Here is a 56757-nt window from a genome sequence, read left to right as displayed (position 1 = left end):
TCCAGTGACGATGGCGTTCGAGAGGACGGTTCCGAGCGCGGCACCTTCGACACCCAGGCCAACGCCGAAGATGAATACCGCGTTCATTGCGATGTTCAAAAGCGCGCCGGTCGCTCTGAGCACCATCGCCGTGTACGCGTCGTCGGTGCCGACGAGGACGCGACTTCCGACGAGGTTCAACCCCGCGAACGGGACGCCAAATCCAACGATGCGGAGGTACGCCGCACCGAATTCGATCGCCTGCTGGTCGTTCGTGAGGACGGACAGCAACTCGACCGGAAACGACCAGAAAATCGCCGTGATCGGAACGGTTGCGAGGACGACGAGCAGTCCACTGGACCGGACTGCAGTCCCTAACTGTTCGTACGCTTCTGCGCCGTATCGCTGGGAGACGAGTGCGATAGTTCCCCCCGCGACACCGCCACCGATGGCGAATGCAAGCCCCCAGAACGGTCCCGCAAAGCCGACACCGGTAATCGCAACCGGTCCCAGCACGATTCCGACCATCGCCACGTCCACGGCGTTTTTCGACATCCGGGCGAGACCCGTGATGATACGCGGCCACGAGAGGTCGGCGATGCGGACCGCACGCTCACGGTCAACCAATCCGGCTCGTGAGAGGAGGAGACCGATGCCGACGATGAGGGCACGAATAGGGTTGGGGACCGAAGGCACTACCGGTCGTTCACGTGGTCACTATTTAGGGCGTACGCAATCGGCACGCCGTTCCCCAATGAGAGGCCCTCACACGGCCACGCGGACCAGACACAAGGTGTTCCGCGTCCGGTACGTTTTTCGACGCGGCGAGACTTGGTTGAACCATGTCAGGAACCCTCGACCACGTGATGATGCGCGTCGAAGACCTCGAAGAATCGCTCGATTGGTACACGACGCACCTCGACTACGAGGAGAAGGGTCGGTGGGAAGCAGACACGTTCACGAACGTGTACCTCGGTCCCGAAGACCTCCACGAAGAGGGCGCCGTGTTGGAACTGACGTACAATCACGGCGACCACTCCTACGAACTCGGCGACGCGTGGGGACACATCGCGGTTCGCGTCCCCGAAGACGAACTCGAAGCGTCGTATCAACAGCTCATGGACGAAGGCGTCGAGGACTACCGCGACCCAGAATCCTGCGGCGGCCGCTACGCCTTCGTCAAGGACCCGGACGGCCACCAGGTCGAAATCGTCAAGCGCGATTACGGTGAGAAGTGGAGTCTCGACCACACGATGATTCGCGTCGAGGACGCCGACGAGGCACTCGGCTTCTGGACGCGAAAGTTCGAGTACGAACACACCAGCCGTTGGGAATCGGACACCTTCGCCAACTACTTCATGAAGCCAGCGGACGCCGCCGAAGAGGCGATGGCGGTCGAACTCACCTACAACTACGACGGCCGAACCTACGACATGGGCGACGCGTGGGGCCACCTCGCGGTCCGAACCGACGACCTGCACGACTACTGGGAGACGCTGATGGTCCGCGAGGCAGAAGACTACCGTGACCCAGAGTCCTGCGACAACCGTTACGCGTTCACCAAAGACTTCCAGGGTCACGAAATCGAAATCCTCCCGGCTGATTTCGAATCGCCCGAGTAACGCAGTTTACACCTCCTTTTCGCCTTTTTCGAAGTCAGCGTTAGACGACTCTCTAGTTACCAAGAAATTGCACTAATCCACAAAGTATTTACCGCGAACAGACTGTGTCCGAACTGTACCCCTACCCAAGGTGTCTCGAGCGAGTAATCTGGTGTCCACTACCCAGGACGATTCAGACTGAAAGCTTGTTTCACCGCTTATAGATCAATCTATAACAATGAAAGGAAACAAACAAATTCGCGCAGTCCTGCTCGCTGCGTTGATGGTCATGTCGGTCTTCGCCGGCTCCATCGCGTTCTCGGGCTCGGCTGCCGCGGACGCTGAAGGCGTCACTTTGGCCTCCTCATCTGTTGAGGCAGGACCTAGTGCGTCTGTTGGCGTCACATCGGTAGCAGAAACCGACGGAACAGCTAACGACTACTATGTGTGGGTTGACGTGAATGGCGACGGTGTCTACAACACCTCCGAACCACTCGTGTCTTCCGCAGACCCCACCAACTTTGCCAACGAGCTTGACGTCTCGGACCTCAGCACGGGTACGTACAACGTCTCTGCTCTCAACAGTTCCTCTACCCTGAGTGGCGGCGAAGTTGCAGACTTTAACGCGTCTGATGCATTAACGATCACGTCTGCATCGAACCCTTCGTTCCTCTCCGCAATCCACTACCAGAACGGTACGGATGAGGCAGACGCTGAGTTCGAAATTGCATTCAGCGAGAACGTGACGGTTAACGACATCAACGTTAGTAACGGTGACGGCGACGACTTCACCAGCACTACCGATGTCACGAACGGCCGCGTCCTCATCGAAGTCAACGACGTCTACACGGACGACTTCGAAGTTGAGTACAACGTCTCTGACGACTCCGGTAACACGGTCACCGGTACGAAAGACGTCACGTTCGCACCTGTGTTCGTCAACGGCACGAACAACGCGACGGCCTACAAGGGCTCCGTCGTTGCAGTCGTCTCGAACTCCACGAACTCTGACGTCGAAGTCAACGCGGTTGACGACGACAACAGCTACCAGTTCGACGGTTCGACCGGCACGGCTAGCAAGGTCTTCCTGTTCAAGACGTCCAACCGTGACCTCGGCGAGTACGAGTTCACGTTCGACGGTCAGACTTCCTCGGTTGACGTTCGTGACCTCGGTCTCGACGTCACCGTGGACGAACTGAACGTCACCGACGAGGACGACGTCACCGGTACGGTCACCGCCAACGCGGGCGGCCGCACCGTTGACGTTGTTGTCCTCGACGAAGACGACGAAGAAGTCGCATCCGACTCCGTTACGCTCAACGGTCAGGGTGAAGGCGACTTCAACGTCGAAACGCTCGACGCAGGCGAGTACACGATCGAAGTGACGGACGTCCTCTCGGGCGTCACCGTCTCCTCTGACACGGTTACGGTCACGAAGGCTGCTGACTCCTCGGCAGACTTCGAGACCTCCGTTGTCACCGAACAGGTCGGCGACATCGCTGAAGTCACCGTCTCCCTCACGGGCACCTCGACGGCTAACGTCACCATCGGTTCGGACGACGTTGGTTACACCGCAGAAGTCGAAGTCTCCGACGAGGACGACGACGGCGAAGTTGTCCTGCTGTTCAACACCTACCAGCCGAACGTTGCAGGTTCGTTCACGGCTGACGGTGACGACGAAGTCACTGACACCAACATCACGACGGAAGTCCCTTCGGGCGACCTCCTCGATGCTGGTGACTACGACCTCGAAGTCGCTACGGGTGGCGACGCGGACAACGTCGGTACGCTCGTTCTCGAAGAACGCAGCACCGACTCCCAGGCTATCTGGACCGCACCAACCGGTACGGACGTCGCTGACGCTGCTGACGTCTACGACGCAATCGAAAACGGTAACGTGACCGAATCCTCCGAGATCGCAAACGGCGACATCGTCGTCCACCAGATCTCGGCAACTGGTCTCGAAGGTGCATTCGAAGCAGAGAGCTTCGATGACCTCGCAGGCACGCAGTTCAACATCACTGTCGAGCAGACGAACCCTGGTCCGAACCGCAAGGCCAAGGTCCTCGGCATCAACAGCACGAGCGCTACGGTCATCGCTGACGGCGAGAACGACACGTACTTCGTGGTCTACGACCTCGACGACGTCTCGGCCTCCCGTACGGACTTCTACAGCAACGCTTCTGGTGTCACCCAGCTCTCTGTCGCTGACGGTGACTCCTTCAACGCGACGTTCACCGTCCTCGAAGACGGTGACCTGACTGAAGAAGAAGACGGCGAGTCCGTCTCCGCAGACTTCGACGTTGTCGAGCCTGAGATCAGCCTCGACAACGACGAGATTACGGTCAACGCTGCTGCAGGCCAGACGATCTCCGGCACGGCTACTGTCGCACCCGGTACGGCGCTGACGTTCCGCGTCCGCTCGTCGGGCGACACCCAGCCACGCTTCCTGAAGACTGGCACGGCATACGTCCAGGCTGACGGAACGTTCTCGGCAACGTTCGACTTCAGTGAACAGGCAGTTGACGACACGTTCGACGTGACCGTCTCTGTCGACTCCGGCGACGCTGCTGACGCAACCGCCGAAGGTACGGTTGGCCAGGTCGAGGAAACGACGACCGAGGCAACCGAAACCACGACTGAAGAGCCAACTGAGACCACGACTGAAGCAACCACTGAGGCTACGGAAGAGCCGACTGAAGAGACGACCGAGGCTACGGAAGAGCCGACCGAGGAACCCACCGAAGAGGAAACCTCGACCGGCACGCCCGGCTTCGGCATCGCAGTCGCTCTGGTCGCACTCGTCGCAGCTGCACTCCTCGCAGTCCGCCGCGACTAACTTCAGACGCTAACTAACCGGGAACTTCCCGGTCCCCTCAATTTCTTTATACACTACCCCTACAGCGACGGCACTCGTGAACGAGTCCCGTCGGAGAATGAACGAGTACGTTGGCGAATGGCGAAATATCGCTCGCGCAGCGTGAGCGCACGCAACGACAAGGGATTTATTCAGTGCATCTAATCAAAACGTATGCCTGGACTGCTCTCCGATGCCCTCGCGTGGGTGGCGATTGCCACCTTCGTCGCTGGGGTCCTCCTCGCTGGCCGAAACCGTGACCTCGGCCGGAACGTGACGACCCTGGGATGGGTACTCTTTGCGGTGTTTTGGCTCCAACTTATTCCGCATTTCACGCTCGTACACAAGAGCTACATCGAGGGATTGCTCACCATCGCAGCAGTTCCTGCGTGTCTCTACACGGGGTTGCTCCTCTATCGCGGCCGCGACTCGCTGTTTATCCTCTCGCGTGCTGTTGCCGTAATGGGTGTCGTCTATCTCCCGTTCGAGACGATTCCTGCAATTTCGCTCCTCGGTACGACGATTCCGGCACCGCGTGGTGTGTTGATGGAGACGGTCGCAGCACAGACGAACTTCCTCATCGAGTCACTCGGGTACAACACGGAGATGATTCTCGGTGACGAAGGCTACCTGAACACGTTCTTGTGGATGCAAGGGGACCACCGAATCGTCGTCGAAGTCGTACTCGCGTGCACTGGTCTCGGTAGCATCGCTATCTTCGCAGGACTCATCGCCGCAGTCGATGCTCCGATGCGACGCAAACTGCGTGGTCTCGCCATCGCAGTACCGATCATCTACGCGTTGAATCTGCTTCGAACGACGTTTATCATCACGTCGGTCGGAAAGCAGTACTTCCACATCTTCGTCGACGAGGTTCTCTTCCTCTTCGGGTCGTCTGACCCATACCTGGTCTCCTTTTTCATCTCGGACCGTATCATCAGTCAATTCCTCGCCGTGGTCGCGCTCATCGGGATTACGTATCTCGTCGTCCGGGAAGTGCCGGAACTCCTCACAGTTATCGAAGACGTCCTGTTCATGCTCACGGGCGACGAGTACGATTTACGCGAGGAGCTAGGCATCGAACTCCCCGAGGATAGAACCGCCTAAGAGGGACTCAAAGAACTGGAGGGGTGCTTTTTCCTCGAACCGAAAGACTCAGTCGAAGTCGAACATCTCAGCAGGTGCGCCACCGAGTGCCGTCAACGCGTCTGCTTCCACGTGGTGAACTTCACCGGGAATGATGAGCATGTGGAGTGGGTCGCCGAAGTCTCGCTCTGCGAGGTCCTTCAGTCGGTCGGCCGCGACGACGGGGTCGGGGCTACCCGCTCGGCAGACGACGACGCCGAGTGCCTCGGGGTCCCAGTGTTCTGCGAACAGTTCGGCGGCGTAGTCCGCCGTCATGTATTCGTCCTCGTCGAGTTCGACACCGCGACGACCCTCCCATCCGACTTTGATATCGAGATAGACGAGCGTGTGAAGCCCACGTTCGCGGTTCGCTTCGAGCGAGTCTACGACGCTCTTCGGGACTGGGTCACCGCCGTGAACGTACGGGAACGGAAGTGTGACTGCCTTTCCGAAGCGATAGTTCTGCAGTCCCGTCAGGCCGCTTGCGGCGGACTGGGCGGTCACGCCGTGGACGAGATGGGTTTCGATGCCGCGCGCTTCGGCACGGAGGCGGAGGTCCACGTGTGTCGTCGAAATCATCGTATCGCCGGCCGTGAGAAAGACGACGTCTTCCTCCTCGGCGGCATCGAGAATCGCTTCTGGCTCTTGCTCGACGCCTGCGCGGTCCCGTACCTCGATGTCGATGTCGTGGTATGCTTCGAGGTCTTCGACAGTAGCGCCGACGAGGTGACTGGTGTAGAACTCTGCAAAGGCGCGGTCCGCCGATTCGAGTGCTTCACGTCCTTCGACGGTGATAGAGCGCTCGTCGTACAGACCGAGTCCAACGAAAGTGAGCATAGGCGAACTCTGTCGTGGGTGGTCATAAGCGACGTGAACTTCAGGACTGTGCTGTGTGGTGTTGTCAGTCAAGTTGTCGAAAATTGACGGCAGCTGTTGCCTCTCCCAGCAACGAGCAGTCATGCCCTGGGTACAGAATTATTCGGTCAACCAGTAGAGTTTGAGTATTCGAAACAGTGGGTCGGGTATTCGCTACTCCTACTCAGAATCGTAATGGGATGAAACAGACGACGCTTCGAAGTCGATACTCCGTGGCGAGCACACTGTCACGCGGGAACGATTTGGCGACGCAGAGTAGTCTCCGTTTTAATAGTTAGTTAAACGACACATTTTCGTGGTCGTTCTCGGAGTCTCTTCTGTTGAACGTGTAGCCGATTCCAAACCAATAAATCATGTTGTATGTGAACATATCCATTTCCTGATTTTCTAATGAAAGGTTCAGTTACATCGCTCTGTCTGCGAGTATATAGTGGATATCAAAGTCCAATAAGTGATACTATAGCAACATGAAAATCACGTACTTAGGTTCGGCGGCCCTCCTGGTCGAGACGAAAGATACGGACATCCTCTGTGACCCGTGGCTCGTCGATGGCGCGTACTTCGGGTCGTGGTGTCACTATCCACCGCGTGAGTTCGAGCCGGAAGACTTCAACGACGTAGACTACATCTACATCTCGCACGTCCACCCGGACCACTACGACCCGGCGACGCTCGACCGCATGGACACGGACATCCCGGTTCTCATCCACGACTACCGGTGGGATTACCTCCGGGACCGCATCGAAAACCAAGGTTTCGACGTGATCGAACTCCCACACGGCGAGCGCACACACCTGCAGGGTGAAACGCACATCAACATCCTCGCCGCCGACGGGTGCGACCCGGAACTCTGCGGGAATTTCTTCGGGTGTACGTGGTACGACGACCAAGCCGACACCTTCGGCTCGACCCAAGTCGATTCGCTGGCCGTTATCGACGATGGCTCGTTCACGATGGTCAATACGAACGACTGCCCGTACCCCATCGCCGAACAACCGTGTCGCCAAGTCAAAGAGCAGTACGGCCACGTGGACTTGCTCGCCCACCAGTACAGCGCCGCACAGTTCTATCCGCAGGCAATGGGGCAGTACAGCCACGAGCAGAAACTCGAAGAGCGCGACCGCGTCATTCGAGAGAAACACGAACTCGCACTCAACTTCATCGACCTGTTCGAACCCGACTACTACCTCCCCTTCGCGGGCGAGTACGTCCTCGCAGGTAAACTCGCTCACCTCACACAGTACACGGCGAACCCCCCGCGTGAAGAGGCGCGTGAGTTCTTCCTCGAACACGTAGACCGCTCGAAGCACGAACCGGTCTTTTTGAACGCGAACGAACACATCGACCTGACGACCGGCGAGCGCTCGAAAGAGTTCGAACCTGACGACAAAGAGGCGAAACGCGAGTACGTCGAAACCGTCCTCGCCAAGCGAACCTTCACCTACGAACGCGATCCCCACCCGACGCTGGACGAACTCAAAGCCCTGATTCCGAGTGCGTACGACAGCCTCGAAAACAAGCGGACGACGATCGGTTTCGAGACGGACACGCACGTTCTGGTTCCCTTGGTCGAAGACGAATGGGTCGATATCAGAATGAACGGCGGCGGCTACGAGTACACCACCAGCCCGGACCTCGATTACCTCGCCGACACCGATGGCTACGTCGTCCTCGACACCGACGACCGACTGGTTCGCCGCCTCCTCGACCACGACGACCACGCCCACTGGGCCGACGCGAAGATTGGCTCGCACATCCAAGTGTACAAGCAACCCGATATCTACGAACGCGGGTTGTACAACTGCATGGGTTCGTTCCACGCGTGAATCGCGGGAAAAGGCAGTGGAGAGGAGGGCGAACGTCGTGAGGCAGGTGCCTCACATATTCACGCTCACTTCGTTCGCGTGAACTACGGTCGCTCACTGTCGTTCGCTCCCTAGTTCAAATCCCTCCAGTCACTCATTTTCCGCTCACGAGAGGGCCGAGCACACGAGGTGCTCGGCGTGTAGTTCGCGTCAAAAAGAGCCGGTGGAGGAGATTGTGAACCTCACTCGCAACGCGGAGCGTTGCTCGCTGGCTCAAATCCCTCCACGCGAGGCTCTTCAACCTCACTGTGTTCGGTAGAAAGAGCCGGTGGAGGGATTTGAACCCTCGGCCTATTCCTTACGAAGGAATCGCTCTGCCAGCTGAGCTACACCGGCGTGGTGCGCTTCTGAGTGCATTATTTCGTACCCCGGTTACGTAATTAAGACTTGCGAATCGGGGGCGCGAGTGCCCGTCGTCACCACGGCTCCCTGTTTCGATTACGCCCGCTTCGTCAGGCGAACGTCGGCACAGACGTTGACCTCTTTCGGCGAGTACGACCGGACGACTCGCTCCGTGAGAACTTCGACGTCGTAGTCGGGTTCGGCCGCGGCGCGAATCCCTTCGAGACCCGGTCCGAACGGGTCGTCCTCGTGCTGAATGTCGTAGAAGTGAATGACGCACTCGTCGCCGGCGAGGCGAACTGCAGTGTCGATAAACTCGTTCGCGCTGTGCGGGAGGTTCATGATAAGGCGGTCGGCCCAGCCTTCGTAGTCGTCGGCAACCTCGCGCACGTCGCCCTGAATCGCCGTGATGCGGTCTGAAACGTCGTTGCGCTCGGCGTTTTCTTCGAGGAACTCGATTGCGGCTTCGTTCAGGTCACAGGCGACGACGGTGGCTCCTGCGGCGGCGGCCGGAATCGAATAGGGACCGACGCCGGCGAACATGTCGAAGACGCGCTCGCCCGGCGAAATCTGTTCGGTGATTCGGTGGCGCTCGGTGGCGAGGCGAGGAGAGAAGTAGACCGTCGCAATATCGAGGTGGAACTCGTGGCCGTACTCTTTGTGGACTGTCTCAGTGGAGTCGCCGTCGAGGACATCCCAGTCGCGGACGCGGAGTTCGCCTTTGATTTTGGAGGCGCGATTGACGACGCTGTCGGCTTTGATGTCGGATTCGACGATGGCGTCGGCAATTTCACGAGCCGTCTCTGGGTCGTCCTCGTCGATGATGACGATATCGCCGAGTCGTTCGTACGACGGTTCGTAGCCGAGGACGTCTGCGGGAGTGGTCTGTGTCTCGCGGAGCGGTGCGTCGTGGGTGACGACGTCGAACTCCTCGGGGACGCGCTCGGGTTCGGTGACGGGAATGTAAAGGACGCCTTCGACGACGGTAATCCGGTGTGAGTGGTCCAACACACCGGCATCGACGAGGCGTTGTCGCGTCGCTTCGCCGTCTTCGCGGGCGACGCGGACACACGAGACGTTCATACCCACTCCACTTTCTACGTCCGAGTAAGGGTGACGTTTTAACGCAGCCTTATATCCTCCTGACTGAGAAAGGAATAGGTATACCCCATCACGTCTGGTATGTAATCTGCCCGCAATACTGAACGGTAACTGGCCGAGTCTGTGGGCAGCCTCTGACTGGTCTGTCGGGTCTGTGCCGACTCGACAGGTCCCTCGAAATCGTCTCCTGTCGTCTTCGTGGTGAGTGCCGACTGTCGAGCGCGTTATCGACCCGGCGGTCCTCACGCGGTTCGACGACGTATCGACCTCCCACGGGTTTTCGGTGCTCTCTCATCTTCCTGATTCCGGGGATTCCAGACGATGCAATCTGCTTCGCCGGGTCTGCGGCGGCCAACCGCGAGAGTTTCCAAGCAGTCGTCGCCGTCACGGTGTTGTTGGCCGTCTCCGTCCTCGGCTATCTCTACCGCGACCCCTTGCTCGCCCAATTGACCGAGACGATTCCGAATCGCTGACGGGTCAGCGCGGGCGGTAGCATGAATATCGAGGACATCACAGAGTGTGACATGTGTGGGGGCCAACACCGGCAGTTCGAACACCATCGCGTCTGGCGCGCCCGCGTACCGACACCCCTCTCTGGACCGTCTCTCCGACCGGCGAACCAGTACCGTGAGTGGGACCGATGACCGCGGAGGCGCCGACGACTGCGCCGAACTCGGCGCTCGCGGACGCGGTTGGCATCGGCCGGAGCGAACTCGTCGGCGTCGTCGGCGCGGGTGGAATCAAACCCTTCCTCTACCGACTCACCGAAGAACTCGATGCCGTCCTGACGAGCACGGTGGGCATTCCGATATTCGACGACCACGTCGCGGCGCTCGCCGTCACCGAAGACCCCGTCTCCGCACTCGAAAACCACTCTCGCCGACCACTCGGACTCGTTCCCGCACGACAGTCGAACGAGCGATACCGCGGCTACAGCACAGAACGAGTCGATGAATTCGCGCACCTGACCAGTGACCAGGTCATCGTCAAAGCAGATGGCGCACGCTCGCGGTTACTGAAGGCCCCCGACGACCACGAACCACAACTCCCCGAGACGACCGATATTGTCTGCCCGTTGGCGAGTGTCAAAGCCGTCGGCGAATCGCTCACCGAAGCGACCGTTCACCGACCAGAGCGTGTCGCCTCTGTCACCGAGTGTTCGCCGGGTGAGGCGCTCTCGCCGTGGGATATCGCGTCGGTCATCGCCAGCCACGACGGCGGATTGAAATGCGTTCCACGGACGGCCCGGGTCGTGCCGGTACTGACGATGGTCGAAACGGCGAGTGACGAGATGGTCGCCGACCGAATCGCCGGGTGGGTGCGCGAACACCCGCGAGTCGAACGCGTCGTCGCCGTGGACCTCACCGAGTCCGACCCAGTTCGAGAAGTGTACTGAGTCGTCGAAACCGGGTACTAAGCCGTCGAAGACCGGTATTGAGTCGCCAAACGCAGGCTACCGAGCGGTCTTTCGCCCCGTCAACTCACCGAGGACGAGTTCGAGCGGAACGAGTTCGATGTCCGCGATGTCTTCGTCGAAGACGCGAAGCGGGCGATAGACCGTGTTCAGTGTCGTGTCGTCCGGCAGTTCGTCGTCCGGCAATCGGTGAATCTCACCGCGGGCGACGATGCTCCACGAGTCTTCGCCCTCGTCGCCGTAGCTGGTGAAGGTGGCTTCGTCGGTCGATTCGACGAACTCGAACTTCTCGCTGTGCCCGTCGTCCGAGAGTCGAAAGAGCAAGCGGCCGCCTGCGCGGTCGTAGTGGACGTGAACGGGAATCGCGTAGGCGCGGCCGTCGGCCGCGAGCGAGAGGACGCCAGCGTCGGCGCGTTGCAGACGGGTCGCAATCTCGTCGTCGTCCATTCCCACGGTGTAGACGTATCTGACGTTCTCCATACGTACAGTTCGCGCCCGCGACACATGAACAGGTGGTCAGAAAGAGGTGGTCAGAGTCTCCGAAACTGACTCACTCGATGGGGATGTGACTCCCGCCGGTTCGGTCGTCGCTCCCGACGAAGGGGCGTTCGTCGAGGACGAGACAGAGCGTGAGCGGTTCGCCGTCGCGCAGGACATCGACCGCGACGGGTTCGCTCGGATTCGTCTCGGTGATGAGATAGCGCATCAACTCCTCGTGGGTGCGAATCGGCCGCCCTTCGATGGCGACGATGACGTCGCCGCCCACGGGGATGCGCATACCGTGGACTTCGACCGCGTCCGTACAGCCACGCAGGCCGTCGTCAGACGCGTCTCCACGGCCGAAATCGACGACGAGCACGCCGGTCGGTGCGGCCACGTCGTTGACCGCTGCAATCGTCGGCGTCACGTCGAGCGTCCGCGCGCGGAGGTACGAGTGGCGGTAGCGCCCGTCCGTGACGAGGCTCGGGAGGATGTGTTGGGCGATGATTGGCGAGACGGCAAAGCCGATGTTGTCGCCCGACTTCGCTCGGTTGACGCCGACGACTTCGTAGGTCGGGTCGTCGCTCTCCGCCGCGGCGACGACGCCGACGAGGGGGCCGCCCGAATTTCCGGGGTTGATTGGCGCGTCGGTCTGCACCACGTCGGGGATGGCAAAGCCGTTGGAGGTCGGCAGCGAGCGATTCGCGCCGGAGACGATACCCGCCGAAATCGACCCGTCGAGACCGAGGGGATTGCCGAGGGCCGCGACGTGGCGGCCGGGTGCGGGGTTGTCGGTGGCGAGCGTCAGCGGCGACGCGTCGGCGGGGAGGTCGGGAACGGCGATGACTGCCAAGTCGGTGTAGGCGTCCGAGCCGACGACTTCGCCGACTCGCCACGACCCGTCGGCGAATCGGAGTTCGACGCGGTCGTCGGCGGTCGCCAGACGGGCGACGTGCTCGTTGGTGACGAGGTGTTGGTCGTCGTAGACGAAGGCGCTTCCCGCGCCTCCGGTACTGCGCCGCCGCCCGTTGACGTAGACGGAGACGACAGAGGGAATCACCTCACGGTACAGTCGTTCGAGGTCGATGTGTGTCATGATACGGCGGCGGCAACGCGGGTGCGTCCGCATCCACCGTCGCTTACCTGACGTTAGTGCCGAGCGAATTTGAGCATGTCGCGTGGTGACACGAGACAATCACGTCGGATACGATGAATGTGACTGCCGGAACGCCACGGCGAATGGTGCACGGAAGACTGGCCTTTATTAATTATTGTAGTAAATATCGGGGTGACCATGGGAGCACTCGACGTACACGAGGACATGCAGCGACTCATCGATAGCGGCGTCGTCGCGGTGATGCGCGGTGCCGACGCCGACACCATCATCGAAGTCGCCGACGCCCTCAACGAGGGTGGCGTGACCGCCTACGAAATCACCGCCGACAACCCGAACGCGATGGACCTCATCGGCGAGGTGTCGGCGTCCTTCTCCGACGACGAGGCCATCGTCGGCGCAGGAACCGTCCTCGACGAACCCACCGCGACCGCCGCGATTCAGTCGGGCGCGGAGTTCGTCGTCGGCCCGAACTTCGACGAAGGCGTCGTCGAGGCCTGCAATCGGTACGGAACGCTCGTCGCACCCGGCATCGCAACGCCCACCGAGGCGGTCAACGCCTACAGCGCCGGCGCTGACTTCGTGAAAGTATTCCCCGCCTCGTCGTTCGGCCCGGGCCACCTCAAGAGCATTCACGGCCCACTGCCGCAGATTCCGTTGATGCCGACCGGCGGCATCGGTCTCGACAACGTCGCCGACTACATCGAAGCGGGCGCAATCGTCGTCGGCGCTGGCGGTGCCATCATGGACGACGAAGCCATCGCAAACGGCGACTTCGAGACGATTACCGAGACGGCCCGGGAGTTCTCCGAAACCATCGACGCCGCCCGAGAGTAACCTGCGATACGGTCTTTACGTTTCGTCAGCGTCGAACGCCGAATACGGCCGCTTGTGGGTGTTCCGAATCAAATCCTCGTCCGAGACTTGGAGACCGAGTTCGTCTAACTCCTCGCCGATGCGACTCAGGTCGTCACCATCGACGCCGATCCCGTGAACGAGGACGTTTCCCCGTCCGGTCACCACTTCTTGGACTTCGACGACGCCGGGAACGTTGGCGGCCGCCGCTGCGAGTTCTTCGCGCTCCGGAATCGGGGCCGTACAGACGATGAGTGTGAAGAGTTGGTAGCCCGTCGTCTCGTAGTCCACGTCGGCGTGATAGCCGCGAATCACGCCGTCGGCTTCCAACTGCTGGATGCGGTTTCGGACGGTGCTCGCCGACACATCGTGTTCGGACGCGATATCGCTCGACGACGTGTGTCTGGCCTCGGATTGGAGGGTGTACAAAATCTGTTTGTCTAAGGCGTCTAACTCTCGCGTCGTCATCGTTCGATTCCTTTTGGAGCGATATCATTAACTCTGGCCCAATCCGATATCGAAAACACAGAATATCCTCGACTAATTACGAATCTGGTAACTAATCATTTAAAATGGAGGACAATCACTGGCTTTTACCGTGTCGAGACACAAGCGGCCGGCACCAACGCCCAATGACCCCGATTGAAATCGGTCTTCGACTCGTCGCTGGTGTGTTGCTCATCCTCGCCAACGGCTTCTTCGTCGCCATCGAGTTTGGGCTGACTCGCGCGCGGCAGTTCACCAAAGACGAGTTCGTCGATGGTGATTCGAGGCTCGAACGCGCGTGGGAGATGACACAGGACCTCGAACTGTACCTGACGACCTGTCAGGTCGGAATTACGGCGTCGAGCATCGCGGTCGGTATCGTCGCCGAACCCGCGCTCGCCGTGCTGTTCGAGCCACTGTTCGCGGGAACGACGCTCGCCACAATCGGCGTCGGCGCCTTTATCGCCTATCTCATCATCAACCTCATCCACCTGACCCACGGTGAACAGACGCCGACGTACCTCGGCGTCGAGCGCTCGCAGATGGTGTGCCGGTACGGTGCCACGCCGCTCTACTGGTTCTACGTCATCATCTCGCCGCTCATCAAACTCGGCGACTGGGTGGCGAAGTGGACCCTTCGCCTGTTCGGCATCGAGATGAGCGGGGCGTGGCTCGAAGCCGAAGAAGACGCCATCGAGTCGCGGGCGCAACTCCGGAACCGACTGAGTTCGCTCCTCGAACAGGGCGAGGTCTCCGGCGAGCGCCACGACGAAGTGTTGAACGCACTGGAAGTGGGAACGACCGACGTGCGCGAGGTGATGGTCGGCGCGGACGACATCGTCTCGCTCTCGACGGCGTGCTCTGTCGAAGAGAATCTCACGCGTGTCTCCGAGACGCCGCACACTCGCTACCCGCTCGTCGGCGCGGATGCCGACGAGTTCGTGGGAACCGTCTACGTTCCGAGCGTCGTGGACCAAATGGACGAGTTGAAAGCCGGAACGGTGGACTTCGAGACGATTGCCGCGCCGCCGATGACCGTCTCCGCCGACACCCCTGTCAGCGACGCTATCGACCAGTTCCAAGCAGAGCGACAGGAACTCGCACTCGTGATGTCGGACGGCGACGTCGTCGGCCTGCTCACGGTCACCGACGCGCTCGAAACGGTCGTGGGCGAATTCGAAGACCCACTGGACCGGCCGACGCGTTCGACCCGCGGGAGTACGAACCCCGCGTAGATCCGGCGTCGCTACCGAATCGATTTCACACGAGATGCGAACCGCTCGGGCACCAGTTCGGTGAGTCGCTCGGTGTTCGAGTCTCCGTTCGCGGCGACGAGGTAGGCCACGCCGTCGTCGTCGCCGTAGGCTCGCTGGAAGTCGTAGACGAACCCCCAGCAGTTGGTCTCTATCGGAACTTCCGGACTCTCGTCGAGGAACACCACCTGCCGGACGACGGCGTACTCCACGAGCCGATTGATGGCGACGTCTCTCGGCGTCTGTGCGTCGTAGATATCCAACTCGCGGGCCTCTTCGACCAGCGGGACGAGACGCGAAATCGCCGCTTCGACGGCGGGCGGAGCCTCCTCGGGGCCTTCACCGTTCACCGCGTCGAATGCGGCAGCCACCGCCCCGCATCCGGTGTGGCCGAGGACGACGATATCCGAGACGCCGAGCGACGAGACGGCGTAGCCGACGGCGTCGTTGACGACGAGTTCGCCCTCGACGTGGGTCCACGCCTGGTTGCCGACGTTGACAGACTTGAACAGTTCGCTGGCTTTGTCGATGTTCCAGACGGCTTCGACCGCCACGCGAGAGTCTGAACACCCGATAGAGACGATACGTGGGTGCTGTTCGCCCCGATGACCTTTGAAGTGGTCCGCTTCGAGTCGTTCGACGTGGCGCTCGTTGCCGGCTAAGAGCGACGCCAGTATCGAATTCGTCATTGACTAGAACACTCGTTCTGTGTTAGTAAATACCAAGGACGGACTCGGGGTTCTCCCATCGACTGCCCGATTGGCCGTTAAAAAGGGAACGAGTCGGCAGTCGGATTAGTCGTCGTCGGGCAGTCGTCAGTGGTTAGTGCTTAGTCGTCGCGGTCAGTCGTCGGCAGCGATTGGTGCCGCTTCGGGCTTCGCGTCCACCTCGACGCGAGCACCTTCCTCGTGAGTCGTCCACGAGAGGTCGCCGTCGTAGTGGAAGGCCGCACCGTCGCGCGTCGGGTCAACCACGGTCAACGAGAGCCAGCCGTTGTCGAGCAATCGAGCCGCGTCGGCGTTGGCTTCGAGGCTGTCGGTCACGCGCTCGACGGGGGCATGAATCACCGTCGAGAGGCGAAGGGGTTGGTGGTACGGCACGTCGTCGGACGCCATGAGCGACTGGAGCGGAAGCCCGGTCATCAGGTCGCCGCCGTTTCCTTGGTAGACGCCGACGTTCCCGACGGGGTTCTGGGTGACTTTCGACCCACTGCCGTACACCGCGTTGTCAACGGTCGAGAAGTAGTACTGGCTGTTTATCCACTGCGTGACGACGAGCGGCCCGCCGACGATGGCGGCGAGCGCCTCGCCCGAATCGTCTTTTTCCCAATCGTACGAGTGGAGGAACGAGCGGCCGTCGAGGTTCACGTCCTGCGTGAGCGAGCGCGGGCCGACGACGAAGCCGGCGTTCCCGGCGAGTCCCCACTCGGGGCGCGTCTCTGCCCAGTCGGCGGCGCGGCGTTCTGCGTCACGAGCGCCCGGCGACGACGCGCCCATCGAATCGGTGCGCTCGGCGGTGGCCCCTTCCTTGGCGGTTTCGAGGTCGGCGCGGAGTTGCTCGACGTCGCGCTCGTGGCTCGCCGGCACGTCGGCGGTGAAGAGCGTCACCTCGTCGGTCGTCGTGTTGTGCTCGCCGGCGACGAAGACGGTGTCGGCCGGGATGTCGAACCCGCGGTCACGGAGCGCGGACTTGACTTCCTCGTCGTTGCAGATGGTGGCGAGGACGCGCGCGCTCGGGCCGCCGGGGTTGCCGGCGCAGGCACCGCAGTCGAGACTCGACTCGAACGGGTTGTTCGAGGTCTGACTGGCGTGGCCGACGAAGGCGACGACGCGGGCGAACTCGTCCCAGCCCATCAGGTCGAACGCCGTCTCGGCGTACTCGACTTTCTCAGCGGTGGACAGCCCGTGCGGGAGCGCACTCTCGCCGTGTGGGTCGTAGTCGAGTCCCGGTTCACAGAAGTCGGCGTGCGACGGAACGCGTTCGTCGGCGGCGTCGAGCAGGTCGTAGACGCGCGACGGAAGGAGCGTCCGCGCGGTGAGCGCGGCACCGTACGCGCTCCCGGTGGTCTCGACGAAACTGAACACGGTCGCGGCGTTCGACGTGAGCGACTTGAGTGCCTTCTTGGCGGCACTCGTCGTCTCAGCCCACGTGTCGTACTGGTCGTGGTCGTGGCCGTGCTCGGCGACCGGTTGGTCGGCGACGAAGTGCTCGGCGTCGAGAATCGGCGGGCAAGCGTCTACCGCGACGTCTGCGTCGTAGCCCTGGTAGCGCATCGGGATACCGAAGAACCCGGCGTAACCGTAGGTCTCGTACGCGCCCGTCGCTTCGATGTGCCGACGGATAATCTCCGAGCGAGTGTCGATACAGAAGACCAGTTGGGCGTCCGGGCGCCCGCCGTCTCCGAGCGTCGGGGCCGACCGAGTCGTCTCGCTCACCGTCTCGACGAGTTGCTCGCGGTACGTCGCTTCCCACGCGCGCAACCAGCACTCGGCGAGTGGAACGCCGTCGTTCGAGCGAGAGTCCCGAGTCGATGCCGCGGTCCACTCACTCGGCGGTTCGAGTGATTCGCCGAGGTGTGCCGTGAGGACCAACCGAGCGGCCAGATACTCCGTGAGCGTAATCGGTGACGCCGTCTCCCAGTCGCGTTCGGTGGCCGCGCGCTGTTTGATGAGTCCCGTCCACCCGGGGAGTCTGCTGAGGTGGTACTCGAAGAGCGGCGTCCACTTCGACTCCGGAACGTCGGCGAGCACCGATTCGATTGCCTCGGTCGGGTCGTCCGGGTAGGCGGCCAGAGCCGTCCGATTCGGGAGCGACCCGTCGTGGCGGGCGACGGACCGAAACGCGGCGTAGAACCCCTGTTCGCGGTTCGGCATCGACCACGAGGCGTGGCCCTCGTCGAGGAAGGCGGCGAGCCACTTCGTCAGGAACTCGTCCACTTCGTCCTGCGGAGTCGTCTCGTCGGTCCCGGGCGACGTCGCTTCGAACTCGGACTCCATCTTCGCCAAGAGCGTCTCCGGGTCCTCGTCGTAGCCGTGTGCCGCTAACTCGCTCCGAAGCGTCTCGGGGTCGATTTGCCCCGCTTCGAAGGCGGCGCGGAACAGCTCGGCGCTCGGATACCCTCGGCCACCGAACAGCGACTCGGCCTGTTCGACGGCCTCGTGGAAGGGCCGGTCTTCGAACCCGCTGAGTGGGTTCGCGGTCACGAACGAGTGGAGCGGCCAGACGCGGCCGACGGTGGTTGCAGCCTGTTCGATGCGGTCGGGTATCGTGTCGTTAGCGTTCATTTGTACTCCTCTCTGGTGGTCAGAACCGTTCCGCGGGCGGGCGTCGTCGCGTTCACGAGCGCCACGTAGAGGCGTTGACTCCGCTGGTAGACCCCGCTCTCGATAGCGAGGTAGGCCGCGACGAACCCCACGGCGACGACGAGGTGGACGACCGTCAGTTCGGCCGGTACCGTCACGAGCGGGACGCCGACGAGCGCGTGCTCGATGAGCGTGTACACCCACCCGTAGATGGCGATTGCCGGGAGGAAGACCAACGCGACGCCTCCGTACCGAAGCGCCGCCGGAAGCGACGAGTGCTGGACGACCTCACGGGAGGCGTGCATCGTCGTCAAGACGACGAGTCCCGCGAGGAGCACACCGCTGTCGAACGCCGTCCCTTCGCCGGTGAGCGTGGCGAAGATGACGCCACCAGCGAGGGCGGTCAGCACCGTCACGGCGACTCCGGCGAGGCCAAGCGAGTTCGTCTCTTTGTCCTTCGCGTGTGGACTCGTGCGCTCGACGGAACTCCCGGCCGAGAGGAACTGGTAGGCCTTGTAGAAGCCGTGGAGGATGAGGTGCGTGATAGCCGCGCCGAAGAAGCCCAGTCCGGCCTGCACGAACATGAAGCCCATCTGGCCGACCGTCGAACAGCCGAGTTTGCCCTTCACGTCGGTCTGGACGGTCTTCAGAAGCTTTCCGAGGAGGGCGCTCGTCGCGCCCGCGACGACGATGACGAGCATGAATCCGTCATCTGCTGTGACGACCGGTGCGAACCGGAGCAAGAGGATGCCGCCGGCGTTGACGAATCCGGCGTGCATGAGTGCCGACGCGGGCGTGGGCGCGGTCATCGACGAGAGGAGCCACGTGTGGAACGGGAGGAGCGCCGACTGCACCATCGCGGCCAACAGGAGTACCGCCGCGGTGGCGAGTACGATGGCCGAGGGCGTGACTGCCGAGGCGGTGACCGCGGAGACGGTCGTCGCGCCCGTCTCCCACCACAGCAGTCCGAAGGCGACGGCGAGCAATCCACTGCTCGCACCGAAGTACCGACGGGAAGTCGCGGCGGCGCGGCGGGCTTGCGGCCACGACTCGACGTGTCCGATGAGGCTACTCATCACCAGTCCCATCGTCAACCAGAGTATCGCAAACACGACGAAGGCGTCGGCGGCGACCAGCGCCATCACGACGAGCGTGAACGCGAACACGCGGACGAAGAATTTCTCGAACGCGCTGTCGCCGGCCATGTAGCGCCGCGAGTAACTGTGAACGATTCCGCTGAAGAAGGTCACGACGACCCACATCACGACGGTTAGGCCATCGACGGCGAAGAGACCCCACAGCGACCACGTCTCGGTGTTCGTCAGTCGAACCGCGGTCACCGCGACGCTCACGAACCACAGCGCCCACACGACTCGCGTGAGGGCCGCAGGCAGCCGTGACGTCGAGAGCGTTGGTCTCGGGAGCGGTCCGATTCGTGGTTGTCTCGTCTTCTCTGTCATCGGTTGTGGAATGTGGTTATCCTGTGGTCACCCCGGGACGATGGTGGTGAACACAGATTGTCCTTATCTCGACATAGACACGAACGTATTGAGTAATAAATCCACCCATCGGAACATTTTGTTCGCAATTCTCTCCAAGGAGAACGCAATGGTAAATGATGACAAATACCTAGATGTCCCGAGCGACCGCCTGACAACGCGGTTACTACCATCATTGCGCGCCTCGCGTGCGTGAACTACCAGCTAACGCTGGCGATACTGAGTTGGTGGTGACCACACCGGCGAGCGAACAGTTCGACGATCGAACTGCCGAATCGAGAACAGAATGTGAACGGGGCGAACGGTCGTCGTCGCAGAAGAGGGTTCGTCAGTCGTCGTCGCCGTTGCTGCGGGTGAACCCACCGAACGGAGTCGTCTTGTGCGTCCGGACGAGCACTTCGTCGGCGACGGTCAATCCGAGGTCGAGGAGTTCCTGTGCGACCGGGGTGATGTCGTCGTCGTTCTCCCCAACGACGGTGACGAGGAGGTTCTTCTCGCCGGTGACCAACTCCTGAACGGAGACGACGCCGTCGATGGCCAACACGTCCTCTATCTTACTCCCTCGCTCTGGAATCGGTGCGGTACAGAACAGGAGCATCTGGAGCGGATAGCCCGACTTCTGGTAGTCGATTGCCGCGTGGTAGCCCTTGATAATCTCGCGCTCTTCGAGTCGTTTGATTCGCTTTCGGACGGTGCTGTCCGACGTGCCGGACCGTTCTGCGATTTCGCTCGACGACAGATTTCGCGCGTCCTCCTGGAGCGCGTAGAGAACCGAGCGGTCCACGTCGTCGATGTCGTCGGTTGCCATATTGGTACGTATCAGCGCTCTGAGAAAGATATTTTGTTCTGGGAGGTGGCTCAGCGCCCGTTCGAACCGGTGTCGCCGTCGTGCTCAGCGTCGCCTCGGTCGTTGGCGGCGTCTCGGTCGTGGTCAGCGTCGTCTCCGTCGTCTTCCACTGTTCGGTCGGCTTCGTCCGACCCGTTGGCATCGCCGTCTTCGTCCATCTCTGCCTCGTCGTCATCGTCCGAAACGTCCCTGTCGTCGTTCTGCGATTCTTCGACGCCATCCTGCCCGTTCGACCGGGAGACGGGACCTGCGTAGACGAACGGATCTGCGGGTTCGTCGTCCGCATCGTCTGCCTCGGTCGCCGTCGCCTCTTCGTGGTCGGTGGCTGTCGAGACGCCGAGTGCCGCCTGTCGAGCGCGTCGGCGCTGTTCGCGGCGAGCGACGAGCGCCTCGCCGAGTCGTCCGTTGAGCGTCTCCTGGAGCGTGGTCGCAACGTCGGCGTCGATATCGACTGCCGCGGCGTCGCCGCCGACCAACGAGAGCGTCCCCGCGGTGTCGGCGGTGACCGTCGAAACGCGCCAGCGACGTTGGAAGGGCGAGCGCCGCTCGATAATCGTCTGGATTCGGTAGTACGGGACGAATCGCATCGTCCGTTTCCAGAAGCCGTTTCGCGTCACGAAGTGGTCCTCGGTGAGTCCGTGGCCGCGGTGCCGCCACTGGTAGACGCCCGCTAGAATCGCACCGGGGAGCAGGACGAGCGGCGCGTACCACGGAATCGCCTGCGGGAGGAACCAGTCGAGACCGTAGAGACCGGCCGTGAGCGCTACCACAACGAGTGAGTTGCGGACCGCATACCGGCGGCGGATTCGCGTGGGGGGTCGTTCGAACTCGGGCGGTTCGACGCCTTCGAGGTCGGAGACGAGCTGGAGGACGCGTTCGCGCCGCGAGAGTGGAATCGCCGCTTCGGACCCGCGTCCGGAGCGACTCGACCCGGAACTGTCGCCACCGGGGGTGTACCCCGCCGTCTCGACGTAGAGCGTCGCATAGCCGAAGTAGCGTTTCAACGGGTTGTCCTCGATGGTGAGCGTCTGGAGTTTGTCGAGCGGAATCGACCCGTTGTACCGCTGGAGCAGGCCGCGTTCGTACTGGAGTTCGTCGCCGACGCGAGTGAGTCGGAAGCCGTAGTAGTTGAACACGGCCGTGACGAACCCGGTCGCCCACGCGATGAACGCCACGAGGAGGACCAACCCGCCGATGCCGACGAGTAAGGCGGCGAGTCCCGTGAGCGGAATCGGAACGTCGGAGAGCGACGCGAGCACCGGGAAGATACTCGACCCGAAGACGGCCACCACACCGAGCAGACGAGGGTCGAACGACAGCGCGCCGACGATGGCGAGTTCGCGCGGTGCCAACTCGAAGAGCACCTCGCGTTCGGGTTCTCTCGTCTCGCCTGCGGCCTCACCGCGCTTCAGTCGGGCGACTTCGCGCTGGATGCGGAGTGCCTCGTCGTAACTGACGAAGTGCAGACTCCCTTCGGTGTCGTCGCCCCCGGCGGTTTCGAGGTCCACGGCGGCGATATCGAACAGTCGCTGCGCGATGTTGCGCGAGATATCGACGTTCTGGATGCGCCGGTAGGGAATCTCGCGGTTTCGGCGCGAGAACACACCCGAGCGAATGTCGAACGTGTCGGGCGTGAGTTCGTACTCGAATCGCTGGTAGCGCGCGAACTCGAAGCCGACGATGACGAGGATGACGACGCCCGCCAAGGCGATGCCGCCGAGCGCGCCGAGGAGACCGCCGAGCGCCGCTCCTCCGGAGAAGGCGAAAAACGCGAGCGCGAAGACGATACTGATGCTCCGCTGGGCGGCCCGATACGGCACCGAGAGGAGCGACAGTTGGGTCATACCGCGTCGTCGCCCTCGGCGCGGATTGCGAGGCGCTTGAGTTGGTCTTGAAGGTCGTCGGCGCTTTCGAGTGCGAGTCCGGGGACAGACACGTCAGCGCCGCGGGAACCCGCCGTGTAGACGATGGTCGATGCGAGACCGATGATGCGTTCGGTGGGGCTTCGTCTGGTATCGACGTGCTGAATCCGGACGAACGGTACCACCGTCCGGACTTTGGTGAGCACCCCGCGTTCGAGGTACAGCGAATCGTCTCGAATCTCGTACTGCCACGCGCGGTACCGGAGCAACGCACTGGCGACGCCGACGACGAGGACGAGACCGCCGAGACCGACGGCCGCGACCACCGAACTCACCGGAAGCGGAACCGGCGCGAACCTGGTCGCAAGCGCGACACCACCGCCGACGACGAGCGCGAGAATCCCCGCGCGGAGAAGCCACAGAAGCCGGATTCGAGGGTGCAATCGAGTCATCGCACGTCCTCCGTTCGCAGAATCATATGGTCACCTCTCAGTGAATCGCTAAAAATCTGTGGCCGACGACCCGTCCAAACCGACTCACGGCGTGGCCGCGATGTGGCGTTCGATACGTTTGCGCGCGGTGTCGATGACCTCGCCGAGGTCGGCGAGTGTCGAGAGCGCCGGGTAGCGAACGTCGAGGTCGTCGTAGAAGAACAGCGTCACGTCGGCGTGGAGCGGCGAGAGTGCACGACGGTGCGCCATGATGGTCGTCTGCCGCCGCGAGACGAGTCGGTCGAGTCGCTCCTGTAAGTCGCCGACCGACTCGTACAGCGCGCACAGCGCTTCGAACCCGCGGTCGGGGAGCGGCACCTCGTCCAGTTCGCGCAGTCGAGCGTGGATTTCGGCCGCCTCCTCGCGGACGTTTTCGAGCGACGACGACTCGGCATCGACGATTTCGATGAACTCCACGCGCTCGACGTACGAGGCGGTCGCCGCAGAGACCATTCGCTGGTGAAGCGGTTTCGAGAGCGACTGCGACGAACAGAACACCGACGCGACGTCGGGGCCGAACTCTTCTCGGAGGCTCGTCTCGAACGTGTCGCCGTACTCGGATTCGTAGTGCGGGACCGACATGACGGTCCGCTCGTAAGAGCGCCGAACGCGCTGGAGTGACGACGTCGTCTGCTGTCGCGCGTTCACGAGCGGCGGCGTGGTCTGCGGTGCAGCGACCTGTTGATTCGCCAGGTCGGCGTGAAACGAGCGGAACGCTTCGCGCTCATCGACACAGCGACGGCGTTCGGTTCGAAGGGCGCGGTGGGCGGTTTCGAGGCGTTCGAAGGTCAACGCCATCGAATCGCCCCCGGAACGTCGGTGCCGACGTGCGGACTCGGCGTCCACTCGCTCACCAGCGGGAACGACGAGAGGACGCCGCGGTCTGCGTGTGCGGCGATACCTTGGCCGTGCGCGCTCCCGCTCTTGGCGCGCGTGTAGGCCTCTGCGGTGCCGCGTTCGTCTGCCAGCGGCACCAGTCGAATCTCGGTCCCGTTGCGAGTGATATCCGCGACGAGGAACGCCTGTGGGAACGAACACGTCGCGGGCGCGATGAACTCCCGGACGCCGTCGCGGACGGTGGTCGCCGGCCAGTGGATGTGTCCTGAGAAGACGAGCGGAACGTTGTGCCGGGCGAGGAGTTCGACGAGTTCGTCGGCGTTCCGAAGTTGGTAGAAGTCGCCATCGGGGAACTGGCCGGTGTGTTGTCGCGGGTGGAAGAGGTTGTGGTGGAGGGCGACGAGCGGGTTCGTCGCGTCAGCGAGGTGGTCGTCGAGCCAATGGAGGTGGTGGTCGGGAATCACCCCCTCGTGAGTGTCCAGGAGCGACAGGTCGTCACCGCCGCTTGCCGAGTCGAGACCGATGAGGTCGATGTCGTTTACGCGCGTGTGAAACGGGAGCGACCCCGGTGCGTAGCGGTCTGCGAACTCGGTTGGCGTGGGCGAGTCGTCGTCCTCCCACTGCTTGGGAACGTCGTGGTTGCCGGGAACGGAGAACCACGGCCCGGCGAACGAGTCGAGGAGTGAATCGAGGGCGTCGTACTCTGCCGGTCGGCCGTCGCGCGTCAGGTCGCCGAGAAAGACCGTCGCGTCCACGTCGAGCGTCTCGATGGTTACGAGCGCCGTTTGCAGTCGGTCTTCGGTTCGGTGGTACACCTTCCACGTCCCCGTTCCCGTTGGCGTCACGTGCGGGTCGGAGACGAGCGCGAGACGCGTGGGCGTCCGCGATACCGGACGCGCGACACGCGCCACGACCGGACCCGGTTCGGACGCGGGGTGGGACATCATCGTTCGATTGTCCGGCTGTAGGTCCCGAGTTCGGTCGTCCGGTGGACGCGAATCTGCCCGGAGTCTCGGCACAGTTCGATGCGAAGTGATGTCTCGGCGACGGCGACCTCATCGTCCCGTTGCATACAGGACTACCGACTCGGAGGGAGAAGATAAACATATCGTACAAAATATATATTCTAGATGGTATGTATAGATACTCTACGTAGTGCTACGGAGTTCAATTGAGCAGCAAGCCGGCGTCGATGAGGAGAAAGACGGCGACGACGGCGGCACCGAGGTAGAACGGTGCGGCCTTTTCGGCGGGTGTTCGGACCTTCTTCTGTTCGAGTCCGTCTTTCGCCCGACCGTTGGCGATTTCGACGAGCGCCGTCAGGACGAACCACAGCGCGAGCATCGTGAGCACGAGGTGACCGCGGCCGGAACCAGTGAGCGACCCGACGGTGTAGCGCGTCCCCGCGAGGTGGCCGCCGGTGACGAACATCAAGAGCGCGGCGATTCGAGACCCCATCGTCAGTCGGGAGATGATCGCTTCGAACGCAGCGGCGCGGATGTTGCCTGCGCGGGCGGTCGGCAGGACCGCGACGGCAAAAAAGAGGACGCTTCCGGTCCACAGGCCGCCGACGAGCAGGTGCACTGTCGCCATTACGGTATCGATAAGTGCCATACCGAGTGCTTCGTTCCTCGATGCTTGAACGTTTCACTTCCCGGTCGTTACCGGAGCGGCCACGGCAGTTCGGCTGTCACGCCCACTTCCTTCGCGTAGTGGACGAGCGGCTTGCCGGCGGGGTGCTCGAACCCGCAGGCTTCGAACAGCGTGTTCGCCCGTACTTCGAGCGTCGCCGTTTCGAGGGGCCACGGTTCGTGGGCAATCTTTCCGACGAGGATGGGCCACTCGTCGGTGTAGAATCGGTAGTTCTCGGCGAGAAATTCGTCGAGCGAGCCGGGTTCCGCCGTTCGGGGATCGCCGTCTGGCCGGCAGGTCACGTCGATGTGTGAGGCGGGATTTCCGTCGATGCCGGGGCGATAGCTCTGGACGGTCACCGACCCGTCGTGTGCTCGCAGCGACATCGTCGCGCGATGATACGGAAGCCGAGTCGTCACCCGTGCGAGTGCGACCGCGAGCATGTCGGCCGCATCGAGCGTGAAGAAGTAGACCCCCCGTTCGCCACCCGCCGCGGGTTCGACGTAGGTTCGCAGGTTCGCTTCGGGAAACGAGAGGCTGGCCGGCAGGCCTCGGGGCCTGACGCCACCCATCTGGAAGGTGACGACGCTGAGCCACGCCTGTCCGTCGTACGTGGCGACCGTGAGGTCCGCCGGGAGTCGGGATTCGACGACCGACGGTTCGACGGGCCAGTGGGCGAACACCGTGTCCCGCCACCGCATCGAGAGCGCGTCCATACGGTGGCTACGAACTACCGAACCGAGTGGGTTTCGGCAGGGCACGCAGGGTGCCGTAACGCCCACCTATCTGCCGGCCGAACGAACGGTATGGTCCTCAACAACGCGAGCGACACGTTCGACATCGGCGGCGAGACGACGGTCCACCGACTCGGCTTCGGCGCGATGCGACTCACGGGCGAGAACATCATCGGCGAACCCGACGACGTGGCCAACGCGAAGAGAGTCCTCCACGAATCCATCGCCCGCGGCGTGGACCTCATCGACACCGCGGACTCCTACGGTCCCGCCGTCTCCGAGCGTCTCATCGGCGAGGCCCTCGCACCCTACCCCGAAGACCTCGTGGTCGCAACGAAGGGTGGCCTGCTCCGAAACAAGCAGGGAGACTGGAAGCCGAACGGCGACCCCGACTACCTCAGAAACGCCCTCTTGGGCAGTCTCGACCGCCTTCGAACCGACAGCATCGACCTGTATCAGTTCCACCGTCCGGACCCGGACACGCCGTTCGAAGACTCCGTCCACGCCCTCGCGGAGATGAAAGACGACGGCCTGATTCAGCACGTCGGTCTCTCGAACGTCTCGGTCGAGCAGTTGGACGAGGCCCGCGACATCGTCGAGATTGCGACCGTCCAGAACCGATACAACGTCGGCGACCGAGATTCCGAAGCGGTCCTCGACGCGTGTGAGGACGCGCACATCGGCTTCATTCCGTGGTTCCCGCTCGGGGCGGGCGACTTCGAAGCGAAAGAAGGCGACGTGAACGCCGTCGCCGCGAAACACGACGCGACGCCGCAACAGGTCGCACTCGCGTGGTTGCTCCAGCGGTCGGACGTGATGCTCCCGATTCCGGGCACCTCCAGCGTCTCGCACCTCCGCGACAACGTCGCGGCCTCACACCTCACGCTCGACGAGGAGGATATGGCGCGTCTCGACGAGTGAGCGTGCACTGCCCCGTCTGCGACACCCCATCAGACTCCGTCTCTGTACACGACCGCGGACTGATGGTGAACTTGCTCGACAACGCCCGCTATCGGCGGGTTTGCTTCGAACCGTTCGAGAGAGACGGCCGTCCGCACGTCCGATTCTATCACCACACCCACGAGCAGGTGGGCGCGGGTGACGTCGAACTGACCGACGCCGAACCGACCGACGCCGAATCGGCCGACTAACTTAGCTCCACGGCCGCTCGGTGAACTCGCCGGCCTCGATTTCGCGCTCGATTTCGCGGAGCGTCGCGTCGTCCACGCTCACGAGGTGGCACAGCGGGTGGCCGGGTGCGGCGACCGGATTCTGGAGGACACCGACGACGAGACCCGTAAACGGCGCGGAGACTCGTCGCTCGCGCGTCTTGAAGTGGTCCGAGATGGTGCAGATGGTGTCGCCCTCGTAGACGAGCGGCACGTCGCCGTACTTCATCTCGACGAGACCGCCCACGTCGGCACGAAGCCACGTCTTGTCCTTCGCGGAGTCGATGATTCGCGTCCAACCGGGCCAGTGAACCGCCTCGTCGGGGAGGACGCCGTACTCGGCGAGAACGCTCTCGACGCCGTCCAGCGCCCGGTCAACGAGCGCGAGTTGGAAGCGGTGAGCGCGGCCCATCTCGACGGTGATCATCGGGATGCCGTCGTTCGTCGCAACCGTGCGAAGCGACCCCGATTCGGCCTCGCCGGAGAGGATGAGGTTCGCGCCGAACGAGCGGGCGAGTCTGGCGACTTCGGGGCGGTTCATGTCCGCGCGGACGTGGTACATCGTCGTTCGATTCCGCGTTGACGTATGAAAATCGATGCCGACGTCGCAGGGTTCGACGAATCGACGGTAGATTTGATTCGCCATCCGTTCGGCGGTGTTCGCGCCGTCGCGGCCCGGGAACGAGCGATTGAGGTCGAGGTCGTAGATAGGGATGTAACGTTGTTGGGCGAGGTAGCCGGGCACGTTGGCGACGTGGATACAGACGAGCGTGCCGTGGATGTCTGCCGGTGAGTAGGTGTCTGCGACCTCTTGCATCACCTTCACGCCGTTGAGTTCGTCGCCGTGGAGGGCGGCGTTCATGAACACCTTCGGGCCGGGGTGCTCGCCGTTGATGATAGTGACCGGAATTTCGACTGGGTCACCGAGGTACGTCTCGCTGATTTCGTAGCGGACGTGACGGGTCTCGCCCGGTGGGACTTCCGCGTCGTACCGGAAGGGTTCGGGTTCCATTACCCGACAGTCAGCGAGACGCGACATTAAAGATGAGTGCCGGATTTTTGAGCTGATTTTTACGTCATCGGGCCGATACCGGTGTCATGACAGTCTCGCGTCTCGAAGACCCGCTCGATATCGGGCGGGTGACCCTCCCGAATCGGCTGTACCGGGCACCGCTCTTGGAGTGCGCCGGCACGGATTCGAACACCGTCGAGACGCTCGTCTCCGAACTCGAACCAGCGGCACGAGCAGGTGCCGGACTCGTCTGTCAAGGGGCGACCATCGTCGCTGACGAAGGCGGGTGTGCGGCACCGGGGATGACGCGAGTCACCGACCCCGAGTTCGTCGCCGGCCTCCGCGAACTCACCGACCGAATCCACGACCACGGCTCGAAACTCGCTATTCAGTTGGAACACGGCGGCCTGCGGAGCATGGAGACGTGGCACGCCGCGTATCGAGACGCAAACCCAACTCTCCAGCAACTCGCCGTCTCGCCGGTCCCGCGCCCCCTCCGACTCCTCGACCGACTCGGCTTTCTCGACTACGACGCCCACGTCCTCGACACCGACGAGGTGTACGACCTCGCCGCGAATTTCGGCCGGTCGGCGGCGATGGCCGTCGATGCGGGGTACGATATCGTCCACATCGCGGGGGCGAACATGGGCATCGTTCACCAGTTCCTCTCGCCGTTCTACAACCGCCGGAGCGACGAGTTCGGCGACGGTCCGCGGTTCCTCGAAGTCGTCTACGACGAGATTCGCGCTCGCGCGGGCGACGTGCCGGTGATGACGAAAGTCCCCGCTGAGACGGCCGCACCGCCGGGACTCGGCCCGCACCTGAGCGAGGACGATACAGTCGTCATCTGCCGACGACTGGCCGACTACGGCTACGACGCGCTGGTCCCCGTCTCCGGGTCCGTCGTCTGGGACGCGAGCATCGTTCGCGGGTCGTATCCGGCGCGAGCGTGGGACGACGAGCGCTACCAATCTGGGTACGAGTCGGCGTTTGGCGGGAGGCTTCGGTCACGCCTCGTCGCCCTCGGCAATCGAGTCGAGGCGTGGTGGTACGACTTCGACCCGGCGTGGAACGCCGAGTTGTGCCGTCGCGTCCGTGACGCCGTCTCGGTCCCCGTCCTCTGCGAGGGGGGCATCCGCGAACGCGGTGAAATCGACCGCTTGCTCGGCGATGCGTGCGATGCGGTGGGGATGGCGCGGCCGTTCTACGCCGAACCGGAACTCCCGGCACGATTGCTCGGCCGCGATGCGAACCCGGAGACGCGGGTCGTCTGCGAGAGTTGTAATAACTGTGCAGTACCGCAGGTCACCGGTGCGCCGGGCGTGTGCCGAACACCCGCCGTGCTCCGCGCCGCGGGCGAATTCAGAAAGTCGGGGGCCTACGACCGACCGGGAAAACCGGTGGATGACGTACCGACGGACCCGGAGGGTTAATAAGTCGTACCTCAGTCAATTGAGGTAATGGCGCGCGACCGGTCTGCGATGGAGTCAGCCCACCTGTCGGCGGTGCTCGACGCGCTAGACGACACGGACGCACGAGCCATCATCACGGGACTCGAAGAACCAATGACGGCGAGTGAAATTTCCGACGTGTGCGACATCCCGCTCTCGACGACCTACCGCAAGTTAGACCTCCTGACCGACGCGGCGTTGTTGCGAGAGGGTACACAGATTCGTGCGGACGGCCACCACGCGACCACGTACGAAGTCGCGTTCGACGAGGTGAGAATCGCACTCACCGAGAATCGAAACTTCGTGGTGGATATCGAACGACCAGAGCGCGCGCCCGAAGACCGCCTCGCGGATATCTGGTCTGCAGTTCGGAGGGAAACGTAAATGGGACACCTCAGTGGTTCACCGACGGTTGCAACGCTCATCATCATCGTCAAGACGGGGATTCTCATCCTCGGGAGTTTGATCACGTACTTCAGTTTCAAGGCGTATCGCCGGACCGGTTCGTCGGCGCTTCGAGCCTTGGCACTGGGGTTCGGTATCGTCACCTTCGGCGCACTCCTCGCCGGCGCGTTCGACATGCTGCTGTCTATCGACCTCGCCACCGGCGTCCTCATCGACGCGGTGTTGACCTTCATCGGATTTGCGGTCATCACCTACTCCCTCTACGTCGAGTGAGTCGTGTGTCGGTCGGACACGACACCCGACTCCGTCTCTACTCGGTTTCGGTGATTCTCTCCGCCGAGTGTCGTTTCTCTCCCGCCAGTCACCGTGTTAGCTACCGCGTAAGTCACCGTGAATTAGTGAGCAGTGAGCCGTGTGCACACTCAAACCACGATATTGTATTGTTCTAAATTTACAAAACTCTTATTTCGGCTCGGCCTGTATCGTGGTGTATGTCCGACGAAGAACTGGAATCCATCCGCCAACAGAAGCGCGACGAACTCGCCGCAAAAATCGAGGGAGAAGCGTCTGAGGGCGGCAAATCTCCCGGGGTGCCGAGCGAACCGGTCTACGTGAACGGAGCCGAAGCCTTCGAAGACACCGTCTCGAAGTACGATGTCGTCCTCGTAGACTTCTACGCAGACTGGTGTGGCCCGTGCAAGATGCTCGAACCCACGGTCGAGCGACTCGCCGCCGAAACTGACGCGGCAATCGTGAAAGTCGATATCGACCAGAACCAGCAACTCGCCATGCAGTATCAGGTTCGGGGCGTCCCCACCGTGATGCTCTTTTCGGACGGCCAACCCGCCGAACGCCTCGTCGGCGTCCGCGGATACGACGACTACGAGCGCCTCATCGACTCGCTTCTCGCGTAAGTTCGACTCATTTTCTGGGTGACAGCTTATCGCACTCTCGCGCGAAGGTGAGCTATGGAATTCGACGTGGAACCCATCGACATCGGGTCGCGCGCGCCGACGGTGCTTCTCAACGAGGCCGACGCCGCCGACCTCGGCGTCCACGCGGTCGAGCGCGTCCAACTCCGGCACGCGAACGGCACCTCGGTCGCCATCGTCGAACTCACCGACAAACTCGTCTCGCCCGGCGTCCTCGGCGTGACGCGCCGCCTCGGCCACATCGAGGGACCGGTGGCCGTCTCGATTGCGCCACAGCCCGCTTCCGTCTCGGCGATTCGCAAGAAACTCGACGACATCGAACTCGAACATCACGAACTCCACCAACTCGTCCGCGACATCTACGAAGAGCGACTCGCCGACGTGGAACTCGGTGCGTACGTCTCTGCGGTGTACGCCAACGGACTCTCGCTCACCGAGACGACGCATCTCACCGAGTGCATGGCCGCTATCGGCGAGCAAATCCAGTGGCCCGAGCCAATCGTCGCCGACAAGCACTCTATCGGTGGCGTCGCGGGCAACCGTGTCACGCCCATCCTCGTCCCCATCGTCGCCGCGGCGGGCGTGAAAATCCCGAAGACTTCGTCTCGGGCGGTCACCTCCGCGGCGGGGACGGCCGATACGATGGAAGTGCTGTGCGACGTGGATTTCTCTATCGAAGAGATTCGGGACATCGTCGAGGACGTCGGCGGGTGTCTCGTCTGGGGCGGCGCGGTGAACCTCTCGCCGGTCGATGACCGCATCATCCGCGCCGAGACGCCGCTTTCTATCGACCCGCGCGGGCAACTCATCGCCTCGGTACTCTCGAAGAAGAAGAGCGCCGGCTCGACGCACGTCGTCATCGACATCCCCTACGGCGAGGGCGCGAAAGTCCTCTCGCTCGCGGACGCACGGGAGTTGGCGAGCGATTTCAAGCGCGTCGGCGAGCACCTCGCCATGCACGTCGAGTGCGCTATCACGAACGGCGCTGGCCCGGTCGGCCGCGGCGTCGGTCCGCTGCTCGAAGCGCGCGACATCCTCGACACCTTCGCGGGCGAGGGACCGGCCGACCTTCGAATCAAAGCTATCCGCCTCGCTGACTTGCTGTTCGAATCGGTCGGCGTCGATGCGAATGCAGCCCACATACTGGATTCGGGTCGCGCAGAGGCGACGTTCCGGGCGATTATCGAAGCCCAGCGCGGCGACCCGGATATCAGCGTCAGCGACCTCGTTCCCGGCGAACACACCCATCGCGTCTACGCCGACCGGGCCGGCGTCATCACCCACATCAACAACGTCTACATCAACGAAATCGCTCGGCGGGCGGGCGCACCCAAGGACCCCGCGGCGGGACTCAGACTCGGACACCGTCTCGGCGACAACGTCGTCGAGGGAGACCTGCTCTTTACGGTTCACGCCGAGTCGCCCGACAAACTCGCGGATGCGAGAAAGCTCACGGAACGAGTCGAAGCCGTTCGCGTGCGACACCCCGACGAGGCGCTCATCGACCGCGTGTGAGTCGAGTTCGGGTTCGGGTTCGGGTTCGGGTTCGGATTCGGATTCGCGGACTCGATTGCCGCTATCACTTTTCTCGGTGAAGCGCGTAGAATGCGTATGACCGACCGCGTCAATCCCGAGGTTCGACGAGTGGCGGACGATATCGACACCATGGAGATTCGCGGTGCGGCGACGATTGCGGACGCGGCCGCCCGCGCCCTCCGCGTGCAGGCTCTCGAGAGCGACGCGTCCGACCCCGCGACCCTTCGTGCCGACCTCCGCGCGGCCGCCCGGACTCTCGTCGAAACCCGACCCACTGCCGTCAGCCTCCCGAACGCGCTTCGGTACGTCCTTCGCGGCGCGACCGGCCAGACCGTCGAGGAGATTCATGAGAACGTCGAGGCGACGGCGACGGAGTTCTGCGCGCGACTCGACCGCGCCCAGTCCGACCTCGGACAGGTCGGCGCGAACCGCCTCCGCGACGGCGACATCATCATGACCCACTGCCACTCCACCGACGCGCTCGCCTGTGTCGAGGCGGCGGTCGAACAGGGAAAACACATCGAGGCGATCGTCAAGGAGACCCGCCCGCGGAATCAGGGCCACATCACCGCGAGAGAACTCCACGAGATGGGCGTCCCCGTCACGCTCATCGTTGATTCGGCGGCCCGGCGCTACCTGAACGACGTGGACCACGTGCTCGTCGGCGCGGACGCCGTCGCCGCCGACGGGAGCGTCATCAACAAAATCGGGACGAGCGGTCTCGCGGTCAACGCCCGCGACAGGGGGACGCCGATAATGGTCGCCGCTCAGACGCTCAAACTCCACCCCGGAACGATGACCGGCCACACCGTCGATATCGAGATGCGCGACACTGACGAAGTCATCGACGAAGAGACGCTGGCCGAACTCGGTTCTCCGACGGTGAGAAATCCAGCATTCGACGTGACGCCGCCGCGCTACGTCGATGCAATCGTCACCGAGCGCGGGCAGTTCCCGCCCGAGAGCATCGTCATGCTGATGCGCGAACTGTTCGGCGAGCACACGACCGAACCGTGGGTCGAACCGGCGTAGGTCACTGCGTGCCAGCGATAGTCGCCATCACTTTCATCTCCGCTTTCCGGAGGTGTTCGGCCGCCGTACTCGGCGAACACGCGAGCCGCTCCGCGACCGTGGCTACCGACCCCTCCCGCGGTTCGTGGTAGTATCCACACGCCACGGCGGCCTCGACTGCTTCGCGCTGCCGAGGCGACAACTCGACCGACCCGAATTCTGTCGGTCCCGTGTACTCTCGGACCTGTTCGACTTCGATTTCGATACCGTCGGGCGTCAGGTCGATAGCCGATTGAAGCGCCTCGTTCGTCCCCACGATTGTGACCGAAATCGTCCCGTCGCCGTCGAAGACGACCGGTGGGACGACGACGAGACCGTCCTGCGTGAAGGCGGAAGTCAAGCGGATGCTCTCCCCGTCGAGCCGTTCTCTCACGACGATGAAAAAGGAGTCTCCGGGGAGTTGTGCCACCTCGTGAGAGAGAACCGTGGGACTCGCCGTGAGTGCCTCCTCGTAGGCGTCGATATCTGCCCCGACCACTTCGAAGACGAGCGTGTTGACCTCGCTCCTGGCGGGATTCCAGTGACGAAGTCGAGACTGCTCGAAGCCCTCGTGTTCGACGACGAAGCCGTGCATCGGATGAACGTATCGCTCGTCTGGCTGGAGACGGAGTTCGACCGACTTCATGACACTATGTTGAACGATGGTGTGTATAAAAACCGGCCGCACGGGTGAGGCAGAACGACGAACCGCGTCCCGGACGATTGTTCACTCGTCTACGCGATGTCACTCGACCGCCCGCACGCGACGACCGAAGTGGCTGAGACACACCCGACCAGTGACGACTTCAGGAGCGTCCTCGGCGACGCCGTCCTCGCCATCGACGACCACGTCCACGCGCCGGTGGTCGAGATTCGCCCCGACGAAGTCGCCTCGTCGCTCACCACGCTGCGCGACGAACTCGGCTACGACCACCTCTCGTGTGTGACCGCACAGGAGTACGAAGACCGCTACGAGTCGATTTATCACCTGAAATCCTACGCCGACCCGACCCGCGAGGTGAGCGTCGTCGTTCCGACGCCTCGGGCCGACCCGGTGAGCGAGTCGGCGTCGTCGGTGTTCCGAACCGCCGAGTGGCACGAACGCGAGGCCTACGACCTCGTCGGTATCGAGTACGCGGACCATCCCGACCTGCGCCGGATACTCCTCCCGGAGACGTGGCAGGGCCACCCCTTGAGTCTCGACTACGACCAGCGCCGCCCGCAGATCGTCACCTACGACGAACACGCCAACCCGTTGCACGAAGACGGCCGAGTCGGCCAGAACACGATGCTCCTGAACATCGGCCCGCACCACCCGGCGACCCACGGCGTCCTCCACCTGCAGGTGACCCTCGACGGCGAGCAGGTCGCCGACGTCGAACCCGATATCGGCTACATCCACCGCTGTGAGGAGCAGATGTGCCAGCGGGCGACGTATCGCTACCAGATTATGCCGTACCCCGACCGCTGGGACTGGGGCGGCGGCGGACTGTTGAACGAGTGGGCCTACGCTCGCGCGGCCGAAGCGCTCGTCGATATCGAGGTACCGGAGTACGCACAGGTCGTCCGCACGCTCGCGGCCGAGTTGAGTCGAACCCTCTCGCACATGCTCGCGCTGGGCGCGTACGCCCTCGACACAGTGGGCGATTTCACCGTTATCTTCCAGTACGCGCTCCGCGACAGAGAAGTCGTCCAGAACATCCTCGAAGACTTGACGGGCCAGCGACTCATGTTCAACTACTTCCGCCTCGGCGGCGTCGTCTGGGACCTTCCCGAACCCCGCGAGGCGTTCTTCGAGAAGATTCACGACTTCGTCGAGAGTCTGCCGGCGAAACTCGAAGAGTACCACGACCTCCTGACCGCGAACGAGGTGTTGCAGGCGCGGACCGTCGATACTGGCATCCTCCCGCCCACAGTCGCAAAATCCTACGGCGTCACCGGCCCGGTCGCTCGCGGCTCCGGCATCGACTACGACCTTCGCCGCGACGACCCCTACGGCTACTACGAGAACCTCGATTGGAACGTCGTCGTCGAAGACGAGTGTGACAACTTCTCACGCCTGCTTGTTCGCCTCCGTGAGGTCGAGGAGTCGGCGAAGATAATCCAGCAGTGTGCCGATCTGCTCGAAGACTGGCCCGAAGACGAGCGCACGATTCAGGCGAACGTTCCGCGCACGCTCAAACCCGACGAGGACACCGAAGTGTACCGGGCGGTCGAAGCGGCGAAGGGCGAACTCGGCATCTACATCCGTTCGGACGGGACGAACACGCCCGCTCGCTTCAAGATTCGCGGGCCATCGTTCTCGAACTTGCAGGCACTCCCCGAGATGGTCGAAGGCGAGTACATCCCCGACCTCATCGCTTCGCTCGGCAGTCTCGATACGATTATGGGCGAAGTGGACCGGTAGCCGGCGCTCGTGCCGGCGTCACTGACTCAGTCGTCCGTCGGCGACGCGGGACCCTGTCTATCACCCGAGCCATCGGCGACGGCCTGGTGTTCGGACTGTGACGACGCGGCGGGTGTCGATTCGGCCGCCGTGTGAGTGTCTCCTCCGCGCTCGCTTCCACTTCCGCCGGTGTCGCCGACTTCGAACCGGCCGACGAGGTCGTTGAGTGACTCGGCCGACTTGGACACCTGTTTGATGTTGTTCGTGACTTCGTTTATCGCCGCAGTCTGCTCTTCGGTCGCCGCGGAGACCGTCGCCGTCTCCGACGTCGTCACCTCGCTCACGCCCGACACGTCGTCAACCATCGAGACGACTTCTTCGGTGGAGACCGCCTGATTCTCTGCCGCCTCGGATATCTCCTCGACGCCGTGTTCGGCCTCTCGAATCGCATCGGAGATGTCGTCGAACATCTCGATTGCGTCGCCGATAGTCGCAGAACCGCTCTCGACGCTCGCCTGCATCGACTGCATGTCTTCGACAGTCTCGTCGGCCCGGTTTCGGACGGCGTCGATGCGCGCTTCCACCTCGTCGGTCGCCTCGCTCGCCTCCTTGGCGAGTGCCTTGATTTCGTTGGCGACGACCGCGAAGCCCTCGCCGGCCTCGCCCGCTCGGGCGGCCTCGATGGAGGCGTTGAGCGCGAGCAGGTCCGTCTGCTCGGCGATGTCGTTGATGAGTTGGACGATTTCGTTGATTTCGGAGACCTGTTCGCCGAGGCGCTCGACCCGTTCGACCGCTTCGTCGGCCTCGGTCTCGATAGTCGAGATTTCGTCCGTCGCATCGGCGGCGTGTTCGCGGCCGTCGTCGGCGAGCGACACGGCCTGATTGGCGGTTCGAACGACGCCGTCCGCGGACGCGGCGACCTCCTCGATGGTCGCCGAGAGGTCGTTCATCTCGTCGGCGACCGTCTGGAGACGGTCGGTCTGTTGTTCCGCCCCGTGGGCGATTTCTTCTATCGACCGCGCGGTCTCCTGACTCGCGGACTCTATCTCTTTCGCGCTCGAGACCGTCTCGTTGCTCACCGCCGCGAACTCGTCGGCGACGGCCTGGACTTCGACGAAGCCGTCTTGGAGTTTCTGAATCCCGCTGTCGAGGTCGGTCATGATGGCACCGAACTCACCGGGAAGGTCGGTCTGGATGTCCTGGTCGAGGTTCCCCTCACCGAGTTCTCGGCCGGCGTCCCTGAGTTCCGAGACCTGTCGCTGGAGGTTCGCTTGCATGTCGTCGAACGCATCGACGAGTTCACCGAGTTCGTCGTCGTTGGCGTCGATTTCGACGCTGTCGTCGAAGCGGCCACGGGCGAGCGACTGTGCGCGGTCTCGGAGCGCCTCTATCGGCTCTGAGAAGTACCGAGCGGCGACGTAGCCGACGCCGACGACCACGACGAGAATGCCGGCCATCAACAACAGGATCGTGTTCCGTGCGGAGTCCGTCTGGTCGCTCATGGCCGACCCGAGTTGGGCCACGGGCGTCGTCACGTCGGACTCGGGGACCGTCGCAACGAGCGTGTACTGGGCGTTTCCGAAGTGCAGTGGCGCGTAGCCCACGTAGTACTGCGACTCGTCGCCACTGTTTCCAGTCGGTTCGTAGGTGCTGAGGCCCGTCTCACCGTTCATGACGTACGATTGGGTGGCGACTTTCCCTTCGACCCCGTCGAGCGAGTCGGCGGCGTCGGTCAGGAGGATGCCTCTCTCGTTCACGATAGTCAAGTGGCCGCTCTCGCCGACGGTGATGTCGTCGATGAGCGCATCGATGAGTTCGAAGTTGAACAGGAGCGTGATGGTCCCCGAGAACTCCCCGTCGCGGTAGATTGGGGCCGTGACGGTGGCGACTGACTGCCCATCGACTGAGTGAACGCTCCCGACGTACACCTTGTCCTCGTTCAGTTCGCTCGCTCGCTGGAACCACGTCTCGTCGGCGTAGGACGTGTCGGTGACTGATTCGGTCACAACGCTCCCGTCGTCGGCACGTTCCGAACGGACGATTCCCTGCCCAGTCTCGTCGGTGAACAGAACCTCGTCGTAGGCGGGGCGCTCCTCGTCGTCGATGGTCACCGAACGAGTGGTGAGGTAGCTCTCGAACGAATCGTTAATGTCACTTTCGGCATCCGCGACGGCGGCCGTCTGGAGTTCGTAGTAGTAGACACTCGGGGCGAGCACCCAGTCGAAGTCTTCGTGGTACGCGTACGCGACGAACTTCTCCTCGACGGGATTGCCCGCTTGCGTGGTGTCTTCCCACTCGTATTCGACGATTCCCCACTTCTCGCCGCTTCGGATGGCGGGGTCGGATTCGATGGCTGTAGAGACCTGATTGAACTCCGCTATCCCGGCGTCATCGACGGCGTTGACGCCGTCGTCTAGACTGTGGTGGATGACGAAGTCGAGGTCCCCGTCGAGGACGAACGCGTAGCCCGTGTTACCGATGTAGCCGGGGTGGAACTCGTCAGCGAGCGTCCCGTCGGACTGCACGCCGCCCCCGGCCGTGCCGGCGAGTCGCGCTTCGACTGTGTCTTTGACCTGCTGTTGCTGTTCCGGGGTCAGTTCGTCCCAACTCTTCCCGCCGTACTGTTCTGCGAGCACCGTCTGCTTCGTGGTTTCGACGGTTGCGCGCATCTGGAGCGCCATGTATCCGAGTTGCTTTTGGCTCTGTTCTTGGACTAACTCCATCTCCCCGGCACGGGCGGCCTGATAGTTTTGGACCGGTGCCGACCCCGCCAACGCGCGGGCGTCGATGCGACGAGCGTCGAGGAGGTTCTGTATCTCCTCTTGGCGGGCACCGACAGTGTCGTTCAAGTCTCCCGTGATTTGCCGTTCGAGGGTCGCTTCGCTCTGTTCTTGTGCGTAGTCGCCAATACTACCCATGTTTTGAACGCCTGCCATACCGACCACTGATACCGGTATCAGAGAGATGGCGAGACAGAGCGCGATAAGCTTCGTTCGGATTTTCATGGTTCGTCGTGTTTCGACCAATCCCGATTCGAGCCGCAAAGCGCCAGTTGGGCTGGTATTCGGTCGAAAAGCTCTGTCTCACCCTGAGAAAACAACTGTATAAAACTCACGCGCCGATTATCGTGACCGATACTCACCGCTCGTTTCGGCCATCAGAATCTCGATACTCGGGGTCGAACCTCGACCGATATTGTAAAAATCGCCGACAAGCGTTCGAGGTCTGTCACGTTGTGGCAACAGTTGCCAACCGGTGCATCCATCCCAGTCGGGCGTGCAGGGAGAGGCCGATTAGCGCGGCGTCTCGGTTCCCCACTTGTCGAGCGCGACGGCGAGTTCGGGCGTCTCTTCGGCGGCCTGTGAAATCGACTCGCCAGCGACGTACGCGTCGATAGCCGCCCGAAGTGCGACTGCACCTGCTTTGGTGCCGTCGGGGTGACCGTGGATGCCGCCACCGAGTTGGACACAGACGTTCGTCCCGGTCGCATCGAGGAGGTCCGGAACGAGACCGGGGTGCAGGCCGCCGGAGGCGACCGGAAGCACGTCGGTCATGCCGTGTAGGTCGCCGGCGAGCCACTCGTTGATTCCGACGGTGTCCTCGTTGGCGAGTTTGCCGAGTCCGGCCGTCCCGGTGTGGAGTTGGTCCACGCCGCAGAGACGGGACACCTGGGCGAGCACGCGCATCGAGACGCCGTGGGTCGGCATGCGGTCGAACGCGGCGTGCATTGCTCGGTGGGCGTGGATGGCGATGCCGTGTTTCTCGGTGCGCTCGCGGACGGTCTGGAGACCCGCCCACCCGGCGGTGATGATATCGACCATGACATACTCGCCGCCTTGCGCGGCGACTTCGTCCACTCGGTCGAGCATCGTGTTCGTATCGGCGGTGACGTTGATGAGGTACGATTTCACCTCGCCCGTCTCGTCCTGCGCGTCGTCGCGGAGCGCGAGCGACTCGGTGAGCCTGTCGGAGAAGGGGTTGAACGCCTGGTCCGTGAGGTTCTCGTCGTCCTTCAGGAGGTCCACGCCGCCGACCCACGCGTCGTAGCCGATTTCGGCGTGCGCCTTCGTCGAGAGACCGACTTTCGGCTTGGGAACGGTGGCCGTGATTGGCCGGTCGGTGACGCCGAAAATCTCCTCGCGGACCGACGAGCCGAGGAGCGGGCCGGGATAGGTGGAGACGACCGATTCGGGCCACTCGCAGTCCACGAGACGAATCGTATCGACCGCTTTCATGCCCATGATGTTGCCCGCGATGCAGGAGAGCACCTGCGGCATGTTTCCGGGTTCGAACAGGCCGGCGGGGTAGGCGACTTTGATGACGTCGCCGTCGATAGCGAACGCCGTCGCGCCCATGTCGGTGAAGTCCGCGCCGGTTCGCAGGGCGGCCCACGTCCCGTTGGAGGATTCGGATGCCACCCGGCTTGCCGCCGCTTCGGTGCTCATTCCGGTCGCGGGGTCGATGCGGAACGTACAGACGAGTTCCTCGCTGGAGGGTTCGTAGTTGAGGTCGAGGAAGTCTTCGTAGGTGATACCCATAACCCGCTTCTACGCGACGTGGGAGCATAAAACGGCATCCCGAGTGGACCTTTCTGCGTTCACACCGCCAACTGTCTCTAGTCACCTACGGCGACAGCAACGCCCGAACTTCTCTGAACTGCGGGACATCGACTTCGAGCACGCCACACAGTGCATCTGCCGCCCCGAGCAACCACTCGGCGCGCTCGATACGCGATTCGAGGTCGCCCGGTCCGATTCGGTACTGGTCCACGAGGTCGTCGATACTGACGCCCTGCGACCACTCGTGGAGGATTCGCGCCGTCTTGACCGCCGTGAGCCACTTCTCGAACGACTCGGCCTCGCCCATCGCCGTCGTGAACTCGGCGGCGTGGCTACGAGCGTACTGGTACATCAGCGCCCGTTCGCGGTTGCCGAGGTAGGTATCGAGCATGTCGGGCGTATCGCAGACGACTTCGAGTGCAGTTCGCGCCGTGACGTGCTCGTCGGCCATTCCCTCGATGGTTCGGATGCCATCGACGATTGCCGCCCCGGAGGAGGGCGAGATGTACTGCCGAGAGGTCTGGAGACCGAGTGGCGTCGCCGAGAGTGTCTCGCCGTCGCCTTCGATATCGAGCATCTCCATCTCGGCGAGTTCGACCACGATATCCCGAACGAGGTCGGTCAGGTCGCCGTCGGGGTTCTGGTGGGCGTAGTAGGTCGCCGAGAACACGTCCGCAACTCCCTGCAGGGAGTCGGCGAAGTCGGAGGCGACGACCGAGAGGACGTGCGTTCGCAGGGCCTCGGGGTCGGCGAACTGCGAGTGAATCGCTTCGGCATCGGCCTCGACGTATCGAACTCGAAGGTCGTCTTTCGTGCTCTCGTCGCCGACGAGGACCGCCTCGCCGTAGGGGTCGAGGTGGGGGCGGCCGGCGCGGCCGCACATCTGGTGCACGTCCAAAACGGGAATCCACGCCATCTCCTCGCCGGTGTAGCGTTTCTGGTCGCGGATGACGACGCGGCGGGCGGGGACGTTCACCCCCGCGGCGAGCGTCGGTGTCGCGCAGATGACTGACAGCCGTTTCTCGCGGAAGGCGTTCTCGACGGCCATCCGGTGGGCGCTTCGAAGGCCGGCGTGGTGGAATCCGACGCCGGTTCGCGCGCAGTCGGTGAGTCGTCGGCCCGTGGTCGTCCCGCCCAGTTCTTCGAGTTCGTCGGCGAGGTCCGGCGCAGAGCCGATATCTTCGTCGGCGAGTCGTTCGGCGAGCGCCTCGGCCTCGCGCCGAGAGCGGACGAACGCGAGACACTGCCCGCCGTTGTCGATGGCGTCGGCGACGAGCGAGACGGTCGCTTCCGTGTCGCCGTCGTCGTTCGGGCCGAGGGTCGGCACATCGACAGCGAGCGTCGAGCCATCGTCGAACTCGACGGTTCGGTCGCAGTAGACGCCGGTGCGGAGCGAGACGGGTCGCCACATGCTTTGGACCAGTTCGGCATCGAGCCACGACGCGATGTCTTCGGGGTTGTCTACCGTCGCCGAGAGCGCGACGACTTGGAGGTTCGGAACCCGGCGTTGGAGCGTAGCAAGCGTGACCTCTAAGGTGGGGCCGCGGCCGGGTGCGCCGAGCAGGTGGACCTCGTCCACGACGACGCAGGCGAGGTTCTCGACCCACGACGCGCCGTTTCGAATCGCGGAATCGACCTTCTCGCTCGTGGCGACGACGATGTCGTACTCCCCCAAATCCTCGTCCGGCGTGTCGAAGTCGCCGGTCGATATCCCCGCATCGACCCCCGGCAGCGAGTCGAACGTCTCGTACTTCTCGCGGGCGAGTGCGCGGAGGGGGACGATGTACAGACCGGGTCCGTCGGCGGTGAGCATCGCCAACTCGGCGATGAACGTCTTGCCGCTGGCGGTGGGGATTGCGGCGACGACGCGGTCACCGCGGGCGACTCCGGCCTCGACGGCGGCCGCTTGCGGCGGATACAGTTCCTCGATTCCGGCGTCTTCGTAGTGGGCGACGAGGGCCGACGAGAGTGGAAGGTCGCGCACGTGCATCTGTCAACGTCTCGTACCGGACTGACTTAACTATCTTCGCCCACCGGGTACCTGTGAACGTGGGTAACCTCCTGAGTGACTGTCAAGACTGACAGTCACCTCCGGCAACTATTTTTCTCACCTCGACGATATATTAGATGAACAATGTTTCGCCGTGCCCTCTCACTCGTTCTTCTCGTTGCCGTCGTGGTGGCAGGAATCCCCGTCCAACCGGTCGCCGCGCAGGCGTCAGTCTCGATTACTCAGGTGACGGTCAATCCCGACCAACCGTCCCCGAACGAGCGGTTCACCATCACAGCAACGGTGCAGAACGCACAGGGGAGCGCCGAGGACTTCGAGGTGACCGACGTGTACGTCAGGCGGGCCGGCACTTCGACCGACCTCGCGCGAGCAGAGGACCTCGGAACCATCCCCGTCGGCAGTTCGCTGGATACACCGGTGACCGTTCGGTTGGAGAACGCCGGAACGTACGACCTTCGGTTAACCGTCGTCGGTCGAACGAACAGTGGGACCCAGCGACTCGAATACCCGCTCATCGTCCGGGTTCGTGAGGGCGGCCCACAGGTCGCCGTCGAGACGACCGACAGCGTCGTCGGCACCGAATCGCCGGTTCGCGTCACCGTCTCGAACGGCGAGGACCAGCCGATTCGCAACCTCCGTCTCTCACTCGAAGCGTCGCCGGGCGACGTGCGAAACGATACTCGCGTCCTGCCGACGCTCGCCGCCGGACAGGCACAGACGTTCGAGTTCGCCACCACGCCCGGCACGACCGAGAGCGACGTGACCGCGACGCTCCAGTACACGACGGTTGACGGCATCGGCGGGACCGTCGTCGTCACCGAGCCCTTGAACGCCGAACCCCTCCGCGAGTCGGTTCGACTCGACGCCCGCGTCGGGTCGGGGGCGCGCCCGGCGGTGATTACGGAGGTGACGAACCTCGGGAACGCGCCGCTCGAAGACCTCGTGATTCGGCTCTCCGACGGCGACCGAACCATCGTCGAACGACCCGTCAACGCGGTCCCGGCGGAGTCGTCGCGGACGTTCCAACTGAACGTCTCATCGCTCGACCGCGCGACCCTCGACGTGACCGCGACCTACCGGACCGGCGGGCAACCGGGCGAAGCACAGACGACGCTCGACTACGCCGCCTCGCCCGGCCGGATTCAACTCACCGGCATCGACGTCGAACGCGAAGACGACCGAATCCACATCTCCGGGAGCGCCAGCAACGTCGGCCTGAACGACGTGCAGGGCGTGGTCGTCCGCGTCGTCCCCACCGAGGGCGTCGAACCCGCCCGCCCCTACGAGGAGTACTTCGTGGGAACCGTCCCCGCCAGCGACTTCGTCTCGTTCGACCTCTACGCGAGAGCCGATTCGGGCGTCACGTCCGTCCCCGTCGAAGTGACGTATCTCACCGACGGCGGCGAGCGAACCATGCAGGCGGAAGTCGATGTCACCGGGTTCACTGACGAGCAACCAGAGCCATCCGGGGGTGGACTCGGTGGTCTTGGTTCGATACTCATCGTCGGCGGTGGCATCGTCGCCCTCCTCGTCGTGGTCGGCGTGGGTATCTTCGCGTACCGACGGCGCTAACCACCGATGACGAACCTTATCGAACTTCAGCACGTCTGGAAGCGGTACGATACCGGCGGCGAAATCGTCGAGGCGCTGAAAGACGTGGACTTCCGCGCCGACCCCGGCGAGTTCGTCGCCGTCATGGGCCCCTCCGGGAGCGGCAAGTCCACCATGCTCAACGTTCTCGGCCTGTTGGATACGCCCTCCGAGGGGAGGGTCTTGCTCGAAGGCAGCGACGTGACCGACCTCTCGGACCAGGAGATGACGGTCCAACGAAAGCAGTTCATCGGCTTCATCTTCCAGAGCTTCCACCTCATTCCGACGCTCACGGCGCTCGAAAACGTCGAAGTGCCGACGCTCTTCGGAAACGACCCCGCGGCCCGTGACAGAGCGGAGACCCTGCTCGAACGCGTCGGTCTCGGTGACAGACTCGACCACCGCCCGGACCAACTCTCGGGCGGGCAGAAACAGCGCGTCGCCATCGCTCGCTCGCTCATCAACAACCCGCGTATCCTGCTCGCGGACGAACCGACCGGGAACCTCGACCGCAAGACGGGTCGAAGCGTCCTCGACCTGTTCGACGAGATTCGACTGGAGGACGACGTGGCGGTCATCGCCGTCACCCACGACCCGCAACTCGCGGAGTTCGCCGACCGGACGGTGAACATCATCGACGGGAGGATACAGTGAGCATCCTCGACGACCTCTCGCGGCGCGTCCCGGCCATCCTCATGGCCCGACGCAACCTCTCGCGGAACCGCATCCGCTCGGGACTCGCCGTCCTCGGCATCATCATCGGCGTCCTCGCCATCGCCTCGCTCGGCATGTTCGGGACGACGCTTCGGACCGGCGCGAGCGAGCAACTGGGCGACATCGGCAACGAAGTGAGTATCTCGCCGAACCTGCAGGAGGGCGTCGAAGAACTCACCGAACGCGACGTTGACGAGATACGCCGCGTCGTCGAGGACGGGACGGTCGTTCCCGTCCGTCGGGGTTCGGGGGTGGTCGCCCGCGGGCAGCAACAGACGGTCGTGACCATCTTGGGGATGGAGAACCCCGGCGCGATATACACCGCCAGCGACGGCCGCATCCCCGACCGCCTGCGACAGGGCGCGCTCGTCGGGTCGGCGGTCGCCGAGACCCTCGATGTCGAACCCGGGAACACCATCGAAGTCCGGGGCCGAACCTACCGCATCGCCGCCGTCCTCGAACAGGAACAGGGTATCTCGCTCGTGAGTCCCAACAACGCCGTCGTCGTCCCAATCGACGACGTGAACGGCTCTGGCTACTCGGAAGTCGTCATCAGCGCCGAGTCCGGACAGGCCGCCAACGCGTCGGCGATGGCCGTCCGCGACGCCCTCAACGAGCGCGAAGAGCGAGTGACGGTGTTCGAACTGCAAGCCATCACCGAGGGAATCAACCAGTTCTTCGCCATCCTCAACACCTTCCTCATCGGCATCGGCTCGATTTCGCTCGTCGTCGCGGGCGTGAGCATCCTCAACGTCATGCTCATGAGCACCATCGAGCGCCGGCAGGAAATCGGCGTCCTCCGCGCCGTCGGCGTCCAGCGCGGTGACGTGATTCGCATGATTCTCGCCGAGGCGGGACTCTTGGGGGTCGCGGGCGGCGTCATCGGCGCGGTACTCTCGCTCGCGGCGGGAATGGCGCTCAACTCCTACGTCCTCAACGACGTGTTCGTGACCTTCCAGCCGATAAACCTGCTCTACATCTTCCTCGCGGTCACGTTCGGCGTGGTGACGAGTCTCCTCTCGGGACTCTATCCGGCGTGGAAAGCCGCAAACGAGCGCCCGGTCGAAGCGCTGCGAAAGTAGGGAAGGAGAGTTAGATGTAGTCGTGCTCGGCGAGGCGTTCGACGGCCTCGCGGAGTCGCTCTTCACTTGCAGCGTAGGAGATGCGCGCGTAGCCCGGCGCGTTGAACGCGCTGCCGGGGACGGTTGCGACCTTCGCGTCCTGAATCGCGCCCTCACACCACGCCTGGTCGTCGTCGTCCACGGGGAGCATCATGTAGAACGCGCCCTTCGGGACGGCAACGTCCACGTCGTGTTCGGCGAGCAGGTCAACGAGCATGTCGCGGCGCGCTTCGAACGCCTGTCGCATCTCTTCGACGGTGTCGTCGGTGCGCTCCGAGAGCGCCTCGACGCCGGCGTGCTGGACGAAGTTGACGGCACAGGAGACCGAGTGCGAGTGAAGCTTGCCTGCCTGCCCGATAAAGTCGGAAGGCGCGTGGAGGTAACCGAGTCGCCATCCGGTCATCGAGAAGGCCTTCGAGAAGCCGTTGATGGTGATGGTTCGGTCCGACATGCCGTCGAGCGACCCGAGCGAGGTGTGCTCGAAGCCGTCGTAGGTGATGCGCTCGTAGATTTCGTCCGAGATGACGGCGAAGTCGTGTTCGACCGCGAGGTCGCGGACGCCTTCGAGCGCCGCGTCGGAGAAGACGCCGCCCGTCGGGTTCGACGGCGTGTTGACGACGAGCAGTTTCGTCTCGTCGGAGACCGTCTCGGCGAGTTCGTCGAGCGCGGGTTCGAGTTTGAAGTCGTGTTCGGCGAGGCTGAGACGCTTCAGCGACCCCCCGGCGAGTTTGACCATCGCTTCGTAGGAGACCCACGCGGGGTCGAGGAGGACGACTTCGTCGCCGTCGCCGATGAGCGTCTGAATCGTCTCGTAGAGCGCTTGCTTGCCGCCGGGCGTGACGATAATCTCGTCGGCCTCTGCATCGACGCCGTTGCCGCGGAGTTTGGCCGCGATAGCTTCCTTCAGTTCCGGAATCCCGTTCGAGGAGGTGTAGCTGGTGTGGCCAGCGTCGAGGGCGTCTTTCGCCTCTTGTACGATGTTCTCCGGCGTCGGGAAGTCGGGTGCCCCCACCGAGAGGTCTACCACGTCTTCGCCCTGCGCTTCCAGTTCGCTTGCGAGGTTCGAGATGGCGAGCGTCGCGCTCGGTTCGACGCGGCCAACTCGGTCGCTAAAGTCGAAGTTCATGCCAACGCCTCCACCAACTCGGTCGCTGCGTAAACCGCTTCCGCACCTTTGTTGATGCGCTCGCGTGCTTCGGCACCGCTCATTCCGGGGCCGGAGACGCCGAAAGCGACGGGTTTGTCGCGGTCGAGCGAGATTTCGGTGAGCGACTTCGCCGTCGAATCGGCGATGACGCGGTCGTGTTCGGTGTCGCCGGTGACGATTGCGCCGACGACCGCGACGGCGTCGATGTCGTCGCGGCGGGCGAGTCGGTCGGCGGCGAGCGGCGAGTCGTACGCGCCCGGGACGTGAATCGTCTCGACCACGTCCGCGTCGCGTTCGCTGGCGGCGTCGCGGGCCGCCGCTTCCATCTGGTCGGTGACCGACGAGTTGAATCGGGCCACTACGAGTCCCAAAGAGACCATAGCCGACCCTTCCCGTGGCGGCTAAAAGAACTACCGACACCTGCCGATTTTGTCCGCTGCCGTGCGATAGGACAAATCCTCGTAGTCGTAAACAAAAACGTTGTATTCACGCGGTTGGCATGATGGGTTATGCAAACCGACTCTGAGAGCGGGGTGGTGTCCCGCTCTACTGTCGTGGCATCCCTCCTCGGCGTGGCGGCGGTCGCCCTTCTCGTCCGCCTCGTTGACCTCGGCGGCCGCATCTTTCACTGGGACGAAGGCCGCGTAGGCTACTGGATTCTCCGCTACCACGAGACTGGCGAGTTCACGTATCGCCCGATAATTCACGGGCCATTCCTCCCCGTGGTCAACGACTACGTCTTCGCGGTTCTTCCGGCGACCGACTTCACCGCTCGAATCCCCGTCGCGGTCGTCGGCGCGTTGCTCCCGCTCTCGGTGTGGCTCTTTCGTGAGCACCTCCGCCGCGACGAACTGGTTGCGCTCGCCCTCTTCCTCGCGTTCAACCCGCTGCTCGTCTACTACTCCCGGTTCATGCGCAACGACGTGCTCGTCGCCACGTTCTCGTTTATCGCACTCGGGTTCGTCGTCCGCGCCTACGACACCGGACGACTCGGCTACCTGATTCCCGCCGGCATCTCCTTTGCGACCGGCGCGGCGGCGAAAGAGAACTACGTCGTCTATCTCGCGTGCTTCCTCGGGGCCGGGGCGCTCGTCTTGGACCACAGGCTGCTCGCCCGTACCTCGGCCGGCGAATCCGCCCGCGACATCGTCTTCTCGGAGTGGCCGCGTACGCTCGCCGACAAGGTTCGAAACTACGGTGCCGGGAGTCTCTCGGCGGGCGGCGTCAGGCTGTTCGTGGGCGTCCTCGGCGGTCTCGCGGCGTTCTTCGTCGTCTTCGTGTTCTTCTACGCGCCGCGGCCGGACCTCTGGAACGCGCTCGGCAACCCCTCGCAACTCCCCGCAGTCATCGATGCCGGGTCGGCGGGGGCGTTCTCCGAGATGGTCGATAGCTGGATCGGCGGCTCCCACCAGTCGCACGACTACCTCCCGTACCTCGAAGACTTCCTCGAGACGTTCGTCTACGGCGCGCCGGTGCTCATCGCCTTCGCCATCCTCGGCATCGTCGTGGACCGGTACGGCGTCGTCGCCGGAAGACTCCGCTGGCTGGTGACCTTTGCAACTTACTGGGGCGTCGTGAGCATCTTCGGCTACCCGATTGCGACCGACATTCAGGCACCGTGGGTCGTCGTCCACGCCGTCGTCCCGTTGGCGATTCCGGCCGCCGTCGGTGCCGCGTACGTCTTCCGGTCGGGGTGGGCCGCCTTCGACACCAAAGACACCGTCGGACTGGGTCTCGCGGCTATCGTCTTACTCGCCTCTGTCGGTGGTGTCGTGGCCGCCAACGCCGACTACTGGAACGCCTCGACCGAAGAAGACAAAGAGGTGCTCCAGTGGGCACAGCCAGCGAACGACCTCCAGACGACGCTCGAAGACATCGACCGCATCGCCCAGACGAACGACGGCACCGACGTGATTCTCTACGGCACTCACCCGCCGAACAGCGACGAGACGCACTTCTACGTCGCCAACGAGTCGAACCCGCTCGGCGGCCCGTCGTGGCACAGTCGCCTCCCGCTTCCGTGGTACTTCGAGCGGATGGGTGCCGAACAGATTAGCACCCCCCCGGACACCGAACCCGCCGCCGTCTCCGTTCGCGGCGCACCGGTCGTCGTCGCCTACGAGTGGGACCGCGACGAACTCGAAGCCGAACTCGACGGCTACGTCGTCCGCGAACACGCGTTCAAACTCTGGAGCGAGGACATCGTCGTGTTCATCGACGAAGACGCACTCGACGCGGCGAACGAGACGGCCGTCTGAGGCCGCGTCGGGTCTTCTCGACGACTATTTTTATACACGAACTTGCCCATTCGAACACCCATTTCGGCAAGTTTTATGCACTGACGTACTGAATCCGCGTCTGTGACCGTCACCGTACCCGGACCAACGCTCGGCGTCGTCGGCGGGGGCCAACTCGGGCGGATGCTCGCCGAGGCCGCCTCGCCGCTCGGCGTCGATGTCGTCGTCCTCGACCCGACACCGAACTGTCCCGCGTCTCGCGTCGCCGACCAAATCGTCGGCGCGTTCGACGACCCCGATGCGATGGCGGAACTCGCCGCCCGCGCGGACGCGCTGACGTTCGAAATCGAACTCGCCGACCCGGACCTCCTCGACGAACTCGCCGACGAGGAGGACATCGAAGTACACCCCTCCCCCGACGCGCTTCGGACCATCGAAGACAAACTTGTACAGAAGCGCACCTTCGGGGAGGCCGGAATCCCGATTCCGCCGTTCCACCGCGTCGATGACGCCGCCGACCTGCACGCCGCGCTCGACGAGTTCGGCGCAGTCATGCTCAAAGCCCGCACTGGCGGCTACGACGGCCGCGGCAACGTTCCCGTCACCAGCCCCGACGAAGTCGAAGACGCGCTCGACTCGCTCGGCGGCCCCGCCATGGCCGAGTCGTTCGTCGAGTTCGAGCGCGAACTCTCGGTCATCGGCGTCCGCGGCACCGACGACATTCGGACCTTCCCCGTCGGCGAGAACGTCCACGAAGACGAGATTCTTTACGAGACAATCGTTCCCGCACGCACGAACGACGAAGTCACCGACGAGGCCGACCGGGTCGCGCGCGAAGTACTCTCGCACCTCCCCGGCCGCGGCGTCTTCGGCATCGAACTGTTCGAGACGAGCGACGGCGACGTGCTCGTCAACGAAGTCGCACCGCGGCCGCACAACTCGGGCCACTGGACCATCGAGGGCGCGCTCTCCTCGCAGTTCGAACAGCACATTCGGGCCGTCCTCGGGTGGCCGCTCGGTGCGACCGACCGCCGCTCGCCGACCGTGATGGCGAACATCTTGGGCACCGTTGGTTCAGCGCGCGAAAGCAAACTGGGCGGTCTCGACGCGCCGCTCTCTGAATCTGGCGTCTCGCTCCACTGGTACGGCAAAGACGAGGTTCGCCCGCTTCGGAAGATGGGCCACCTCACCGCCGTCGGGAACTCGGACGCCGACGTCGAGTCGCTCCTCGAACGTGCACGCACCCTCCGCGACGGAGTCGAATTCCTATGACCTCAGAACAGGACCTCATCGACGAACTGTACGCACAGGCGGCCGACGACCGCGACCCAGAGACGACGCCCGACGTGGGCATCATCATGGGGTCGGACTCCGACCTCGACGTGATGTCCGGCGCGCACGAGGCGCTCGACACGCTCGGGTTCGGCGAGCAGACCGACTACGAAAAAGCGCCGCACGAGCGCTTTACCTACGAGACGTACGTCGTCTCTGCGCACCGGACGCCGGACCTCATGTACGCCTACGGCGATACGGCGGCAGACCGTGGCATCGACGTCATCATCGCGGGCGCGGGCGGGAAGTCCGCAGACCTGCCGAACATGACCGCCTCGATTGCCTACCCGATTCCCGTCGTTGGGGTTCCGGTTCAGGAGAAATCGGTCGATTCGGTCATCGGCATGCCGACCGGCGCACCCATCGTCGCCGTCGATGCCGGAAAGTCGTTCAACGCGGCGCTTTCGGCGGTACAGACGCTCTCGCGGGCGTACCCAGAACTCCAGGACCGACTCGTCGAGTACCACGAGAATCTCGTCGCCGACGTGGCCGAAACGTCGTCTCGACTACACAATCTCGGCGTGGAAAAATTCCGCGAGACGAGCCAGTAATTTCGACCTGTTTTCGCCGAAATGCCCCCGGCGCACGGTTCGGGGCTTCTCTGTGCGTATTTGGGGGATAGACGGCTTCTCGCCCCCGAAAGACACAAATCAATGCTTATAGGGGAGCGCTTCTAACCGCCGCACGTCAGGGAGACTACGGCATGAGTGAATGGATTGCAATCGGTGCGATGGGTCTCGTCGCTGTCGGCATCCCCGTTGGGATGATGTTGGCATCGGCGCTCCTGCGCCCAAGCGTACCGGAACAAGGAAAGAGCGCCACCTACGAGAGTGGTGAGGTGCCGACCGGCACGGCACGCGTCCAGTTTAACATACAATACTACATGGTCGCGTTGCTGTTCGTCGTGTTCGACATCGAGACTGTCCTCATTTTCCCGTGGACGGTCATCTACCGCTCGGCCCTCGAACAGGGCGCAAGTCTCGGGACGATTCTGACGCCGATGCTCGTTTTCATCGGTGTGCTCGTCATCGGACTTGTCTGGGCGTGGCGCAACGGCGCCGTCAAGTGGGTCAAAAGCCCGCAGGCGAGCCGTCGTAAGACAGAGAGGCAAGACGCATGAGTAGCGAACAGAAACCATTCGTCACAGACGACTCACAGGTACAGACCGCGACCCGCGACGCCCGCATGACTGGCGCGGACGACCGGTTCAACTCCAAGCTCCGGGAGGCGTTCGGCTCGTCGCCGTTCATCCTCACGAAGTTTGACAAGTTCATGAACTGGGTTCGTGGGTCTTCGATGTTCATGCTGCAGTTCGGTATCGCGTGCTGCAGCATCGAGATGATGCACACCTACGCCATCAAGCACGACCTGGACCGCTTCGCGGCAGGTGTGCCCCGCGCGTCGCCACGACAGGCTGACGTGATTATCGTTCCGGGGACCATCGTCTCGAAGTTCGCCCCCCGCATGAAGCGCGTGTACGACCAGATGCCCGAACCGAAGTTCGTCGTCGGCATGGGGTCGTGCACCATCTCGGGCGGCCCGTTCCAGGAAGGCTACAACGTCATCAAGGGCGCAGAAGAGGTCATCCCGGTGGACATCCACATCCCCGGTTGCCCGCCGCGCCCGGAGGCGCTCATCTACGGTATCGCAAAGCTCCAAGAGCGGATTGCGAACGGTGAGTCCAGCCCCGTGACGGTCAAGCCCTACGAACTGGAGCAGTTCGGCGACCTCGAACAAGACGAGATTGTCAACAAACTCGCCGACCAAATCGACCAAGACGACCTCGTGATGCGCTACAACTGGGCTGATTCACCATGAGCCTGGAACCACAAGACGCACCCGCCGAGGTCGAATCGGTCTCGCGCGGTGACGAACTCGCCACCCTCCTCGGTGACCTCGTCATCGACCGCGAAGAGCACGTGAACGCGCCGGCGTTCGTCATCCGCCCCGACCAGGTCCAAGAGACGCTGTTCAAACTCCGCGACGAAGCGGGCTTTGACCACCTCTCGTGTGTGACCGCTCAGGAGTACGAGGACCGCTACGAGTCCATCTACCACCTGACGAAGTTCGACGACCGCACCGACGAAGTGAGCGTCGTCGTTCCCACGTCGAAGGACAACCCGGTCAGCCAGACGGCAGAACCCGTCTATCGGACCGCCGACTGGCACGAGCGCGAAGCGTACGACCTCGTCGGCATCCAGTACGAGGGCCACCCCGACCACCGCCGCATCCTCCTCCCGGAGACGTGGCAGGGGCACCCTCTCGGTCTCGACTACGACCAGAACCGGCCGCAGATTGCGACCCTCCGCGAGCACGCGAACCCGCTCGCAGAGGACCACCGCGATGCCAACGACGAGAACACGATGTACGTCAACATCGGGCCGCACCACCCTGCGACCCACGGCGTGCTCCACGTGAAGACGGTCGTTGACGGTGAGCAAATCGTCGATCTCGACCCCGACATCGGCTACCTCCACCGCTGTGAAGAGCAAATCTGTCAGCAAGGGACCTACCGCTACCAGATTATGCCGTACCCCGACCGCTGGGACTACATCTCGGCGGGCCTCCTGAACGAGTGGGCCTACGCCCGCACGGCGGAGGACCTCGCGGACATCGAGGTGCCGGAGTACGCACAGATTATCCGGACGCTCGGTGCCGAACTGTGCCGCATCGCGTCGCACATGCTCGCACTCGGGACGTTCGCACTCGACGTGTACGGCGACTTCACGTCCATCTTCATGTACGCCATGCGTGACCGCGAAATCGTCCAGAACATTCTGGAGGACCTCACCGGTCAGCGCATGATGTTCAACTACTTCCGCCTCGGCGGCGTCGTCTGGGACCTTCCCGAACCCCGCGAGGAGTTCTTCGAGAAGATTCGTGACTTCATCGACGACCTGCCGGAGGTCCTCGAAGAGTATCACGACCTCATCACCTCGAACGAAATCCTGCAGGCCCGTACCATCGGGACGGGCGTCCTGCCCCCGGAAGTCGCCAAGAGCTACGGTGCGACCGGCCCGGTCGCTCGTGGCTCCGGCATCGACTACGACCTTCGCCGCGACGACCCCTACGGCTACTACGAGAACCTCGACTGGGACGTCGTCGTCGAAGACGGCTGTGACAACTTCTCGCGCCTGCTCGTGCGCATGCGAGAAGTCGAGGAGTCCGCGAAGATCATCCAGCAGTGTGTCGAACTGCTCGAAGACTGGCCGGAGGACGAACGGAACATTCAGGCGAACGTTCCGCGCACCCTCAAGCCGGACGAGGACACCGAAATCTACCGCGCCGTCGAAGGTGCGAAGGGTGAACTCGGCATCTACATCCGTGCAGACGGCACGGACAAGCCGGCACGCTTCAAGATTCGGAGTCCGTGTTTCTCCAACCTCCAGACGCTCCCCGAGATGTCTGAAGGCGAGTTCATCCCGGACATGATTGCGTCGCTCGGCAGCCTCGACATCGTGCTCGGTGAGGTGGACCGGTAATGAACCTCCAAACGGTCCTTCCGGACACCATCAGCGGTCTCCTCGGTCTCGAAGGCATCGTCGGCGACGTTGTCGGTGGTCTCATCGGCGCGTTCCTCATCGCCAACATCATGCTCATCACGACCGCACTCGCCGGTCCGTGGGCAAAACGGAAGATTACGGCCGCCTTCGGTGACCGCATTGCGGTCAACCGACTCGGACCGTTCGGTCTGCTCGTCATCATCCCGGACGCGGTTCGTCTGCTCTCGAAGGAACTCATCGTTCCCGAGGGCGTCGATCGCCCGGCATGGGACATCGCACCGATCGTCATTCCGTTTTCTGCGCTGCTTGGGTTTGCCGTCATCCCGATGGGTAACGGCATCCAACTCGCCGACCCCGAAACCGGTCTCGCGTTCGCGTTCGCGGCCGCGTCGATTGCGTCGCTCGGTCTCGTCATGACCGGCTACGCGTCGAACAACAAGTACTCGCTCATCGGCGCACTTCGTGCCGTCGCGGCAAACATCGCGTACGAAATCCCGCTCATCGTCACGGCGGCCTCGGTCGTCATCTTCACCGGGTCGCTACAGATGAGCGAAATCGTGGCCGTCCAAGCCGAACCGCTCGTGACGGTCGCCGGTGTGACGATTCCGACGTGGTTCGCGTTCGTGAACCCGTTCGCGTTCGTCCTCTTTATGATTGCCAACCTCGCGGAAGTCGGGCGTAACCCGTTCGACATCCCCGAAGCGCCGACCGAGATTGTGGCCGGATACCAGACCGAGTACTCCTCGGTCTACTTCGTGCTCATCTACCTCGGTGAGTTCATCCACATCTTCCTCGGGGGCGCAATCGCGGCGACGTTGTTCCTCGGCGGCCCGGCAGGTCCGTTCCTGCCCGGGTTCGTCTGGTTCACGATCAAAATCTGGGCGTTCTTCCTGTTCACCCAGTGGGCACGTTCCGCAGTGCCGCGTCTCCGCGTCGATCAGTTCCTCGAAATCGGTTGGAAGGGCATGCTCGTGCTGTCCTTCGCTAACCTGGTTCTCACGGCCATCATCGTGGGGGTGATTGCATGATTGGAATCCTGAAAAGCATGGCAGTGACGATGCGACACGCGCTCGACGGTGAGACCTTCACGGTCGAATACCCCGAGACTGCACCGGAAGTGAGCCCGCGATTCCGCGGTGTGCACAAGTTCAGCCAAGAGCGCTGTATCTGGTGCCGTCAGTGTGAGAACGTCTGTCCGAACGACACGATTCAAATCGTGCAGGACGACAAACGCAACGGCGAGCAGTACAACCTCCACATCGGCCAGTGTATCTACTGCCGACTGTGTGAGGAAGTCTGTCCCGTCGATGCGATTCTGCTCACGCAGAACTTCGAGTTCACCGCAGACACGAAGAACGACTTCGTCTACAACAAAGAACAGCTCAAGAACGTCCCGTGGTACAAAGACATCGACCCACTCAACTCTCGCAATCCCGACCGAAACGCGTGGATTGGCGAGGGTGAGGGCGAAGTGGACTACCAGTAAGATGCCTGTAACCACGACCGAACCGGCCGAGTCACGTCCACTCAGCGGTGCTGCGGACGTTCTCGAAATGTTCAAAGGGTTATCTCAAGGAGACACACACAATGGTTTATGAAACCATCGCGTTCGCGCTGTTCGCCCTCATTACCGTGGGCTGCAGCCTGGGCGTCGTCCTCGTGCGGGACATCTGGCATTCTGCACTCCTACTCGGGGGCGCGCTCTTGAGCGTCGCGGTGCACTACGTGATGTTGCAGGCGGAGTTCCTCGCCGCCATGCAAATCCTCGTCTACGTCGGCGGGGTGCTGATTCTCGTCACGTTCGCCGTGATGCTGACGCGTATCGAACCGGAGGTGAGTAGCACATGACCACCAAACCAGAACTAAAGCTCGGCTCGCACCTCGTGCCCGGTCTGGCGGCAGTCGGCCTGTTCGTCGTAATGGCCGCCACGTTCATCGGGGCATCGTTCCCGAACCCACAAGGGTTCGCACAGGATGCGAACATCACCGCCAGCATCGGTTATGCGATGTTCAACCTCGACTTCGGACAGGTTCCGGGCGAGAGCTTCCT

The 56757-nt window shown here is 63.1% G+C and carries 53 protein-coding genes and 1 tRNA gene (2 of these 54 running past the window's edge); 29 read left to right on the top strand and 25 right to left on the bottom strand.

The window, feature by feature from the left end; all coding sequences use genetic code 11:
• Window positions 1-675, bottom strand: partial view of an MATE family efflux transporter gene (locus ACFQJC_RS11805; RefSeq protein WP_390223704.1) — the 5' portion only. The gene continues 768 nt to the left of window position 1, outside the view; the window shows 675 of its 1443 coding nt (coding positions 1-675); its start codon is at window positions 673-675; its stop codon lies off the left edge, out of view.
• 146 nt (window positions 676-821) lie between these two features.
• Between ACFQJC_RS11805 and ACFQJC_RS11800 the strand changes: the two genes are divergently transcribed.
• The 3 genes from ACFQJC_RS11800 to artA all read left to right on the top strand — a co-directional run bounded on the left by ACFQJC_RS11800 (window position 822) and on the right by artA (window position 5544).
• Window positions 822-1601: a VOC family protein gene (locus tag ACFQJC_RS11800; RefSeq protein ID WP_390223702.1), complete on the top strand. Its 780-nt coding sequence runs from the start codon at window positions 822-824 to the stop codon at window positions 1599-1601.
• 217 nt (window positions 1602-1818) lie between these two features.
• Window positions 1819-4419 carry an ArtA-dependent S-layer glycoprotein gene (locus ACFQJC_RS11795; RefSeq protein WP_390223700.1) on the top strand — a complete coding sequence of 867 codons (2601 nt, stop codon included), beginning with the start codon at window positions 1819-1821 and terminating at the stop codon, window positions 4417-4419.
• 192 nt (window positions 4420-4611) lie between these two features.
• A complete protein-coding gene (artA, locus tag ACFQJC_RS11790) occupies window positions 4612-5544 on the top strand; it encodes an archaeosortase A (protein WP_390223698.1) in 933 nt (310 codons plus the stop codon).
• A gap of 48 nt (window positions 5545-5592) precedes the next feature.
• On the opposite strand, the gene dph5 is transcribed toward artA, so the two are convergent.
• On the bottom strand, window positions 5593-6399 hold the full coding sequence (gene dph5 / locus ACFQJC_RS11785) for a diphthine synthase (RefSeq protein WP_390223696.1): 807 nt from the start codon (window positions 6397-6399) through the stop codon (window positions 5593-5595).
• 506 nt (window positions 6400-6905) lie between these two features.
• On the opposite strand from dph5, the gene ACFQJC_RS11780 reads away from it, so the two are divergent.
• A complete protein-coding gene (locus ACFQJC_RS11780; protein WP_390223694.1) occupies window positions 6906-8264 on the top strand; it encodes an MBL fold metallo-hydrolase in 1359 nt (452 codons plus the stop codon).
• 302 nt (window positions 8265-8566) lie between these two features.
• On the opposite strand, the gene ACFQJC_RS11775 is transcribed toward ACFQJC_RS11780, so the two are convergent.
• Together ACFQJC_RS11775 and ACFQJC_RS11770 are read right to left on the bottom strand one after the other, a co-directional pair.
• A tRNA-Thr gene (locus ACFQJC_RS11775) sits at window positions 8567-8639 on the bottom strand.
• Window positions 8640-8741: 102 nt separating this feature from the next.
• Window positions 8742-9728, bottom strand: a complete 987-nt coding sequence (locus tag ACFQJC_RS11770; protein ID WP_390223692.1) for a class I SAM-dependent methyltransferase — start codon at window positions 9726-9728, stop codon at window positions 8742-8744.
• Window positions 9729-10386: 658 nt separating this feature from the next.
• Here ACFQJC_RS11770 and yqeC point away from each other — a divergent pair.
• Complete coding sequence (yqeC, locus tag ACFQJC_RS11765) at window positions 10387-11142, top strand: selenium cofactor biosynthesis protein YqeC (RefSeq protein WP_390223690.1); 756 nt, start codon at window positions 10387-10389, stop codon at window positions 11140-11142.
• 57 nt (window positions 11143-11199) lie between these two features.
• Here yqeC and ACFQJC_RS11760 read toward each other — a convergent pair whose 3' ends face one another.
• Both ACFQJC_RS11760 and ACFQJC_RS11755 read right to left on the bottom strand, forming a co-directional pair.
• Window positions 11200-11640 carry a pyridoxamine 5'-phosphate oxidase family protein gene (locus ACFQJC_RS11760; protein WP_390223688.1) on the bottom strand — a complete coding sequence of 147 codons (441 nt, stop codon included), beginning with the start codon at window positions 11638-11640 and terminating at the stop codon, window positions 11200-11202.
• A gap of 70 nt (window positions 11641-11710) precedes the next feature.
• Complete coding sequence (locus ACFQJC_RS11755; protein ID WP_390225601.1) at window positions 11711-12739, bottom strand: S1C family serine protease; 1029 nt, start codon at window positions 12737-12739, stop codon at window positions 11711-11713.
• Between the two features lie 195 nt (window positions 12740-12934).
• Here ACFQJC_RS11755 and ACFQJC_RS11750 point away from each other — a divergent pair, with 195 nt between their 5' ends.
• Entirely contained in the window at window positions 12935-13591 is a 657-nt protein-coding gene (locus tag ACFQJC_RS11750) for a bifunctional 4-hydroxy-2-oxoglutarate aldolase/2-dehydro-3-deoxy-phosphogluconate aldolase (protein ID WP_390223687.1), read from the top strand.
• A 15-nt stretch (window positions 13592-13606) separates the two neighbouring features.
• Here ACFQJC_RS11750 and ACFQJC_RS11745 read toward each other — a convergent pair whose 3' ends face one another.
• On the bottom strand, window positions 13607-14077 hold the full coding sequence (locus ACFQJC_RS11745) for an Lrp/AsnC family transcriptional regulator (RefSeq protein ID WP_390223685.1): 471 nt from the start codon (window positions 14075-14077) through the stop codon (window positions 13607-13609).
• A 164-nt stretch (window positions 14078-14241) separates the two neighbouring features.
• On the opposite strand from ACFQJC_RS11745, the gene ACFQJC_RS11740 reads away from it, so the two are divergent.
• Window positions 14242-15330: a hemolysin family protein gene (locus ACFQJC_RS11740; RefSeq protein ID WP_390223683.1), complete on the top strand. Its 1089-nt coding sequence runs from the start codon at window positions 14242-14244 to the stop codon at window positions 15328-15330.
• A gap of 11 nt (window positions 15331-15341) precedes the next feature.
• Here ACFQJC_RS11740 and ACFQJC_RS11735 read toward each other — a convergent pair whose 3' ends face one another.
• The 11 genes from ACFQJC_RS11735 to ACFQJC_RS11685 all read right to left on the bottom strand — a co-directional run bounded on the left by ACFQJC_RS11735 (window position 15342) and on the right by ACFQJC_RS11685 (window position 26534).
• Window positions 15342-16037: a carbonic anhydrase gene (locus ACFQJC_RS11735; protein ID WP_390223681.1), complete on the bottom strand. Its 696-nt coding sequence runs from the start codon at window positions 16035-16037 to the stop codon at window positions 15342-15344.
• Window positions 16038-16190: 153 nt separating this feature from the next.
• Complete coding sequence (locus ACFQJC_RS11730) at window positions 16191-18632, bottom strand: DUF2309 domain-containing protein (RefSeq protein ID WP_390223679.1); 2442 nt, start codon at window positions 18630-18632, stop codon at window positions 16191-16193.
• On the bottom strand, window positions 18629-20110 hold the full coding sequence (locus tag ACFQJC_RS11725) for a proton-conducting transporter transmembrane domain-containing protein (protein ID WP_390223677.1): 1482 nt from the start codon (window positions 20108-20110) through the stop codon (window positions 18629-18631). Before ACFQJC_RS11725 ends, ACFQJC_RS11730 begins: the two co-directional genes overlap by 4 nt.
• Window positions 20111-20477: 367 nt before the next feature.
• Complete coding sequence (locus ACFQJC_RS11720) at window positions 20478-20957, bottom strand: Lrp/AsnC family transcriptional regulator (protein WP_390223675.1); 480 nt, start codon at window positions 20955-20957, stop codon at window positions 20478-20480.
• A 50-nt stretch (window positions 20958-21007) separates the two neighbouring features.
• Window positions 21008-22840, bottom strand: a complete 1833-nt coding sequence (locus ACFQJC_RS11715; protein WP_390223673.1) for a PH domain-containing protein — start codon at window positions 22838-22840, stop codon at window positions 21008-21010.
• On the bottom strand, window positions 22837-23310 hold the full coding sequence (locus ACFQJC_RS11710) for a PH domain-containing protein (RefSeq protein ID WP_390223671.1): 474 nt from the start codon (window positions 23308-23310) through the stop codon (window positions 22837-22839). Before ACFQJC_RS11710 ends, ACFQJC_RS11715 begins: the two co-directional genes overlap by 4 nt.
• 84 nt (window positions 23311-23394) lie before the next feature.
• Window positions 23395-24147, bottom strand: coding sequence for a DUF7260 family protein (locus ACFQJC_RS11705; protein WP_390223669.1), 753 nt, complete (start codon window positions 24145-24147; stop codon window positions 23395-23397).
• Window positions 24138-25133, bottom strand: a complete 996-nt coding sequence (locus tag ACFQJC_RS11700) for a metallophosphoesterase family protein (protein ID WP_390223667.1) — start codon at window positions 25131-25133, stop codon at window positions 24138-24140. Before ACFQJC_RS11700 ends, ACFQJC_RS11705 begins: the two co-directional genes overlap by 10 nt.
• Window positions 25130-25258: a hypothetical protein gene (locus tag ACFQJC_RS11695; protein WP_390223665.1), complete on the bottom strand. Its 129-nt coding sequence runs from the start codon at window positions 25256-25258 to the stop codon at window positions 25130-25132. The genes ACFQJC_RS11700 and ACFQJC_RS11695 overlap by 4 nt, the downstream gene beginning before the upstream one ends.
• Before the next feature lie 95 nt (window positions 25259-25353).
• The gene (locus ACFQJC_RS11690; RefSeq protein WP_390223663.1) at window positions 25354-25800 is read right to left on the bottom strand and encodes a transporter; all 447 of its coding nucleotides are present in this window, start codon (window positions 25798-25800) and stop codon (window positions 25354-25356) included.
• 47 nt (window positions 25801-25847) lie between these two features.
• Window positions 25848-26534 (bottom strand): YqjF family protein, encoded by a 687-nt coding sequence (locus ACFQJC_RS11685; protein ID WP_390223661.1) that lies wholly within the window; start codon window positions 26532-26534, stop codon window positions 25848-25850.
• 90 nt (window positions 26535-26624) lie between these two features.
• Between ACFQJC_RS11685 and ACFQJC_RS11680 the strand changes: the two genes are divergently transcribed.
• Both ACFQJC_RS11680 and ACFQJC_RS11675 read left to right on the top strand, forming a co-directional pair.
• Window positions 26625-27473, top strand: coding sequence for an aldo/keto reductase (locus ACFQJC_RS11680; protein ID WP_390223659.1), 849 nt, complete (start codon window positions 26625-26627; stop codon window positions 27471-27473).
• A complete protein-coding gene (locus ACFQJC_RS11675; protein ID WP_390223657.1) occupies window positions 27470-27703 on the top strand; it encodes a hypothetical protein in 234 nt (77 codons plus the stop codon). Before ACFQJC_RS11680 ends, ACFQJC_RS11675 begins: the two co-directional genes overlap by 4 nt.
• A 1-nt stretch (window position 27704) precedes the next feature.
• Here ACFQJC_RS11675 and ACFQJC_RS11670 read toward each other — a convergent pair whose 3' ends face one another.
• Window positions 27705-28733, bottom strand: a complete 1029-nt coding sequence (locus tag ACFQJC_RS11670) for a succinylglutamate desuccinylase/aspartoacylase family protein (RefSeq protein WP_390223655.1) — start codon at window positions 28731-28733, stop codon at window positions 27705-27707.
• A gap of 86 nt (window positions 28734-28819) precedes the next feature.
• On the opposite strand from ACFQJC_RS11670, the gene ACFQJC_RS11665 reads away from it, so the two are divergent.
• From ACFQJC_RS11665 to ACFQJC_RS11640, 6 genes are all read left to right on the top strand, one after another.
• A complete protein-coding gene (locus ACFQJC_RS11665) occupies window positions 28820-30166 on the top strand; it encodes an oxidoreductase (protein ID WP_390223653.1) in 1347 nt (448 codons plus the stop codon).
• 27 nt (window positions 30167-30193) lie between these two features.
• Window positions 30194-30568, top strand: coding sequence for a helix-turn-helix domain-containing protein (locus ACFQJC_RS11660; RefSeq protein ID WP_390223651.1), 375 nt, complete (start codon window positions 30194-30196; stop codon window positions 30566-30568).
• Window positions 30569-30862: a DUF7521 family protein gene (locus ACFQJC_RS11655; protein WP_390223649.1), complete on the top strand. Its 294-nt coding sequence runs from the start codon at window positions 30569-30571 to the stop codon at window positions 30860-30862.
• A 218-nt stretch (window positions 30863-31080) separates the two neighbouring features.
• Window positions 31081-31503 (top strand): thioredoxin, encoded by a 423-nt coding sequence (trxA, locus tag ACFQJC_RS11650; RefSeq protein WP_390223647.1) that lies wholly within the window; start codon window positions 31081-31083, stop codon window positions 31501-31503.
• 54 nt (window positions 31504-31557) lie between these two features.
• Window positions 31558-33036 (top strand): AMP phosphorylase, encoded by a 1479-nt coding sequence (locus ACFQJC_RS11645; RefSeq protein ID WP_390223645.1) that lies wholly within the window; start codon window positions 31558-31560, stop codon window positions 33034-33036.
• 96 nt (window positions 33037-33132) lie between these two features.
• Window positions 33133-34089 (top strand): ribose 1,5-bisphosphate isomerase, encoded by a 957-nt coding sequence (locus tag ACFQJC_RS11640; RefSeq protein ID WP_390223643.1) that lies wholly within the window; start codon window positions 33133-33135, stop codon window positions 34087-34089.
• 1 nt (window position 34090) lies between these two features.
• Here ACFQJC_RS11640 and ACFQJC_RS11635 read toward each other — a convergent pair whose 3' ends face one another.
• The gene (locus ACFQJC_RS11635) at window positions 34091-34753 is read right to left on the bottom strand and encodes a helix-turn-helix domain-containing protein (RefSeq protein ID WP_390223641.1); all 663 of its coding nucleotides are present in this window, start codon (window positions 34751-34753) and stop codon (window positions 34091-34093) included.
• 96 nt (window positions 34754-34849) lie between these two features.
• Here ACFQJC_RS11635 and ACFQJC_RS11630 point away from each other — a divergent pair, with 96 nt between their 5' ends.
• Window positions 34850-36514 carry an NADH-quinone oxidoreductase subunit D gene (locus tag ACFQJC_RS11630; protein ID WP_390223639.1) on the top strand — a complete coding sequence of 555 codons (1665 nt, stop codon included), beginning with the start codon at window positions 34850-34852 and terminating at the stop codon, window positions 36512-36514.
• Window positions 36515-36540: 26 nt separating this feature from the next.
• Here ACFQJC_RS11630 and ACFQJC_RS11625 read toward each other — a convergent pair whose 3' ends face one another.
• The 3 genes from ACFQJC_RS11625 to ACFQJC_RS11615 form a co-directional block, all read right to left on the bottom strand.
• Window positions 36541-39498, bottom strand: a complete 2958-nt coding sequence (locus ACFQJC_RS11625; RefSeq protein ID WP_390223637.1) for a methyl-accepting chemotaxis protein — start codon at window positions 39496-39498, stop codon at window positions 36541-36543.
• Between the two features lie 288 nt (window positions 39499-39786).
• Window positions 39787-41031, bottom strand: coding sequence for a type III ribulose-bisphosphate carboxylase (rbcL, locus tag ACFQJC_RS11620; protein WP_390223635.1), 1245 nt, complete (start codon window positions 41029-41031; stop codon window positions 39787-39789).
• Window positions 41032-41116: 85 nt separating this feature from the next.
• A complete protein-coding gene (locus ACFQJC_RS11615; protein WP_390223633.1) occupies window positions 41117-43042 on the bottom strand; it encodes a DEAD/DEAH box helicase in 1926 nt (641 codons plus the stop codon).
• A 144-nt stretch (window positions 43043-43186) separates the two neighbouring features.
• On the opposite strand from ACFQJC_RS11615, the gene ACFQJC_RS11610 reads away from it, so the two are divergent.
• From ACFQJC_RS11610 to ACFQJC_RS11600, 3 genes are read left to right on the top strand one after another with little or no spacing between them, the layout of a single operon-like run.
• Window positions 43187-44635, top strand: a complete 1449-nt coding sequence (locus ACFQJC_RS11610; protein ID WP_390223631.1) for a COG1361 family protein — start codon at window positions 43187-43189, stop codon at window positions 44633-44635.
• 6 nt (window positions 44636-44641) lie between these two features.
• The gene (locus ACFQJC_RS11605; protein ID WP_390223630.1) at window positions 44642-45307 is read left to right on the top strand and encodes an ABC transporter ATP-binding protein; all 666 of its coding nucleotides are present in this window, start codon (window positions 44642-44644) and stop codon (window positions 45305-45307) included.
• Window positions 45304-46449, top strand: coding sequence for an ABC transporter permease (locus tag ACFQJC_RS11600; protein WP_390223628.1), 1146 nt, complete (start codon window positions 45304-45306; stop codon window positions 46447-46449). The genes ACFQJC_RS11605 and ACFQJC_RS11600 overlap by 4 nt, the downstream gene beginning before the upstream one ends.
• A gap of 10 nt (window positions 46450-46459) precedes the next feature.
• Here the strand turns inward: ACFQJC_RS11600 and ACFQJC_RS11595 are convergent, their stop codons facing one another.
• On the bottom strand, window positions 46460-47614 hold the full coding sequence (locus ACFQJC_RS11595) for a pyridoxal phosphate-dependent aminotransferase (RefSeq protein WP_390223626.1): 1155 nt from the start codon (window positions 47612-47614) through the stop codon (window positions 46460-46462).
• Entirely contained in the window at window positions 47611-48015 is a 405-nt protein-coding gene (gene ribH / locus ACFQJC_RS11590) for a 6,7-dimethyl-8-ribityllumazine synthase (RefSeq protein ID WP_390223625.1), read from the bottom strand. The genes ACFQJC_RS11595 and ribH overlap by 4 nt, the downstream gene beginning before the upstream one ends.
• A 129-nt stretch (window positions 48016-48144) precedes the next feature.
• Between ribH and ACFQJC_RS11585 the strand changes: the two genes are divergently transcribed.
• The 10 genes from ACFQJC_RS11585 to ACFQJC_RS11540 all read left to right on the top strand — a co-directional run.
• Complete coding sequence (locus tag ACFQJC_RS11585; RefSeq protein WP_390223623.1) at window positions 48145-49893, top strand: flippase activity-associated protein Agl23; 1749 nt, start codon at window positions 48145-48147, stop codon at window positions 49891-49893.
• A gap of 102 nt (window positions 49894-49995) precedes the next feature.
• Entirely contained in the window at window positions 49996-51144 is a 1149-nt protein-coding gene (locus ACFQJC_RS11580) for a 5-(carboxyamino)imidazole ribonucleotide synthase (protein WP_390223622.1), read from the top strand.
• Entirely contained in the window at window positions 51141-51755 is a 615-nt protein-coding gene (purE, locus tag ACFQJC_RS11575; protein WP_390223620.1) for a 5-(carboxyamino)imidazole ribonucleotide mutase, read from the top strand. The genes ACFQJC_RS11580 and purE overlap by 4 nt, the downstream gene beginning before the upstream one ends.
• A gap of 152 nt (window positions 51756-51907) precedes the next feature.
• Window positions 51908-52324 carry an NADH-quinone oxidoreductase subunit A gene (locus ACFQJC_RS11570; protein ID WP_390223618.1) on the top strand — a complete coding sequence of 139 codons (417 nt, stop codon included), beginning with the start codon at window positions 51908-51910 and terminating at the stop codon, window positions 52322-52324.
• On the top strand, window positions 52321-53022 hold the full coding sequence (locus tag ACFQJC_RS11565; protein ID WP_390223617.1) for an NADH-quinone oxidoreductase subunit B: 702 nt from the start codon (window positions 52321-52323) through the stop codon (window positions 53020-53022). Before ACFQJC_RS11570 ends, ACFQJC_RS11565 begins: the two co-directional genes overlap by 4 nt.
• A complete protein-coding gene (locus tag ACFQJC_RS11560) occupies window positions 53019-54686 on the top strand; it encodes an NADH-quinone oxidoreductase subunit D (RefSeq protein ID WP_390223615.1) in 1668 nt (555 codons plus the stop codon). Before ACFQJC_RS11565 ends, ACFQJC_RS11560 begins: the two co-directional genes overlap by 4 nt.
• Window positions 54686-55735, top strand: a complete 1050-nt coding sequence (locus ACFQJC_RS11555; RefSeq protein WP_390223613.1) for a complex I subunit 1/NuoH family protein — start codon at window positions 54686-54688, stop codon at window positions 55733-55735. The genes ACFQJC_RS11560 and ACFQJC_RS11555 overlap by 1 nt, the downstream gene beginning before the upstream one ends.
• Entirely contained in the window at window positions 55732-56193 is a 462-nt protein-coding gene (locus ACFQJC_RS11550) for a NuoI/complex I 23 kDa subunit family protein (RefSeq protein ID WP_390223611.1), read from the top strand. Before ACFQJC_RS11555 ends, ACFQJC_RS11550 begins: the two co-directional genes overlap by 4 nt.
• A gap of 101 nt (window positions 56194-56294) precedes the next feature.
• Window positions 56295-56555 (top strand): NADH-quinone oxidoreductase subunit J, encoded by a 261-nt coding sequence (locus ACFQJC_RS11545; RefSeq protein ID WP_390223609.1) that lies wholly within the window; start codon window positions 56295-56297, stop codon window positions 56553-56555.
• Window positions 56552-56757, top strand: the 5' portion of a protein-coding gene (locus tag ACFQJC_RS11540; protein WP_390223607.1) for a proton-conducting membrane transporter. Its footprint extends 163 nt past the window's final position; 206 of the gene's 369 nt are visible here — the first part of the coding sequence; its start codon is at window positions 56552-56554; its stop codon lies beyond the right edge, outside the window. Before ACFQJC_RS11545 ends, ACFQJC_RS11540 begins: the two co-directional genes overlap by 4 nt.

Origin of the sequence: Haloferax namakaokahaiae (assembly GCF_042663225.1) — an archaeon.
GTDB classification, from domain to species: Archaea; Halobacteriota; Halobacteria; order Halobacteriales; family Haloferacaceae; genus Haloferax; species Haloferax namakaokahaiae.
The sequence above is the reverse complement of the archived record's forward strand: the minus strand, read 5'-3'. Positions and strand labels throughout refer to the sequence as shown.

What these genes read in the sequence shown, in the direction of transcription:
- ACFQJC_RS11630 (WP_390223639.1), top strand. Translation starts at nt 34,850, where the DNA reads ATGTCACTCGACCGCCCGCACGCGACGACCGAAGTGGCTGAGACACAC.
- ACFQJC_RS11795 (WP_390223700.1), top strand. Translation starts at nt 1,819, where the DNA reads ATGAAAGGAAACAAACAAATTCGCGCAGTCCTGCTCGCTGCGTTGATG.
- ACFQJC_RS11610 (WP_390223631.1), top strand. Translation starts at nt 43,187, where the DNA reads ATGTTTCGCCGTGCCCTCTCACTCGTTCTTCTCGTTGCCGTCGTGGTG.
- ACFQJC_RS11780 (WP_390223694.1), top strand. Translation starts at nt 6,906, where the DNA reads ATGAAAATCACGTACTTAGGTTCGGCGGCCCTCCTGGTCGAGACGAAA.
- ACFQJC_RS11560 (WP_390223615.1), top strand. Translation starts at nt 53,019, where the DNA reads ATGAGCCTGGAACCACAAGACGCACCCGCCGAGGTCGAATCGGTCTCG.
- ACFQJC_RS11750 (WP_390223687.1), top strand. Translation starts at nt 12,935, where the DNA reads ATGGGAGCACTCGACGTACACGAGGACATGCAGCGACTCATCGATAGC.
- ACFQJC_RS11615 (WP_390223633.1), bottom strand. Translation starts at nt 43,042, where the DNA reads ATGCACGTGCGCGACCTTCCACTCTCGTCGGCCCTCGTCGCCCACTAC.
- ACFQJC_RS11725 (WP_390223677.1), bottom strand. Translation starts at nt 20,110, where the DNA reads ATGACAGAGAAGACGAGACAACCACGAATCGGACCGCTCCCGAGACCA.
- ACFQJC_RS11710 (WP_390223671.1), bottom strand. Translation starts at nt 23,310, where the DNA reads ATGACTCGATTGCACCCTCGAATCCGGCTTCTGTGGCTTCTCCGCGCG.
- ACFQJC_RS11680 (WP_390223659.1), top strand. Translation starts at nt 26,625, where the DNA reads ATGGTCCTCAACAACGCGAGCGACACGTTCGACATCGGCGGCGAGACG.
- ribH (WP_390223625.1), bottom strand. Translation starts at nt 48,015, where the DNA reads ATGGTCTCTTTGGGACTCGTAGTGGCCCGATTCAACTCGTCGGTCACC.
- ACFQJC_RS11740 (WP_390223683.1), top strand. Translation starts at nt 14,242, where the DNA reads ATGACCCCGATTGAAATCGGTCTTCGACTCGTCGCTGGTGTGTTGCTC.
- ACFQJC_RS11640 (WP_390223643.1), top strand. Translation starts at nt 33,133, where the DNA reads ATGACCGACCGCGTCAATCCCGAGGTTCGACGAGTGGCGGACGATATC.
- ACFQJC_RS11585 (WP_390223623.1), top strand. Translation starts at nt 48,145, where the DNA reads ATGCAAACCGACTCTGAGAGCGGGGTGGTGTCCCGCTCTACTGTCGTG.
- dph5 (WP_390223696.1), bottom strand. Translation starts at nt 6,399, where the DNA reads ATGCTCACTTTCGTTGGACTCGGTCTGTACGACGAGCGCTCTATCACC.
- ACFQJC_RS11745 (WP_390223685.1), bottom strand. Translation starts at nt 14,077, where the DNA reads ATGACGACGCGAGAGTTAGACGCCTTAGACAAACAGATTTTGTACACC.
- ACFQJC_RS11670 (WP_390223655.1), bottom strand. Translation starts at nt 28,733, where the DNA reads ATGGAACCCGAACCCTTCCGGTACGACGCGGAAGTCCCACCGGGCGAG.
- ACFQJC_RS11570 (WP_390223618.1), top strand. Translation starts at nt 51,908, where the DNA reads ATGAGTGAATGGATTGCAATCGGTGCGATGGGTCTCGTCGCTGTCGGC.
- artA (WP_390223698.1), top strand. Translation starts at nt 4,612, where the DNA reads ATGCCTGGACTGCTCTCCGATGCCCTCGCGTGGGTGGCGATTGCCACC.
- ACFQJC_RS11665 (WP_390223653.1), top strand. Translation starts at nt 28,820, where the DNA reads ATGACAGTCTCGCGTCTCGAAGACCCGCTCGATATCGGGCGGGTGACC.
- ACFQJC_RS11625 (WP_390223637.1), bottom strand. Translation starts at nt 39,498, where the DNA reads ATGAAAATCCGAACGAAGCTTATCGCGCTCTGTCTCGCCATCTCTCTG.
- ACFQJC_RS11735 (WP_390223681.1), bottom strand. Translation starts at nt 16,037, where the DNA reads ATGACGAATTCGATACTGGCGTCGCTCTTAGCCGGCAACGAGCGCCAC.
- ACFQJC_RS11705 (WP_390223669.1), bottom strand. Translation starts at nt 24,147, where the DNA reads ATGGCGTTGACCTTCGAACGCCTCGAAACCGCCCACCGCGCCCTTCGA.
- trxA (WP_390223647.1), top strand. Translation starts at nt 31,081, where the DNA reads ATGTCCGACGAAGAACTGGAATCCATCCGCCAACAGAAGCGCGACGAA.
- ACFQJC_RS11565 (WP_390223617.1), top strand. Translation starts at nt 52,321, where the DNA reads ATGAGTAGCGAACAGAAACCATTCGTCACAGACGACTCACAGGTACAG.
- ACFQJC_RS11800 (WP_390223702.1), top strand. Translation starts at nt 822, where the DNA reads ATGTCAGGAACCCTCGACCACGTGATGATGCGCGTCGAAGACCTCGAA.
- ACFQJC_RS11695 (WP_390223665.1), bottom strand. Translation starts at nt 25,258, where the DNA reads ATGCAACGGGACGATGAGGTCGCCGTCGCCGAGACATCACTTCGCATC.
- yqeC (WP_390223690.1), top strand. Translation starts at nt 10,387, where the DNA reads ATGACCGCGGAGGCGCCGACGACTGCGCCGAACTCGGCGCTCGCGGAC.
- ACFQJC_RS11555 (WP_390223613.1), top strand. Translation starts at nt 54,686, where the DNA reads ATGAACCTCCAAACGGTCCTTCCGGACACCATCAGCGGTCTCCTCGGT.
- ACFQJC_RS11770 (WP_390223692.1), bottom strand. Translation starts at nt 9,728, where the DNA reads ATGAACGTCTCGTGTGTCCGCGTCGCCCGCGAAGACGGCGAAGCGACG.
- ACFQJC_RS11700 (WP_390223667.1), bottom strand. Translation starts at nt 25,133, where the DNA reads ATGATGTCCCACCCCGCGTCCGAACCGGGTCCGGTCGTGGCGCGTGTC.
- ACFQJC_RS11655 (WP_390223649.1), top strand. Translation starts at nt 30,569, where the DNA reads ATGGGACACCTCAGTGGTTCACCGACGGTTGCAACGCTCATCATCATC.
- purE (WP_390223620.1), top strand. Translation starts at nt 51,141, where the DNA reads ATGACCTCAGAACAGGACCTCATCGACGAACTGTACGCACAGGCGGCC.
- ACFQJC_RS11760 (WP_390223688.1), bottom strand. Translation starts at nt 11,640, where the DNA reads ATGGAGAACGTCAGATACGTCTACACCGTGGGAATGGACGACGACGAG.
- ACFQJC_RS11545 (WP_390223609.1), top strand. Translation starts at nt 56,295, where the DNA reads ATGGTTTATGAAACCATCGCGTTCGCGCTGTTCGCCCTCATTACCGTG.
- ACFQJC_RS11690 (WP_390223663.1), bottom strand. Translation starts at nt 25,800, where the DNA reads ATGGCACTTATCGATACCGTAATGGCGACAGTGCACCTGCTCGTCGGC.
- ACFQJC_RS11645 (WP_390223645.1), top strand. Translation starts at nt 31,558, where the DNA reads ATGGAATTCGACGTGGAACCCATCGACATCGGGTCGCGCGCGCCGACG.
- ACFQJC_RS11635 (WP_390223641.1), bottom strand. Translation starts at nt 34,753, where the DNA reads ATGAAGTCGGTCGAACTCCGTCTCCAGCCAGACGAGCGATACGTTCAT.
- ACFQJC_RS11720 (WP_390223675.1), bottom strand. Translation starts at nt 20,957, where the DNA reads ATGGCAACCGACGACATCGACGACGTGGACCGCTCGGTTCTCTACGCG.
- ACFQJC_RS11715 (WP_390223673.1), bottom strand. Translation starts at nt 22,840, where the DNA reads ATGACCCAACTGTCGCTCCTCTCGGTGCCGTATCGGGCCGCCCAGCGG.
- ACFQJC_RS11605 (WP_390223630.1), top strand. Translation starts at nt 44,642, where the DNA reads ATGACGAACCTTATCGAACTTCAGCACGTCTGGAAGCGGTACGATACC.
- ACFQJC_RS11660 (WP_390223651.1), top strand. Translation starts at nt 30,194, where the DNA reads ATGGCGCGCGACCGGTCTGCGATGGAGTCAGCCCACCTGTCGGCGGTG.
- ACFQJC_RS11550 (WP_390223611.1), top strand. Translation starts at nt 55,732, where the DNA reads ATGATTGGAATCCTGAAAAGCATGGCAGTGACGATGCGACACGCGCTC.
- ACFQJC_RS11685 (WP_390223661.1), bottom strand. Translation starts at nt 26,534, where the DNA reads ATGGACGCGCTCTCGATGCGGTGGCGGGACACGGTGTTCGCCCACTGG.
- ACFQJC_RS11595 (WP_390223626.1), bottom strand. Translation starts at nt 47,614, where the DNA reads ATGAACTTCGACTTTAGCGACCGAGTTGGCCGCGTCGAACCGAGCGCG.
- ACFQJC_RS11730 (WP_390223679.1), bottom strand. Translation starts at nt 18,632, where the DNA reads ATGAACGCTAACGACACGATACCCGACCGCATCGAACAGGCTGCAACC.
- rbcL (WP_390223635.1), bottom strand. Translation starts at nt 41,031, where the DNA reads ATGGGTATCACCTACGAAGACTTCCTCGACCTCAACTACGAACCCTCC.